The following is a 56,730-nucleotide window of genomic DNA, read 5'->3' as shown; positions in this document are numbered from 1 at the left end:
GTCGCGCTCAAGGGCGGCGTGGCGCCGAAGACGCCGTGCACGCCGGCCACGCTGGGTCAGAAGACCCAGGTGCAATACCAGGCCAACTACATCTTCTGGAAGGCGAACTAAACGCCGCACCCGGGCCGGCCGCATGCGACGGCGGGCCCGGGCGGCGTCAAGAGAGTCCGGTAAGATGGCGCAACCGACCACCGTGCGTACCTTGTCCGCACGGCCGCCCACTTTCCGCTCTCGCTCTCGCATGCCGAACCGCCTGACCCCGGATTTCGATTACGAAGCTGCCATCAAGGAGTGCGCCGCCGGCCGCCGGCCCGCGCTGGAAGCCCTTTACCGGCAAGAAGGCCCGCGCCTGCTGGGCGTGGCCCAACGACTGCTGCGCGACCGCGCTTGGGCCGAGGACATCGTGCATGACGCTTTCGTCAGGATCTGGAACCAGGCGGGCAGCTTCGACGCATCCCGCGGGTCGGGGCGCGGCTGGGTCTACAGCATCACCCGCAACCTGGCGCTGAACGCGCTGCGCGACACGGCGCGCGAGACCGGCGTCGATGAAGATACGGCTGCCGCCCTGGACGCCCGCGACGCCATCGAAGCCTGGCACGACACGCGCGACGCCTTCGACTGGCGCGCCAGCGCCGGCCAGATCGGCCCGTGCCTGGAACAATTGGAACCCGTGCGCCGCAACTGCGTATTGCATGCGTATGTGGAAGGGTTGTCCCACAGCGAGATTGCCCAGCGCCTGGGGGCGCCGCTTGGCACCGTCAAAGCCTGGATCAAGCGCAGCCTGCAAGCGCTTAAGGAGTGCCTGGCATGACCGCCGCCCACGAATCCCCCGATAGCCTGGACGACCTGGCGGGCGAATATGTGCTGGGCACCTTGTCTGCCCAGGCGCGCTGCGAGGTACAAGCCCGTCTGCCGCACGACGCCGCGTTGCGCAATGCCATCGCCCGCTGGGAAGAACGGCTGCTGCCGCTTGCGAACTTGTCCGCCCCCGTGGAACCGCCCGCCAGTCTGTGGCCGCGCATCACCCGCACGCTTGATGCGGAAACCGCCCGACGCCAGCCTTCGACCGCCCGCCCCACGTCCGGCCTTTGGGACAGCCTGTTCTTCTGGCGCAGCCTGGCCGTCGGCGGCATGGCCGCGGTGTTGATCCTGGGCAGCACGCTGGCGCTACGACCTGCGACCGCCCCGGGGCCCGCGCAGTACGTGGTGGTGCTGGTGGCGCCGCAATCGCAGGCGCCAGGCTGGGTGGTGCAGGCTCAGGCCGGCCAGAACGCCGTGCAACTGGCGCCGCTCACCGCCACCGAAGTCCCGGCGGACCGCGCGCTGGAATTCTGGACCAAGGCCGACGGTTGGGCCGGCCCCGTGTCATTGGGCCTGATCAAACCGGGTGAGGCGGTCCGCATCCCGCTGGACAAGCTGCCGCCGCTGGAACCCAATCAGCTCTTCGAGCTGACGCTGGAACCCAAGACCGGTTCGCCGATCGGCAAGCCCACCGGGCCCATCCAGTTCATCGGGCGCGCGGTCAAGATGCTGTAGAAGGCGCCGTCCGGGCGCAACGGCCCGGACGGGCAAGCGCTTACTTCTTGCGCAGGAAGGGATACGCCTGCTGCGCCAGGAAAGAGCCCGGCATGTCGTTGTCCAAGATGCCGTAATTCTCGGGCAGGCGCTTGCCGACGCCACGCACGGCGGTGCCGAAAATGTAGTCAATGAACGAGAAGTGCGCCGCGTAGTTCTTGTCGATCGCTTCGGTGTCCGACGAATGGTGCCAGTGATGAAAGTCCGGCGTCACGATGATGTAGCGCAACCATCCCCATGGCAGCTTCACGTTCGAATGGATCAGCACGGCCTGGAAACCGACGATGATGATGTAGGCGTCCAGCACCGCCTTCGAAAAACCCAGCACGAACAGCACGCCCAGCACCGCGACGCGCGTGATCAGCAGTTCTACGATATGCAGGCGCGAACCCGCCAGCCAATCCAGCGTGCGCGTGCTGTGGTGCACGGCATGGAAGCGCCACATGACGGGCACCTCGTGGTAGACCCGGTGCGCCGCATACTGCGCCAGATCCGCCACCAGCACGGCGACGAACAGCTCCAGCAGATACGGCATGGATTGGATCGCGGCCTGCAGGGGCTCGTATGCCGCCCACGAGAACAGGCGATGGATGAAGAAGTTGATGCACAGCAGCACGGCCCCCACCGACAGGTGGTTGAACAGGAAGTGCTTCATGTCCACTTGCCATTCGCCGCGGAATACCGGCTGACCCGGATACAAAGGCGTCAACTTCTCGAAAATGATGAAGACCGTGCTGGAGGCCAGCAAATCCAGGATGAACCAGTCCAGGCCCAGGTACGGGTGGTTGCCGGTATTGGTCGTCGTCACCACGACCTGGCTGCCGCCGGCCGCGACCGCGCAGCAGACCAGCACGAAGGCGGAGATGTTCAGCCAGCGCTGGCGACCCAGCACCGTGTTGGCCAGGGCGATCGAACCCGAAACGAGCAGCGCGCCGAAGAGCAGCGTGCGCATCGCATCCACGGAATAGAAGGCGCGTAGTTCCGGCGTGGTCAGGTAGGCCGGAAAGTGAAAGGCCAGCACGCCCAGCACCGCCAGGATGGCCAGAAACAGCGCAATCACGCCGCTCATCATTCCCGTACCCGCGTGGATACGTCCGTCCTGCCTAAAGAGTTCAAAGACCTGCCGATAGAGGGGCACGCGCTGTTTCATGTCACTTTCATGGCTGACCACGGGGTAGCGAGTGTATCGCCGGGCGGAAACACCTATGTAATGAAACGTGAGCATGCGAGACAGATTCGCTAGCGCCGCGCCGCGCTTGCGTCGCGTCAATTCGGGGCGCGGGACGCACCGGCCCTTTGGTTGACAACGCGCAGGCGTTGGCGTGTCATGGAATTGACGCCGATGCGCGTCGTGCCTGGCGCGACACCGGTCCCGTCAACTGGTACCTAAGAGAGGCCCCAATGTTCCCTGAATATCGCCAACTCATTACCCAGCTGAAATCCGAGAATGCGCATTTCTCGGCCTTGTTTCAACGTCATAACGATCTGGACCAGGAAATCAAGAATATGGAAGACGGCATCGTGCCGAGTTCCGGCACCAACATCGAGGTGCTGAAAAAGGAAAAGCTGCAGTTGAAGGACAAGCTGTACGGTCTGCTGCGTGCGGCAGAGCAAGGCGGCGGCTAAGCGGCCCGCACCATTGGCGACGGTTGCGTGCTTCGCATTTCGGAAACGGAAGTACGCCACCGTCCGTTCGCACCGCATCTCGATACAGGCAGGGAGGGAGGCCCCCGAACGGCTATCGTAGCGTCCGTCCATTGCTTACATTAAGCTGAACGCATAAAATCCCCTCCCGCACGGGCAGCCGCCTGTAACCGGGAAGAGGAACATCAAGATGCTGGACAGAGATTTCAAGGATGGCGAGGCGGTCCTGCCGGTGACAGGCTGGGCGATGATGGCGGTCGGGTTTACGCGCTGACCTCCGAACAGATCCAGCTGCTGCTGGAATCCCTGCAAACCCAGTTGCAGACGTTGAATGCTTCCCTGGCAGCGGCACGCCCGCATTAAGCTGCGCACGCACGGCGCGGTTCGTTAAGCAGAACTGAACTTGGTTTAGGCTATTTAGTTTTTCTAATCTTCCCGCACAGGCTAGTCTGTCGCCCTTTTACAGGGTGATCCATGACAACCGCCTTCATTCCCGGCTTCCTGCTCAGTCTTGGCCTGATCCTCGCGATCGGTGCGCAAAACGCATTCGTCCTGCGGCAGGGGCTCCGTCAGGAATACGTCTTCGCCATCTGTCTGACCTGCGCGGTGTCGGACGCGATCCTGATTGCCGCCGGTGTGGCCGGGTTCGGATTGGCCGTCGACACCCTGCCCTGGCTGGAACCCGCCATGCGCTATGGCGGCGCCCTATTCCTCTTCGTCTACGCCGCGCGCAGCTTGCGTTCGGCCTTCCGTACGCAGCACGACAGCCTGTCGCCCTCCACAAAACAGACGGCGGGCCTGGCCGCCACGCTGGCCACCTGCCTGGCCTTCACGTGGCTGAACCCGCACGTCTATCTGGACACCGTGGTGCTGCTGGGGTCGATCTCCAGCCAATACGAAGACGCCAAGACCGCGTTCGCGCTGGGCGCCATGTCGGCGTCGTTCGTGTTCTTCTTCACGCTGGGCTACGGCGCGCGCTTGTTGCGGCCCTTCTTCGCCAACCCAAAAGCCTGGCGCGTACTGGACGGCTGCGTCGGGGTCGCGATGCTGGCCATCGGCTTCAAGCTGGTGCTGTAGGGGGCCGCGCGGCACGTCATCTACAATCCGATGACGTGCCGGCCTCACCAAGGCGCCGGCCTGCAGCAACACACAGGCAGCATGACTCGCGCGAAAAAAACAGCTTCAACCAAAAGACGCCCGGCAGCCCGGTCCCAATCCAAAGCGGGCAATCGCGCTTATCGATTCCTGCGAGCCCTCCTTCTCTCGTCGCTGGCGAGTTTCGGCGCAGCCACTTATGTCCTGAAGCCGCAATGGCCGGCGCAGTTCACGCCGCAAGCCATCCTGGACCGATTGGGTTGGCCCGCCCAGGAGACCTACGCGCCCGTGGCGGCGCAAAACGGCGCGCTGACCCAGACGCGATTTGCGGAATGTCCGCAGTTCTTCCCACGGGGCAACCTGCCTGCAGTCCCCGCGCGTCAGAATTTGCGCGAACTTTGCTTTTCCGGCTTCGCCATCCTGCACAACGGCCAAACCAAGACATCGGTATTCGTCGCCGAACGGCTGAACCGGAAAATGCTGACCCAGGCCCAAGGCTTGCAGCGAACCGACAAGTTCTACGCCGAAGCACGCCTGCCCAACGCGGAGCGCGCCAATCTGGACGACTACCGGGGGTCCGGCTATTCGCGCGGCCACATGGCGCCCGCCGCGGACATGTATTCCAAGGACACCATGGCGCAAAGCTTCTCGCTGGCCAATATGGTGCCCCAGGACCAGATACACAATAGCGGGGCGTGGAGCCGCATCGAGCAAGACACGCGCAAATACGTCATGCGCGCGCCGGGCGATGTCTACATCTTCACTGGCCCGGTCTACGGCGACAGGCCCAAGACGATCGGATCCGGCGTGGCGGTGCCCAGCCATCTCTTCAAGCTCGTGTACGACGCCACGACGGGACGCTCGTGGGTGCACTGGCAGTCCAACAGCGCCAGCACAAAGGAAGGCCCGCCGATCACGTATGAAGAGTTTGTGAGACGGACCGGGATGCATCTGTTGAACCCATCTGCCGGCTAGAGCCACCAGCCGGCAGACTTTGCCCGGGGGGCTAACGGCCAGGCATGGCCCCGCCCTTGATTCCCGACGTGTTGTCATACGCCCTGACGGTGCGGTCCTTATTGAACATGACCGTCAATTTCTGCTGATCCTGAATCGCGTCATAGGCGCCGGTGTTGACGTAGAACCAAGTCGCCGTGAGCTTGCCTTCGGGGTCGAAATGCTGGGACAGCGGCGGCCCGAAGTCCCTGACGAGTTCATCGTAGGTCGTGACATCGATCTTGATCGCCTGCACTTTCGCCGGGTCGACCGCGTTGCCGGCATCGGGACCGGAACTGGCGCAACCGGCCACGACGGCGGCCAAGAACAGCAATGGCATTCTCATGCATAGACCTCTTCGAGTTGAGCCGCGCGGGGCGTACATCGGCGATGCTCCACAGGATACCTCAGCCCGTGGGCACGGCAGGCGTACTCCAGAACGCGTCCGGTCGCGGAAGATCAGGGCGCAACCGGTTGCGCGAGGCGACGCCGTGCCACACCTGAATCAGGGAACCGCCCGCGCCCCGGCGCCCCATGCGGCGCACCGGCGAGCAAGCGCGCCTATGGCAAAATCAGCCCAGGCGCGACAGACAGGACGAAATGGCTTCTGGCCTGCCTGATTCCAAGAACTGTCCCAGGACGATATGAAAATTCACGGCAAGACCGCGGCGGAGATCTACGACTGCGTGCGCACCCTGGCGCTGTCCAGGCAGTTATCCGCGGGGGCATCCCTGCCGCCCGTGCGGGATCTGGCAGTGGACCTGGGCGTGAACCGCAATACGGTCGCCGCCGCCTACCGGCGGCTTGTCACCGCAGGCATTGCGGTGACGCAAGGACGCCTGGGCACCCTCATCCGCGACCCATTCCAGGCCGGCGAACAGGAAGGCACCCTGGCCAATTCCCCGCTGACCGATTTCGCCAGCGGCAACCCGAACCCGGCCTGGCTACCGGACGCCAACGCCGCGCTGCGTCTGCGTCCCTACAAGACCCGGCTGTATGGCGAGCCCACCATCAATGCGGGGCTGGAAGACCACCTGCGCACATGGTTCCAGCCCGACGCCCCTGCCCGTTTCGATATCGACCTGACGTACGGCGCGGTGGATGCCATCGAGCGGCTGCTGGGCGCCTATCTGGTGGCCGGCGACAAGGTGGCCGTGGAGAATCCCTGCTTCCTCAGCAGTATCAACACCCTGCGGACCATCGGGCTTCAAACCATCGGCGTTCCCGTCGATGCGCAAGGCATGCAGGCTGACGGGCTGGAGGCGGCCTTGGCCAAGGGCGCGCAGGCCGTCATCATCACCCCGCGCGCCCACAATCCCACGGGCTGCAACCTGAGCGACAAACGGGCACGCGCGCTGTCACGCCTGCTGGCCAAGCATCCGGACGTCATGGTGATCGTGGATGACCACTTCGCGCTGCTGTCCAACGCCGCCTACCATTCGCCGATTCCCGACAATGCCTACCGCTGGGCGTTGATCCGTTCCTTCAGCAAGGCGCTGGGCCCCGATGTCCGGCTCGCCGCGGTAGCAAGCGATTCCGCCACGTCCCGCCAACTGCGCCTGCGACTGGCCACCGGCACGAATTGGGTCAGCCACCTGCTGCAGGACATTGTCGAAGTCCAGCTCACACAGCCCGCGACCGTCGCGTTGCTTACGCAGGCCCGCGCCGACTATGCCCGCCGCCGAAAGACGCTGGAAGACGCCCTGCGCGCCCAGGACATCGATTTCCTGGCGCAAGGCGACGGCCTCAATCTTTGGGTGCCGCTGCAGACCGACGACCAGGCGATTGCTCTGGCGCTGGCCCGGCAAGGCTGGCTGGTCCGCCACGGAGATGCCTTCGCCGTCCAGGACGCGGTCAAAGGCCTGCGGATCACGATCTCCAACATCGAACTGGCGCAATGCGCCCGGCTTGCCCAAGACATCAAGCACAGCCTGGGTTAACCCCCCTTGGCAGGAGGCAGCTACGCCATACGTCTGAATTTTGTCCTAGGACATATATAATAATAATCCAGGACATTATAGGAACTTGAGCCGGAGCCCCCCGTCCCATCCCGCCTTTGTCCCTCACAAGGCTCTGGGATCGCCCGTCTTCGCCGTCCCGAGCCGCTGACCGCCACGCCGTTGGCGTCGCCTCGATACAGGACAGACCATGCGCTTCATCTTCCCCATCGTCATCATCGACGAGGACTTCCGTTCAGAAAACACCTCCGGACTGGGCATCCGGGCGCTTGCCGAAGCGATCAAGACCGAGGGCTTCGAGGTAGTGGGCGCCACCAGCTACCATGACCTCAGCCAGTTCGCGCAACAGCAGAGCCGGGCCAGTTCCTTCATCCTGTCGATCGACGACGAAGAATTCACGCCAAACGCCGAAGACGCGCCGGCGCTGCAGAACATCCGGCTGTTCATCAGCGAAGTGCGCCGCCGCAATGTGGATGTGCCGATCTATATCTATGGCGAAACCAAATCGGTTCGCCACATGCCGAACGACATCCTGCGCGAGTTGCACGGCGTCATCCACATGTTCGAGGACACGCCCGAATTCGTCGCGCGCCACCTCATCCGCGAAGCCAGGAATTATCTGGACGGCATCAAGCCGCCCTTCCTGAAAGCGCTGCTCGACTACGCGGAAGACGGTTCGTATTCCTGGCACTGCCCCGGCCACTCGGGCGGTGTCGCCTTTCTAAAAAGCCCCGTCGGCCAGGTCTTTCACCAGTTCTTTGGCGAGAACATGCTGCGCGCCGACGTCTGCAACGCGGTGGAGGAACTTGGTCAACTGCTGGACCACAACGGCGCCATCGGCGCCAGCGAACGCAATGCCGCGCGCATCTTCAACGCCGACCACTGCTTCTTTGTGACCAACGGCACCAGCACCAGCAACAAGATCGTCTGGCAGCATCTGGTAGCGCCGGGCGACGTGGTGGTGGTGGACCGCAACTGCCACAAGTCCATCCTGCACGGCATCGTGCTTACCGGGGCCATCCCCGTCTTCCTGCGGCCCACGCGCAACCATCTGGGCATCATCGGGCCGATCCCCAGGGATGAGTTCTCGCGCGAGTCCATCAAGGCGAAGATCCGCGCCCATCCGCTAATGGCGGGGGTGGATGCCGATCAGGTCCAGCCGCGCGTGATGGTACTGACGCAATCCACCTACGACGGCATCCTCTACGACACCGAAATCATCAAGTCCGCGCTCGACGGCTATGTGGAAGCCCTGCACTTCGACGAAGCATGGATCCCGCACGCGGCCTTCCATCCGTTCTATGGCACGTATCACGCCATGGGCAAGAAGCGGGCGCGGCCGCGCGATTCCATCGTGTACTCCACGCAATCCACGCACAAGCTGCTGGCGGGCATCAGCCAGGCCAGCCACATCCTGGTGCAGGACTCGGCTACGCGCGGGCTTGACCGCCACTTGTTCAATGAGGCCTACCTGATGCACACGTCCACGTCGCCGCAGTACGCCATCATCGCCAGCTGCGACGTGGCGGCGGCGATGATGGAACAACCCGGCGGCCAGACCCTGGTCGAAGAGAGCATCATCGAGGCGCTGGATTTCCGACGCGCCATGCGGCAGGTCGGCGAACAATTCACGGCGGACGACTGGTGGTTCACGGTGTGGGGACCGGACGAACTTGAAGCGGAAGGCATCGGCAGCGCAGCGCAGTGGATCATCTCGGACGAGGGCGACGAGGTCGCGTGGCACGGCTTCGGCCCGCTTGCCAACGGCTTCAACATGCTCGACCCGATCAAGTCCACGATCGTCACCCCCGGCGTGGACATGGACGGCCGTTTCGCCGCGGACGGCATCCCGGCATCCATCGTGACCAAGTTCCTGGCCGAGCACGGGGTGATCATCGAGAAGACCGGCCTCTACAGCTTTTTCATCATGTTCACCATCGGCATCACGAAGGGCCGCTGGAGTTCACTGGTAACGGCGTTGCAGCAGTTCAAGGACGACTACGCCCGCAACGTGCCGATGTGGCGCATCCTGCCGGCGTTCTGCCGAAAGTATCCGCGCTACGAAGCCATGGGCCTGCGCGACCTGTGCCAGCACGTGCACCGGATCTACGCAAAGAGCGACATCGCGCGCCTGACGACCGAGATGTACACGAAGGAAGCGGTGCCTGCCATGAAGCCCAGCGATGCCTATGCGCACATCGCCAATCGCAAGACCGAGCGGGTCGAAATCGACCACCTGGAAGGCCGCATCACCACCAGCCTGATCACCCCCTACCCGCCCGGTATCCCGCTATTGATCCCGGGCGAGATCTTCAACCGGAGCATCGTCGATTACCTGAAGTTCTCGCGCGAACTCAACCGGTCCTGCCCGGGCTTCGGTACCGACATTCACGGGTTCGTGGAACTGCGGGACGACGACGGGAACTTGCGCTATTACGTGGACTGCGTGGCCTGAGCGCGCGCCAGGCGCATCAAGAGCAGTCGGCGGCGCTCACGAGTCGGCGCCGTCGTCTTGCGCAGTCGGCCAATAGTGGCTGTCGGGCAGGGCCCGTGCGCCAAAGATCGCCTGGCCCACCCGCACGACGGTCGCCCCCTCTTCAATGGCGATCTCGAAATCGCCAGACATGCCCATCGACAGCTCGTCCAGCGAAATGCCCGCAGGCGCGTCCTGCCGCAGTTGATCACGCAGATGGCGCAACAGGACAAAGCACTGGCGTACCCGTTCGGCCTCGGCCGAGAACAGCGCCAGCGTCATCAGTCCGCGCACGCGCAGCGCCGGGAACCCGGGCAGCGCACGCAGGAAGGCCGACACGTCGTCGGGATGCAGGCCGTACTTGCTGGCCTCGCCCGAGGTGTTCACCTGCACGAACACGTCCAGCGCGCGGCCTTCGGCCTGCAAGCGCCGCTCTAGCGCCTCGGCCACGCGCAGGCTGTCCAGCGCCTGGAATTCACTGGCAAAGCGCGCCACCAGCTTGGCCTTGTTGGTCTGCAAGTGGCCGATCACGGACCACTGCAGATCATGCAGGTCCTGCGTGGCCTCCCACTTGCGGTAGGCCTCCTGCGGCTTGTTCTCACCCAGCAAGCGGCAGCCGGCCGCATGGGCCAGCCGGATGCTGACCTCGGGCTTGGTCTTGCTAACGGGCAACAGGCGCACCCCGGCGGGATCGCGCCCCACCCGGCCGCACGCCGCCGCGATGCGCGCATGCACCGCCGCCAGGTTATGGCGGAAATCCTCGACCGACTCGGCTTCCGGCCAGCGGTTGTGCAAGTCATGCAGCGGTTGCGTTTGAGAGATATCGGCGGTTTTTCCAGCGTTCACGGTTTGAGCCTCGGCGACACAACATTGTCATAGGACAAAGATTAACACGATCCCCTTTGCACGAAAATCGTCTCGGCAGCCACACCAAGCGCGGATACCCGGGCGCTTATTTTGAAAGCGGTATCATGACGCCACCCTACATTACCGGACCCGTTGTTGTGAGAAAACCTGCATTGCTGGTGGCGCTGGCCATTGTGTTGGTCGGCTGCTCCAAAGAAGAATCGCCTTGGAACCGCCTGCAGGCAGCGACGCCGCAATTGAAGATCGCGGCCAACACCCCCGACGACGCAGTGAAGTCCTGGTGGCACGTCCGCGACGAAGAAGAACGATACGCGGCCTCCGTCTGCAAGGAATTGGCCGAGTTGTACCGCCCGTTCCGCTCGACGCTGGGCGAATTGTCGACGCCAGCGCTCTCGGCCAATCGAGCACGCGAAGAAAGATGCGACACGCAAAGCTACGAGCGCGAGGTGGTGAACGTCGACATCCAATCCGACACCCGCGCGCTGGTCGTGGCTCACGTCCGAAACACCACGCCGCCTACCCCGGGCTATACGATGAACATCGACGAACGGGACAAGAAAGAACGGGGGGTGCGGATGCAGTATCTGCTTGAACGCGCCGACAACACCCAAACCTGGAAAGTCGCCCAGGTGTACGGCCAGAACCGGTACTGCACCGTTGCCCCGGTAAATGGATGGTGCCCCCTGTACAACCCGTCTCAGGGGTCCGGCCAGACTTACGTTTTTGAAACTGCCCAGTAGGGGCGCCCCCCTCATCCCCGGCATGCCAGGCCGCGCCCGGCTCACGGATCAGTTGACGGTAACGCCCGCCTCCCGCACCACATTGCCCCAAAGCGAAATCTCTTTGACGATCTGGTCACGGAAGTCCTGCGGGCTACCCGGCGCGGCCGCCTCGCCCGTCGCCTTCAACCGGTCCGCCATTTCAGGCAGCACCACCGCGGCATTGATCGCCGCATTGAGTTTGGCCTGGATCGCGGGCGGCACGTCCTTGGGCGCAATAATGCCGTACCACACCGTCACGTCATACGGCACCCCTGCTTCGCGCACCGTCGGAATGTCCGGCGCCGACGACACACGCTGCGGCAGCGTCACCGCCAACACCTTCAGGCGCTTGTCCGCCCGATAGGGCAACGTGGACCCCGCCGTCGTCAACATCGCGTCGACCTGACCGGAGACCGTATCGGTCAGCGCGGGCGCCGAACCCTTGTACGGCACGTGGATCATGGAAATCCCCGCCGTCTTCAGAAAGGCCTCCGTCGCCAGATGCGAAATGCCGCCCGTGCCCGACGACGCGTACGTCAGCACGCCAGGCTTCTTCCTGGCCAAGGCGACCAATTCGCCCAACGTCTCCGCCGGCACCTTCGGATTGACGGACACGAAGAACGGGGCGCGCGCGATCATGCCGATCGGCGTCATGTCGCCCACGGGATCAAACGGCAACTTATACAGGCTGGGGTTGACCGAATAGCTATTGGAAATCAGCGTCAACGTATAGCCGTCCGGGGCGGCCCGCAGGCCCTGCTCCACCCCTAGCTTGCCGCCGGCCCCGGGACGGTTCTCGACCACCACCGGCTGCTTCAGGCCTTCGGATAGCAATTGCCCCAGCAGACGCGCGATCCCGTCGTTGCCACCGCCCGCCGCGAACGGCACGATCAGCTTGATCGGCTGCGACGGATACTCATCGGCATGTGCGGCAGGCGCCGCAACCAAACCCGCCGCCAGCGCGGCCGGCAGCAACACCCTGCCGACCCGGCGGCATACACCATGAATCCTGGACTGCTTCGTCATCCCTCTCTCCTCGTTGACGACGTCGCGCATCGAACGGCGCGACTTTTTTTCTTTGCACTGGCAGCGCAACGGCTTCGGAAGCAACGCGCAACACGCCGAAAGCGTCTCACGCGCAAGGCTGCGCCTGGCGTCGCGCAGTATGCCTTATCCCGCGCAGGCCGAGGTCAACGCGCCGTCGTCAATGCGCCAATCATCCTTCCCCCGCTGATGACGCAAAACGGACTGTCGGGCATGGCGTGACGGGAGGGTCAAACGCTGCCCCACGGACGCGGAACAATACTTGCTGAGCATGGAAACGGCGCAACGTCCCCAATACTCGTGGCGGACGCAAGCATAACCACGCGCCCGGCGCTTTAGGAGCGAAGATGAAAACGCAAATCACTTATCGAAAACTTGACGGCGGAGAAAGTGTGGCGCTAGTCAACGGCAGTATCTCGGAAATAACGCAGGCAAAGCGGGAGCTGGCGAATTGGCTGGAGCTGCCCTCGATGAAAAGCGGGGACGGCACGCAGGAAGATCTTGACGGTCGGCTTCGCCAGGGTGGCATCGCACCGGAATCGGTTCAGTTCAACCACATAAGCGAATAGCGCCGAAACCACATTCAGGGAAAGCCCGCTGCCCCAATCTGTAAAACACGCGGCAGGCTAGGCCTGATGCGTGGAAAATCAGCGACAATCCACGCCCGTTGGATCAATATTCCACACACGGATCCAACAAGGAACACGCCGTTGCCCCCCGCAGCATTTGCCGCCAAACAGATGCCAAAGGGTGCAAGTTCGTGCCCGGCGTAGTTGTGTCATCCTATTACACAGGCAAGCAATATGGACGGGTCGACGTTGGATCGTTTTACGCCAAGCAATCTTGCCATTTACATTTCCGGGGGGATTGGCGACGGCATCCTCAACATGGTTTTTGTGCGGGCCCTTGCCGACTACGCAGGCGCTCCCGTCACGCTGCTAATGACTCAGCATGAGTCATCACTGGCGCTCTTTCGCGCCCAGCCCTACGTAAAAGAAGTCGTCCCGCTTAAAGACGCCAGCAAGCTGCATGGCCGAGCGCGTATCGCGCAAATAAGAAGCGTGTTGGCGGCCGGATCTTACGATGCGCTTTTCCTGTTCACATTCCGCTCGCATGTAGCGGCGGCCGCCCGGCTGGCGGGCATTCCCCGGCGTGTCGGCTATCTGCGCTGGCATCATCCGCACTTTTCGCGTTGGCTCACGGAACAGGTTTGGGTTCGCCGCAAGGGCACGCCGCATCCCGATACCCATACCTGGCTGCCGGCGATGTTGCGCAAGGTGGGCTGCCCCTACGAGGCACGCTATCCCTCGCTCGAAATCGCCCCGCATGCCGTCAACACCGCCGCGCATCTCACGCAAGGGCTGCCGCGGATGATCGGCTTTGGTTTGAACGCCTCTGCGGAAAAACGGCGTTATTCGGCGCAGTCCTTTGCGCAGGTCGCCCGGATTCTGCACGAGCGCGACCCTGACCTGGCATTCCTGTTGTGCGGCGCCAGCGATGTACAGCACATCGCACAGGAGATCCGCGCAGCGTTGCCGTCATCGATCCGTGTGCTCGACATCACCCAAGACGCCACGGACATTTGCGTGAGCCAGGCGCTTATCGCGCGCACCCTGGCCTTTGCCACCAATGACAGCATGGGCATGCATATCGCGGTGGCCCATGGCGTGCCGACGATCGGACTGTTCGGATGCAGCCCCGTGATGCGTTATGCATCCTGTTTGCACCCTCTCGAACCGTCAGGTTGCCCTGGCATGGACGGCATCGCGCCGTCGGTCGTGGCTGAGGCGATCTGGTCCCGGCTGCCCGAGACGATCCGCTAAACGCCTTACGCCGCCAGGCGCACGAATGAGAAAAGGCCGTTAGTGATGGCGATCACTAACGGCCTTTCATTTATTGGTCGGGGCGGCGGGATTCGAACTCACGACTGACCTGCTCTGAAAAATTCGTACCAACAGGCATTTGAGAGAATAGCTTCCAACGCAAGAGGGAAGCGAGATGAAGAGGGCAAGGTACAGCGAAGAGCAGATCGTGCGAATGACGAGGAAATCAATCGCCCATCTATTCGATGAAACATGAACGCTGCGGTTTTAGTAAAAAATCTCTACTTTCGTAAGAGCTAGACGTCGCGCCCAGTGAAGGCACGAGGAACTTGAGGAAGCCCGCACCAGTCGGCCACCGAGTTGTACTGTCGCGCCAGCTTTTGAGCAGCCTCAATAGCTCCAGCACCTTTTTCCAACACACCATGCAGCCGCGTCCCGCCCACCTGAATCTTCTCCAATACCCCCCTCAATCGTCTGATAGGAACACTAAGCTCCGTTCGTTCGCGCCCTGCCTCTTCAATAGCCTTTCCCACACTGTCAAGTTCTTGAACGATCTCGCCTGCATCCCCCTGTGAGCGAAGCGCTTCGACCAAATTACCGATGTCTCCAAGGAGAGGGCTCGTATCTATAGTCGTAGTCGCGGATGCCTGCGCCGACACCTGAATGTGGAGATCAGGTTGCTTCCGCTTCGATAATTCGAGGCTCAACTCACGCAGCGTACGCAACTCCACCCCCTGGACAGCCAACATGTCCTTTTGGAAATCAATCCGCGCATTCGCTATTCGTAATTCGCTTCGCAGCTCTGCAGCAGCAATTGGAGAAAGAGCCAATTGATCTACTGTCAGATCCCCTCTGACGATGCCCTGATAGTCTTCAAACGCGCGTTCCACAATATGTCGAGCTCCGTCCTCTGCTTCTACCACCAGTCGCAAAAAGCCGGCGCCTTGCTCAATGCGAATTTTCGCGGATTTCGCTTGTTCAGGAGCTATCTGTTGGAGGTATGTCCCGAAGTATCCCAGGATGCCCACTACGGCCTGCTGGTACTGATGAGGAACCTCGATTACACGCTCAATAACAGGATTCGCGCGTACCGTAGTGGCGACTGCTTCTAGCTCCACGAAATCCGGTTCATCAATGGGCGAGGGAGACAATCCCAAGAGTACAAATGGCACTTCGAGACTTATGGGCTGCAGTTCGAGAAGGCTGGCCTCGGCCCTCCGAAACCCCGATGCGACCTGTCGCAATGCGTTGTCGAGGTAATATCCGCCTCCACGCGCCAGAACGAAGACTCCAACGGCCAAATCGATGAAGCCTCTGCGATAGGCCACTGGAACACGCTGAAAGAGCCACGCATCGAACCCGGTACGATTCAGCATCAAATTCAATGCGACGCCGCTCATTGTCAACCCGACATTTTGTGCGGTCTCCACCTTTGGTCTTGACCCAAAACTTGTGTCTCTCCACATTGGGAGGAGTTCACGCCATGCTTGCCCCATCATTGCAGGCAATTCCATAGGGATGGCTATTCCGTCGGCGCGGCTTTTCCCAGCAAGCTGCCCATCCTCCAAAGCGATCTTCGAACTCCACTCGACTATTACTTCGCCTGGAGCACCTGCGCGACATAGTGCGGTTGCGCCGCTGTCCACACGCAGTGTGCCGGCGAAGTTTGGTCCTTGATGGTCAAGCGATTTGAATGGGTCGTCGGTCGGCATCCTAACGGTAGTGAGCTTGAATCGTGCAATTGCGCCTTCAATGGCCTCTATAGGAGGCCCTTGGTCGTGACCCAACTCCATCTCGCCTTGCGCGCGCTCGAAACGCCCGGGATCAGACAATTGGTGCTGCAGGCGTTCCCAACCTTGCCGACAAGAAATAATTGATTTGATGTACATAGACGGACTCAAGAAACTGTTCGTTTCAATGTACCCGGATTTCTATTTCGAGAGGGGCCGGGAAAAACCTAACCTTCCTAACCGGTTACGGGCGCTCTACGCTCAAAATCCAATCACTGAGGCCCTGCGCGCCTTGCCCTGGGAGATATGGCGCCTACCGCGCGTCGTAGTAGCCTTGGAAGCTGGTCTCAGAAGCGCCAGTATCTTGCGCCATCGGCAAGACACCCCAATCATCGGCTGAACGATTTCACCGTGACTCACGGTTAGCGGCTGGGCCTATGGCGCGTTCCTCTTGCGGCACAGTATGACGCTAGGCTGGCAGGACCCGGGGGACGAGCAATGCCTCCTGGAGCTTGCTGAATCGCTTGAAAACGCCGGCTCCGAGCATGGTGGGCATGCATGAGCGATCAACTCGTCTACCGCCTCGCGGATCTCGTCCGAGTGCTCAACTTATCCAAGACCACGATCTATGAGCTTATCCAGCGAAGAGATTTCCCTTCGCCAGTGAAGCTCACCGCGCGTTCTGTGGGCTGGCGCGCGCGCGAAGTCACAGCTTGGCTGGAGAGCAGACCGCACAGCAAGGAATGGCACCCCGCTCAGGATTCCGTTTAGCGCTGGCCCCCCTGCTGGCCCCCCAAAGCACAAAGGCTTAGCTCAATACTTGAGCTAAGCCTTTGATTTTATTGGTCGGGGCGGTGGGATTCGAACTCACGACCCTCTGCTCCCAAAGCAGATGCGCTACCAGGCTGCGCTACGCCCCGAAGGGTGGCAACTATACCAGAATCCCACCCTGCACGGGAGGCTCTTCCGCCCGGACAGCCCATGCCCCTCCTCTTCCGGCAATCCCCTGATTGACACCTATATCGTTCAAACCCAAATTAATAACGACTTCCGACGCATGGCCGAAGGCCGCTTTCGGGCAAAAGCACGCATCGTGCAGCGTTCCTGATTCCGCGCCGCCCCCAATGCAAAACGGCGCGCCAGTCAGGCGCGCCGTTTTGCATCAAGAAGCGATCCGAAACCAGATCAGCCGAAACGGCCCGTGATGTAGTCTTCGGTTTCCTTGCGCGACGGCTTCACGAAGATCTGGTCGGTCTGGCCGAATTCCATCAGCTCGCCCAGGTACATGTAGGCGGTGTAGTCCGAGCAACGAGCTGCCTGCTGCATGTTGTGCGTGACGATCACGACCGTATAGTCGTTCTTCAGTTCGGCGATCAGCTCTTCGATCTTGGCGGTGGAAATCGGGTCCAGCGCCGAGCACGGCTCGTCCAGCAGCAGCACTTCCGGCTTGATGGCCACGCCGCGCGCGATGCACAGGCGCTGTTGCTGGCCGCCCGACAGGCTGTTGCCGCTTTGGTGCAGCTTGTCCTTCACTTCGTTCCACAGCGCGGCCTTGCTCAGCGCCCACTCCACGCGCTCGTCCATCTCGCCCTTGGACAGGCGTTCGAACAGGCGCACGCCGAAGGCGATGTTGTCATAGATGCTCATCGGGAACGGCGTGGGCTTCTGGAACACCATGCCGACCTTGGCGCGGATCAGCGAAATATCGGTCTTGGTGGTCAGCAGGTTTTCGCCGTCCAGCATGATTTCGCCTTCGGCGCGCTGGCCGGGGTACAGCTCGAACATGCGGTTGAACGTGCGCAGAAGCGTCGACTTGCCGCAGCCCGACGGGCCGATGAAGGCCGTGACCTTCTTCTCCTGGATCGACATGTTCACATTGCGGATCGCATGGAACTTGCCGTAGTAGAAGTTCAAGTTCTTGACCTCGATCTTGTTCTTGACGGCGGTAGCGGTGTTTTCCATTTCTTTTCCCTTGGCTCCGGCGCGCCATGCGCGCCGGCAAAGCGATCTTTACTTGCGGAACATGTTGCGGGCAATGATGTTGATGCCCAGCACCAGCAGCGTAATCAGCGTGGCGCCGGCCCAGGCCAGGTCGTTCCAGTCCTTGAAGGGGCTGGCGGCGTATTGGTAGATCACGACCGGCAGGTTGGCCATCGGCGCATTCATGTTGAACGACATGAACTGGTTGGACAGCGCGGTGAACAGCAGCGGCGCCGTCTCGCCCGAGATACGGGCGATGGCCAGCAGCACGCCGGTGATGATGCCGGTCTTGGCGGCCCGATAGCACACCAATGTGATCATGCGCCACTTGGGGCAGCCCAGCGCCGCCGCGGCTTCGCGCAGGCTGTTGGGCACCAGCAGCAGCATGTTGTCGGTCGTGCGCACCACCACCGGAATCACCAGGATCGACAGCGCAAGCGCGCCGGCCCAGCCGGAGTAGTGCCCTACCTGCGCCACGTACACGGCGTAGATGAACAGGCCGATGATGATGGACGGCGCCGACAGCAGCACGTCGTTCAGGAAGCGCGTCGCAGGCGCCAGCCAGCCGCGCTGGCCGTATTCGGCCAGGTAGGTGCCGGCCAGGATGCCCACCGGCGTGCCGATCAGCGTGCCCACGCCCGCCATCACCACGCTGCCGAAGATCGCGTTGATCAAGCCGCCGGTTTGCCCCGGCGGCGGCGTGATCTCGGTGAACAGCGTGTACGACAGTGCGGGCGCGCCCTTGGTCAGCAGCGTCAGAATGATCCAGAACAGCCAGAACAGGCCGAATCCCAGCGTTCCGAGGGACACCGCCAGCATGATGCGGTTGACCACGCGGCGCCGGCGGTAGATGCCATTCTGCATATTAAGTACGGATACAGCCATGATCTTTTCCTTGTGCTCGCGTCGGGTCAGGTCTTCTTGCCTTCGCCGGCAGACAGGCGAACCAGCAGCACCTTGGCCAGGGCCAGCACGATCGTCGTGATCAGGAACAGGATCAGGCCCAGTTCCAGCAACGCCGACTTCTGGATGCCGCCCGCTTCATTGAATTCGTTGGCCAAGGCCGACGCGATCGAATTGCCCGGCGAGAACAGCGAACCGGACCACTTGAAGGCGTTGCCGATCACGAACGTCACGGCCATCGTCTCGCCCAGCGCGCGTCCCAGGCCCAGCATGATGCCGCCGATGACGCCCGACTTGGTGAAGGGCAGCACCACGCGCCACATCACTTCCCAGGTCGTGCTGCCCAGGCCGTAGGCGGATTCCTTCAGCATCGCCGGCACCAGCTCGAACACGTCTCGCATCACCGCCGCGATGAACGGGATGATCATGATGGACAGGATCAGGCCGGCAGTGAAGATGCCGATGCCAAACGGCGGGCCCGCGAAGATGCCGCCAATGATGGGCACGCTTCCCAGGGTGGCGATCATGAAGGGCTGCACGTACTGCTGGAACACCGGCACGAAGACGAACAGGCCCCACATGCCGTAGATGATCGACGGGATCGCCGCCAGCATTTCCACCGCGGTACCCAACGGGCGGCGCAGCCAGGTGGGCGACAGTTCGGTCAGGAAGATGGCGATGCCGAACGACACCGGCACCGCGATGATCAGCGCAATGGCCGAAGTCAGCAGCGTGCCGATGATCGGCACCACGGCGCCATAGTTCTGGTTGACGGGATCCCAGTCATTCAGCCACAAGAATGACAGGCCGTATTTGGCCAGCGATTCGCGGCTGCCGTAGATCAGGGATACGAGAATCGCCGCCAGCAGGATGAACACCAGGAAGGCGAACAGGCGGGTCAGATTCTTGAAAAGCGCATCCATCAGCGCATTTTTATTTTGCTTCATAGGCGAAGGCGTGCCGGTAGTCACGGAGTCCGCCACGCTGGGCGAAAGCGGCACACTATTATCCATTACCGCGCTCATGGATGGACTTTCCTTAGGTAACCTGGGGGAACAACGGGAGGTCTTGCGGCAGCCCGCCCCTTTCTTCTGCTGGCAGAAAACCAGGGGCGGCTGCTTGACGGGTGGCGCGCATTGGAGAGCTGCTTACTGGGCAGCCCCCCGCGCTGACCCGTCTTTACTTCCAGACGGCCTTGCCGTCGGCAGCCTTCACTTCGCCCCAAGCAGCACGGATTTCCTTGGTGACGGCTTCCGGCAGCGGCACGTAGTCCATCGTTTCAGCCGACTTGGCGCCGTTCTTGAACGCCCAGTCGAAGAACTCCAGTACGGCCTTGCCCTGAGCCGGCTTGTCTTGCGACTTGTGGATCAGGATGAAAGTGGCGGCGGTGACGGGCCACGAATCGGCGCCCGGCTCGTCGGTCAGGACCACGCCCATGCCCGGCGCGCTCTTCCAGTCGGCGTTGGCGGCCGCGGCGGCGAATGCCTTCTGCTCGGGCTGGACAAACTTGCCCGCCTTGTTCTGCAGCTGCGTCCAGGCCAGCTTGTTCTGCTTGGCGTAGGCGTATTCCACGTAACCGATCGAGTTCTTCAACTGGCCGACGTAGGCGGCGACGCCTTCGTTGCCCTTGCCGCCCTGACCCGTGGGCCACTTGACGGCCTTGCCTTCACCGACTTGCGACTTCCAGTCAGGCGACACCTTGGACAGGTAGTTGGTCCAGCCGAAGGTGGTGCCCGAGCCGTCCGAACGGTGCACGACGATGATGTCGGCCGAAGGCAGCTTGACGTCGGGGTTCAGCGCCTTGATGGCGGCGTCGTCCCACTTCTTGACCTTGCCCAGGAAGATATCGGCCAGCACGGGGCCCGACAGCTTCAGCTTGCCCGGCTCGACGCCGTCGACGTTCACGACCGCCACGGTGCCGCCAATCACGGCCGGGAATTGCAGCAGGCCGTTCTTTTCCAGGTCAGCTGCCTTCATGGGATCGTCCGAGGCGCCGAAATCGACGGTCTTGGCGATGATCTGTTGCTGACCGCCGCCCGAACCGATCGACTGGTAGTTGACCGCGTTATTGGTGGCAGCCTTGTAGTCGGACGCCCACTTGGCGTAGATCGGGTACGGGAACGATGCACCAGCGCCGGTAACGTCGGCAGCCTGGACGGTGAAGAACGCGGCGCTCAGCGCAACGCCCAGGGAAACTTGCTTGAAGACACGTTTGAACATCAGGGTTCCTTCTGTGCTCGTTGGAGGAGTCTGGTCAGGCTTTTTCGGTGCCTGTCTTTCAGCGACCCTCGCATCTTAGAAGCCCAACGTGACAGGATAGTGACAGTCACATACGCTTCATGCGACACCGTTTTGCCCCCGAAAAACACAGCGGCCGCCCTGGAAACCGAGGCGGCCGCGATATTCAGGGACAATTCCCCGCATGACAGTCCAGGAAGGTTACACGCCCAGTTTCTGCATCAGGTACAGGTGCAGATTGAACGGCTCGCGGCGGCTCTTGACCCGGGCGTAATCGCCATCAGGCTGCTGCTGCCATGCCAATTGGTTATCACGAAGCGCGTAAGTGAACGCCTCGTCGATGACGCGCTTCTTCAAGGTCTTGTCGTAAATCGGGAAGGCGATTTCCACGCGGCGGAAGAAATTGCGGTCCATCCAGTCGGCCGACGACAGGTAGACGGTTTCTTCGCCGTCCGCAAAGAAGTAGAACACCCGCGAATGCTCCAGGAAGCGTCCCACGATGGAGCGCACCCGGATGTTCTCGGACAGCCCCGGCACGCCGGCGCGCAACGCGCACACACCACGCACGATCAGGTCGATCTTCACGCCAGCCTGGCTGGCCTTGTAAAGCTCTTCGATGATCTGCTCTTCCAGCAGCGAATTCATCTTGGCCATGATGCGCGCACGCTTGCCCGCCTTGGCCGCCCGGGCCTCGGCGCGGATCAGCGCCACCATGCCGTCATGCATGGTGAAGGGCGACTGCATCAACGCCTTGAGCGAACGGCGCGCGCCCAGCCCGGTCAATTGCGCGAACACCTTGTCCATGTCCTCGCACAGCTTCGGATCCGCGGTCAGCAGCCCGAAGTCGGTGTACAGCCTGGCCGTGCGGGGGTGGTAGTTGCCCGTGCCCAAGTGGGCATAGCGGCGCAGGCGGCCGTTCTCGCGGCGCAGCACCACCGCCATCTTGGCGTGGGTCTTGTGCGCCACGACCCCGTAGACCACATGTGCGCCCACCTCTTCCAGCTTGGACGCCCAGTTGATGTTGGTCTGCTCGTCGAAGCGTGCCATCAGCTCCACCACCACCGTCACTTCCTTGCCGGCGCGCGCGGCGGCCAGCAGGATTTTCATCAGCTCGGAGTCCTCGCCGGTGCGGTAGATGGTCTGCTTGATGGCCATCACGTCCGGATCCAGCGCGGCGGCCGTCAGGAAGTCGATGACGGGCTGGAACGACTGGTACGGGTGGTGCAGCAGCCTGTCCTGCTCGGCCACGGCTTCGAAAAGCTCTGACGGCTTGTCGCCCACCCGGTCGAAGGGGGCCGGCACCGGTGCGCGGTAATCGGGGAACAGCAGGTCGGGCCGCAGATCCGAATTGCACAGCTGCATCAGGCGCGACAGGTTTACCGGCCCGGGCACGCGATAGGTGTCCTGGGCCGTCAGCGAAAACTCGCGCTGCAGGAATGTTTCCAGTTCAACAGGCGTCAGCTTATCGATTTCCAGCCGCACGGCGGCGCCGAAATTGCGCTGCGACAACTCGCCCTGCAGGGCGTGGCGCAGGTTGGTGACTTCTTCCTCGTCCACGAACAGGTCGCTGTTGCGTGTGACCCGCCACTGGTAGCAGCCCAGCATTTCCAGTCCCGGGAAGAGCTCGCCCACGAAGGCGCGCAACAGGGACGTCAGCAGGATGAAGCCTTCGGGGTGGCCGGACAGCTCGGGCGGCATCTTGATCAGGCGCGGCAGCGCGCGCGGCGCTTGCACGACGGCGATCGACGCCTGGCGGCCGAAGGCGTCGGCGCCCGCCAGCGACACGATGAAATTCAGGCTCTTGTTGTAGACGCGGGGAAACGGGTGCGCCGGGTCCAGCCCGATCGGAGTCAATAGCGGCATCACGTCGCGGTTGAACACGTCGCGCGCCCACTCCTGCTGCTCGGCGTTCCATTCGGACGCGTGGTGCAGGGTGATGCCCTCGGCCTGCATGGCCGGCAGGATCTCGTCGTTCAGCAGGTTGTACTGGCGTGCCACCAGGGCGTGCACGGCTTGCTGGACGTTTTCGAACGCCTGGTCCGGCGTCATGCCGTCCGGGCCGACCAGATTGGGCGACTGGCGCTGCTGCTCTTTCAAGCTGGATATCCGGATTTCGAAGAACTCGTCCAGATTGGAACTGACGATACACACGTAGCGCAGCCGTTCCAGCAAAGGCGTCTTTGGATTTTCCGCCATCGCCAGCACACGGTCGTTGAATTTGAGCAGCGACAACTCGCGATTCATGAGCAAGGGCTCGCCAGGCGGGCGTGTGGGCATACCGGATTCCATACGTAGGGGGAGCGTGGAGTTTTACTGCAAATAAGTGACGGTTCTATGACATGGCGCCAAATCCATAGCGTACGCCAAATTCGGGACGTATAGCGCACGCCCCTTTGCTCCCAAGCCCATGTTCCATAAGCGAAAACCCGTAGCTCAGGGCACTGTCATATGGGGTCTCTATAATCAGGCCACCTCAAAGCCAATATTACGAGCCGCATGGATCAACTTCTGGCCGCGGTGGACCTCGGGTCCAACAGCTTCCGCCTCTCCATCGGACGCATCGTTCAACAGGACGGTACGCCCCAGATCTATCAGATCGATCGTCTCAAGGAAACCGTCCGGCTTGCCGCCGGCCTGGACGCCGAGAAACGCCTTGGCGACGACGCCATCGAGCGCGCCATCGCCGTCCTGGAACGCTTCGGCGACCGCCTGCGCAGCTTCCACCCCAACCGCGTCCGCGCAGTCGCCACCAATACCTTCCGCGTCGCCCGCAACACGCGGGACTTCCTGCCCCGCGCCGAAGCCGCCCTGGGCTTTCCCATCGAAGTCATCGCCGGCCGCGAAGAGGCCCGCCTGATCTTCTCGGGCGTGGTCCACACCCTGCCCCCCTCGCCCAACAAACGGCTGGTCATCGACATCGGCGGCGGTTCCACCGAAGTCATTATCGGCAAAGGCCACGAACCCGGCCTGATGTCGTCGCTGTACATGGGTTGCGTCAGCTACAGCCGTCAGTTTTTCTCGGACGGCGTGGTGGATGCGCACCAGATGAAGCAGGCCGAACTGGCCGCCCGGCGCGAAATCGAAGTCATTGCCAAGCAGTACCGCAAGATGGGCTGGAAAGAGGCCTATGGCTCTTCCGGCACCGCCAAGGCGCTGTTCGCGATCCTGACCGAAAGCCGCTTTTCCGACCGCGGCATCACCCGGGCGGGGCTGGCCAAACTGAAAGACCGCATCGTGCGTTCCGGCCGGGTCATCCCGTCCGAACTGCCCGGCATCAAGATCGAACGGTCCGACGTGCTGCCCGGCGGCCTGGCCATCATGACCGCGCTGTTCGATGAGCTGGGCATCGAAGTCATGCACACTGGCGACGGCGCGCTGCGCCTGGGCGTGCTGTACGACCTGTTGGGCCGCGACGACGAACACGACAAGCGCGACGAATCCGTGCGCCAGTTCATGAAGCGCTATCACGTCGACCTGAACCAGGCCCGCCGCGTACGCCACGCCGCGCTGACGCTGTTCGACGCCATGTTCCCCGAAGGCCCGGAACGCGCCGAACTGCGCCCGGCCCTGGGATGGGCGGCGGACCTGCACGAGGTGGGCCTGTCGATCGCGCACAACGCGTATCACAAGCACACGGCGTACGTGCTGGAAAACGCCGACATGCCGGGCTTCTCCCGCGCTGACCAGCAGTTGCTGGCCCTGTTGGCGCTGGGCCATCAAGGCAAGCTGAGCAAGCTGGAACCGCTGATCCGCACGCGTCCGCAGTGGAAGGCCATCCTCAGCCTGCGTCTGGCCGTGCTGCTGTTCCGCCGCCGTGGCGAGATCGAACCGCTGCCACTGACGGCCTCAGTCCGCGACAATTCCATCGTCGTACGCGTCAACCGCGAATGGCTGGCCCAGCACCCTTTGAGCGACTTCACGCTGCGCGCAGAAGAAGCGGAATGGAACAAGGTGGGTTTTTCGTTCGAATTGCTGGAATTCTGACGCGCCAGGCGTCAGACCGGCAGGTACGGCAAACGCGTGCCGTGCGTGCCGCCCCAGGAAGCGCTGTTTCTCCCAGGCGGCCTGGCGGCAAAAACAAAACGGGCGATGGCCGCCAAGCCATCGCCCGTTTTTTTCATTAGAACGGCGACAGATCCGTCTCGCGATGCAGCCGCTTGAGCTCCATGCGCAAGGGCCGCGTGGCCCGCCGTATCAGTCTGATCTTCATACGGCGGATCAGGCGGCGCATGATGATCAGCGCTGGCCGTTGACGGCCACGGGTTGATCCAGACCGAAGTGACGGCGGTAGCGCTCGTCCATGCGGTCCATTTTCAGTAGCACCGGGAAATCCGCGGCATTGAAATCCGGGTCCCAGGCGGGTTCACCACACACCTTGGCGCCCAGCTTCAGGTAACCCTTGATCAGCGGCGGCACGCGGGCAGGCAGCGTGCTGTTGAGCTTTTCCACCGGATACCGGTGCAGCGGCGCCACGCGCGGTTCGTTCTCAAGCGGCAGGTGCTTGGAGATCGTACGCCAGACTTCCGCGGCAGTGACGCCGTCGTCGCGCAGACTGACGCTTGCGCAACCCAGAACGTATTCGTAACCGCCGCGCCGCAGGTATTCGGCCAGGCCGGACCACAGCAGCATGATGACTGCGCCGTTGCGGTAGTCGGCGTGCGTACACGAGCGGCCGACTTCAACCAGGTTGTCGCGGATCGCGCCCAGGCCGGATAGATCGAATTCGGATTGCGAGTAGTACCCGCCCGCCTCCCGCGCCTTTTCAGGCGTCAGGATCCGGTACGTGCCGACGATGCGGCCCGTGTCCATTTCACGGACCATGAGGTGTTCGCAGAAGGGATCGAAGCGATCGTGTTCGATACCGTCCTGGGCGTCGGGAAATACCACGCCCATATCCTCAGTGAAGACTTCGTAGCGCAGACGCTGAATCTGCTCGATTTCTTCAGCTGTGCGCGCCAGGCCGACAGCCAGCACCTTCGGGGCGGCGCCCGTGAACGGTTCGGCGGGATTACGGCTTGGGTTGATGCGTGCTAGTTCCAGCATTGCGCGAAGCTCCTAGAGAGTCCAGTCAGTGTGGACGCCCTGTATGTCAAAGACTTGACCAATATGTTACGTGACTATGAAGTTTAGTTCGGGGGAGATAGGTCAACTTTAGGCAAATCTCGACAAAACTTTACAATTGAATACCGACCCTGAATGCACAAAAGCCACCCCCGCTGACGGTGGGTGGCTTTCGTCCATATAGGCCTATTGCGCTTACCCCAGGCTGGCGGCAAGCTTCTCGGCGCACGACACGGCAAGTGATTCGTCCTCGGCTTCGACCATCAGCCGCAATTTTGGCTCCGTCCCTGACGCACGGATCAGGATGCGGCCCCGGCCGTTCAATTCGGCCTCGACCGCCTTGCGCGCCGCGGTCAGGCCAGCATGCGTCTTCCAGTCCTGGCCCGGGGCAAGCGGCACGTTGATCATCTTCTGCGGATACATGCGCAGATCGCCCACCCATTGCGCCATCGACACGTTGTTGCGGCGCAGCGCCGTCAGCACTTGCAGCGCGGCGATGATGCCGTCGCCCGTCGAATGGCAATCCAGGCACAGCAGATGACCGGAGCTTTCGCCGCCGTACAGCCAACCGCGCGACTGCATCTGCTCCAGCACGTAGCGGTCGCCCACGTTGGCACGCTCGAAGCCCACGCCCAGGCGTTCCATTTCGCGCTCGAAACCGAAGTTGGTCATCAGCGTGCCGACCACGCCGTCCACCTTGCTGCGCTGCATGCGCTCGCGCACGATGGCATAAAGCAGCTCGTCGCCGTTGTAGATGCGGCCCTCGCCGTCCACCACCTGCAAGCGGTCGGCGTCGCCGTCCAGCGCGATGCCCAGCTGCGCCCCGCGGGCGCGCACTTCCTTGGCCAGCATCTCGGGGTGCAGGGCGCCCACGCCCTTGTTGATGTTGAAGCCGTCCGGATGCACACCGATGGCATGCACCTCGGCGCCCAATTCCCGGAACACGTGCGGCGCGATGTTGTAGGCGGCGCCGTGAGCGGCGTCCACCACGATTGTCATGCCGTTCAAGTCGAGATCGTTGGGGAACGTGCTCTTGCAGAATTCGATGTAGCGGCCCTGCGAATCGGCCATACGGCGCGCGCGGCCCAGGCCCTCGGAGGAGACGCAACCCAGCGGCTCGTCCAACGCGGCTTCGATGTCGGCTTCTATCTCGTCGGGCAGCTTCATGCCCTGCGCCGAGAAGAACTTGATGCCGTTGTCCTGGTACGGGTTGTGCGACGCGCTGATGACGATACCCGCCACCAGGCGCAGCGCCCGGGTCAGGTAGGCCACGGCGGGCGTCGGGATGGGCCCGGCCAGCAACACATCGATGCCCGCAGCCGACAAGCCGGCTTCCAGGGCGGATTCCAGCATGTAGCCCGAAATACGGGTGTCCTTGCCGATCACAACCTGCGGACGGCTACCGCCGCGCGCGGCGTGTTCGCGCGCCAGCACGCGGCCAGCCGCGTAACCCAGGCGCAGGGCGAATTCGGCGTTGATCACCGGACCGCCAACTTCGCCACGCACTCCATCCGTACCAAAATACTTGCGTCGAATCATGAACTGATTGCTCCTTGTTCAGCCGCATGCCATACCTTAAGGGCATCCACGGTGGCGGCGACATCGTGCACGCGCACGATGGAAGCTCCCCGGGACACACAGGCAAGGGCAGCGGCAATGCTGCCGGACAACCTGTCGCCAACGGGCCGGCCAGTGGCCTGGCCGATCATGTTTTTACGCGACAGGCCGATCAGCAATGGATAACCCGTGCTGCGCAGGCTGGACAGCCGGCGCAATAACTGAAAATTCTGGTCCGCCGTCTTGCCGAAGCCGAAGCCCGGGTCCAGCACGATGCGGTGGGGATCGATCCAGGCTGCGCGCAGCTTCTGCGCCCGCGCACCCAGGAACAGGCCGATCTCTCCGATCAGGTCGGTGTATTCGGGCGGGCTGGCCTGCATGGTGCGGGGCTCGCCCTTCATGTGCATCACGCATAGCCCGCAACGCGACTGCGACACGGCCTCGATGGCCCCCGGCTGCCTGAATCCGTAGATGTCATTGATCATGTCCGCGCCCGCATCCAGCGTGGCGCGCATGACTTCCGGTTTGAAGGTATCGATGGACAACGGCACGCCGCAATCGCGCAGCGCTTCGATCACCGGCAGCAGCCGGTCCAGTTCGTCCGCCACCGACACCGGGTCTGCGCCAGGGCGCGTGGACTCGCCGCCCAGATCCAGGATCTGCGCGCCCTCTTCGACCAGTTGGCGCGCATGCGCCACCGCGGAATCCGTATCGTCATGCTGGCCGCCGTCGGAAAAGGAATCCGGCGTGACATTGACGATACCCATGACAAGCGGGCGCTCGAGATCAAACTCGAAGCGCCCGCAAAGAAAGTTATTTGCCATAACTCAGGACAAAAAACCTCAGACAGCAGCTGCCGTGCTACCGCCAGCCGCCAGGCCGGTGGTCGGCGGCGTGTCGGTCGAATCCGACGGGCCTTGCGGCGTCTTCGGGGGACGCGGCGGACGGCCTTCGATGATGTCGTTGATCTGGTCCGCGTCGATGGTTTCCCATTCCAGCAGCGCCGACGTCATCACTTCGACCTTGTCGCGGTTCTCTTCCAGGATCTTGCGCGCAACGCCGTACTGCTCGTCGATGATGCGGCGGATCTCGGTGTCCACCTTCTGCATGGTGGCTTCGGACATGTGCGTCGTCTTGGTGACGCTGCGGCCCAGGAACACTTCGCCTTCGTTCTCGGCGTAGACCATGGGGCCCAGTTCGTCGGTCATGCCGTAGCGCGTGACGATGTCGCGGGCGATGGCGGTGGCGCGTTCGAAGTCGTTCGAGGCGCCCGTCGTCATCTGGTCCATGAAGAGTTCTTCGGCGATGCGGCCGCCGAACAGCACAGCGATAGTGGACAGCAAACGGCCCTTGTCCATGCTGTAGCGGTCGGTTTCCGGCAACTGCATCGTCACGCCCAGCGCACGGCCGCGCGGAATGATCGTGACCTTGTGGACCGGGTCGGTCTTGGGCAGCAGGCGGGCAACGATCGCATGGCCGGATTCGTGGTACGCGGTGTTCTTGCGTTCCTCTTCGGGCATCACGATGGAGCGGCGCTCGGCGCCCATGATGATCTTGTCCTTGGCCTTTTCGAAGTCGGACATATCCACCGTGCGGCCGTTGCGGCGCGCGGCGAACAGGGCAGCTTCGTTGACCAGGTTGGCCAGGTCGGCGCCCGAGAAACCGGGGCAACCGCGCGCCAGGATGGTCGCGTCGACGTTAGGCGACAGCGGAACCTTGCGCATGTGGACTTTCAGGATCTGCTCGCGGCCACGGATATCGGGCAGCGGCACGACCACTTGGCGGTCGAAACGGCCGGGACGCAGCAGCGCCGGGTCCAGCACGTCGGGACGGTTGGTCGCGGCGATCACGATGACGCCCTGGCCGGACTCGAAGCCGTCCATTTCCACCAGCATCTGGTTCAGCGTCTGCTCGCGTTCGTCGTTGCCGCCACCCAGGCCGGCGCCGCGCTGACGGCCCACCGCATCGATTTCGTCGATGAAGATGATGCAAGGTGCGTGCTTCTTGGCGTTTTCGAACATGTCTCGCACGCGGGCAGCGCCCACGCCGACGAACATTTCAACGAAGTCCGAACCCGAGATGCTGAAGAACGGAACCTTGGCTTCACCGGCGATGGCCTTGGCCAGCAGCGTCTTGCCGGTACCGGGCGAACCGACCATCAGCACGCCACGCGGGATACGGCCGCCCAGCTTCTGGAACTTGCTGGGGTCGCGCAGGAAGTCGACCAGTTCCTGGACGTCTTCCTTGGCTTCGTCGCAGCCGGCGACATCCGCGAACGTGATCTGGTTGGTGTTCTCGTCAAGCATGCGGGCGCGCGATTTGCCGAAGCTGAACGCGCCGCCCCTGCCGCCGCCTTGCATCTGCCGCATGAAGAACACCCAGACGCCGATCAACAGCAGCATGGGGAACCACGAGACGAAGATGCTCATCAGCAGCGATTGCTCTTCGCGCGGCTTGCCCGACACCTGCACGCCGTACTTCAGCAGATCGGAGACCATCCAGAGGTCGCCCGGCGAAGTCAGCGTGTAGGCGCGGCCCGCGTCCGGGGTGACGTACAGCACGTCGCCCTGAACGTCGACCTTGCGGATACGTCCCGCCTTGGCGTCGTCCATGAACTGCGTATAGGTCACGCCGTCCTGGGTCTGAGCGCGTCCGTCGAACTGTTTGAAGACGGTAAATAGCACAAGGGCTATCACCATCCAGACAGCGACTTTCGAAAATGAATTATTCAAGGTCGATCTCCTGCTTTCGATTCCGACCGGCGACCGCGCACCCGCATATGGCACAGTCACAAGTATGTCAATAGCCCATTCTACCCTGTTGGACCCGATTGCGTCCTGGGATCCCTGGGGCCCGTGTATTTACGTCTGATTCGTGATTTTTTAGGTCGTTGTCTCGCCAAGCAGGTAGCGTTTTTTTTTGGGGTTCCGGAGCAACACGCCCCGGCCCGGGGTTACTTCAGATCGCGGGCAACCAGAAAGGTTTCAGAGGATTTGGCCCTCGATGCCTTCGGCTTGCGCTCGACCACCCGCTTGAAGTGCTGCTTGAAGCTTTGCACGATCTGCGAAAAACCGCTGCCGTGGAAAGCCTTGACGATCAGCACGCCGTCGGGCTTGAGGTGAGCGCGGGAAAATTCCATCGCCAAGTCGCACACATGCTGGATACGCGCGGCGTCGGCAATCCCCACGCCTGACAAGTTGGGGGCCATGTCTGAAATAACAAGGTCCACGGCATGAGATCCGACCATGTCTTCCAATTGTTTCAGAACTTCGTCTTCGCGGAAGTCGCCCTGGATGAATTCCACGCCCGCGATGGGTTCCATGGGAAGCATGTCCAGTGCAATGATACGTCCGTCCACGATGCCGCCCGGCCCCGTCAGGCGCTCTCGCACCACTTGGGACCAACTGCCGGGCGACGACCCCAGATCGACGACCAAGTCGCCCCGGCGAAGCAACTTTTCGTTATCCAGAAGCTCGATCAGCTTGAAAGCGCCCCGGGCTCGATAGCCCTTCTGTTGCGCCAGCTTCACATAGGGATCGTTGATGTGCTGGTGAATCCAGTCTTTAGAGAATTTATTCTTGGCCATTACCGTACAATTCCACGCATGCCTATATTAGAACTTACCTCTCGTGAGCGCAGCGACCTTCGGTCCGCCGCCCACCCCCTGCGCCCCGTCGTCCTGATTGGCGACAATGGCCTGACCGAAGCCGTGCTCAAGGAAATCGACCTGGCACTGTCTTCGCACGGCCTTATCAAGGTACGCGCCGGTGGCGACGACCGCGAGGCCCGCGACACCATGTTGTCGACGATTTGCGACACTCTGTCTTGCGCCCCGGTGCACCACCTGGGCAAGACCCTGATTCTTTTCCGCCCGCTGGCCGGCAACGTCAAGCCCGCCGCCCTGGCCGCCAGAGAGCCCGAAGCCCCGGCCAAGCGCCGCGCCTCGGAGCCGTACACACCCAAGAAGCTGGCCGCCGAAGGCAAGACGCTTGGCAAGCGCCCCCGCCGCAGCGAGTCCGAAGAGCCCAAGCCGGCCAAAACCCGCTTCGTGCCGCAGGACCAGCTCAATAAGAACGGCAAGCCCATGCGTCCCAGCAACAAACGCGCTACCGACAGCGGCCACGGCATTCCTCGCCGCGCCGGCAGTGCGCTCAGCCTTCGGGCCGGGGCACGCAGCGGCACCAGCCGCAAGACGTCGAAAAGGTAAGGCCGGGCACAAAAACGGGCGCTTTACGCGCCCGGTCCACCATAGCGATCCGCGAATGTACCGCGGATTCCAGACGAACGCAGGGTTCGGACTATGGTGTTTTGACAGCTGACTGCTTGGGTTGATGCGTTAGATGTAACGCACGCCCAGAACTTCATACTCGCGCACGCCAGCCGGGGCCTTGACCTCGACGACATCGCCTTCGCTCTTGCCGATCAGTGCGCGCGCCACCGGGCTGGACACGGAAATCAGGTTCGACTTGATGTCGGCTTCAACGTCGCCGACGATCTGGTAGGTCACGCGGTCGCCCGAATCCAGGTCTTCGATGTCGACCGTGGCGCCAAACACGGCGCGGCCTTCGGCTTCCAGGGAAGACGGGTCGATCAGGTGGGCATTGGAAAGCGTGCCTTCGAGTTCGGCAATCCGACCCTCGATGAAACCTTGGCGCTCGCGAGCGGCATCGTATTCGGCATTTTCCGACAGATCACCCTGCGCACGCGCCTCGGCGATCGCGTTAATCACGGCAGGACGTTCCACGGTTTTCAGCCGCTGGAGCTCTTCTTGCAAGCGCTCGGCCCCGCGCACGGTCAAAGGAATGGCAGACATGTCGTTTCCCAAACAAAAGTAGAAAAACGCCCCGATGGAGCGTTCTCGGTGAAGGTCGTTACCCGGGCGCGCGCATATTGCCAGATGCCTTTTGGGCAGGACTTGCGGCGCGGACGACCAAAACAAAACCCCGGCTCGGGTCGGAACCGGGGCAATCAAGGTCATATTGTGGTCAAAGTCCACCGGAATTGCAAGCCATGGCAGAAAACGTGCTTTTCGGCGCATTTCACCGCTGTAACCCGCTAAAACAGGCGGTTTCCCTAAAAATTCTTCGACGCGCCCTCGATGTCATCCGGCGCCTCGCCCAGAGCGTTGCATAAAAGCTACTTTCGCATAGTTTTTTATATTCCCAATACTGGGATTACAAAAAAATCCACCGAAAAATAACACCAACAACAGTATAAATAACAACTAGAAAGACTAATAACAATTAAATACAAACAGCAGTAACCGGCGCTTCTCTTTATTCAAGTGTTGCGGGCAACGCGGCAGATGCTGCCGCGTTAACGATTGATTGTGCGTGCTTGCAGGTTTCAGGCGGACGCATCGCAGTCATCCGGCTCGACGTCCGCCCCTTTCGTCGCAGGGCCGATGGGCAACGCCTGCCTGCGCGCAAAGGATCGCGTTCATGAAAGAGGAGCTCTCATGCTGGAAAAATTGAAGGTCCGTACGGGCATGCTGCTGGTGCTGGCGTGCTTTGTCATCGCGCTGGCGCTGGCTTGCGGGTTGAGTTGGATGAACGCCGACAACAGCGTCCGCGAGATCGAAGACCTGAACACCGTGGCGGTGCACCAGGTCGACCCGCTGTATGAAGCCAATGGCGCCCTGCTGCGCACGCGCCTGGCGCTGGACGACGCGCTGGCGGGCATCCAGGCCCGCAACGCCGAAAGGGCCGCTTCGGCCGAACAGGAGGCCGCCAGCGAATTGGCGCAGGCCCGTGAGCGTTTCGCGCGCTACATGGAGGTGCCCAAGAGCGAACGCGGCCAGGCGCTGGCACTGGTCCTGCAAGGCCGGTTCACGGAATACGCGTCGCTGCTGGACTCGCTGAGCGCGGCAATCAAGGAACGCGCGGCAGCCAGATACCAGCAGGAAGTGGGCAAGACCCGCCAGGCCGACGCGAATTTCGTCAAGGACATGAAGACGTTTCTGGTCCGCGTACAAGAGCGCAGCGACGGCGTGCTGGCCAGTTCGCAAGCCACCTACTCCAATGCCCGGATCTCTGCGATCACCCTGCTGTCGACCGCCCTGCTGCTGACGGCACTGTGCTGGACCTTCATCCGGCGCGGCGTGCTGCTGCCCTTGCAGGACGCCGGCCGGCACTTCGATCGCATCGCCGGCGGCGACTTCACCACCCGGATCGAAACCCGCTCCAACAACGAGATCGGCGCCCTGTTCGCCTCGCTCAAGCGCATGCAGGAAGGTCTGACCCGCACCGTGACGTCGGTACGCCAGGGCGTCGAGGAAATCAATGTGGGTGCGGCCGAGATCGCCGCCGGCAACGCCAACCTGTCAACCCGGACCGAAGAGCAGGCCGCGGCGCTGGAGGAAACGGCCGCGACGATGGAGGAGCTGGCCGCCACCGTCAAGCAGAACGCCGAAAACGCCGCGCAGGCCAACCAGTTGGCCGCGGTCAGCATGCAGGTCGCGCAGCGCGGCGGCGACAACGTGGGCCAGGTGGTCGCCACCATGCAGGGGATTTCGGACAATTCGCGCAAGATCTCCGACATCGTGTCGGTGATCGACGGCATCGCTTTCCAGACGAACATCCTGGCGTTGAACGCCGCCGTGGAAGCGGCCCGCGCCGGCGAACAGGGCAAGGGATTCGCCGTTGTCGCGGGTGAAGTGCGCACGCTGGCCCAGCGCGCCGCCCAGGCGGCCAAAGAGATCAAGGCCTTGATCGAGGCGTCGGCCGACACGGTGAAGGCCGGCTCGGCGCAGGTGTCGGCCGCCGGCCAGACCATGCAGGAGATCGTGGCGTCGGTGCAGCGCGTGACGGACATCATGGGCGAGATCTCGGCCGCGTCGACTCAGCAGGCCGGTGGGATCGACCAGGTCACCATGGCCGTGTCGCAGATGGATGAAGTGACGCAGCAGAACGCCGCGCTGGTGGAAGAGGCGTCGGCCGCCGCCTCCGCGATGGAAGAACAGGCGCGGCGCCTGTCGGAGGCCACCGCGGTGTTCAAGACGCAATCGGGTCAGGTGATCGAGGTCGCGCCGGCCCGGGTATCCGGGACGAAGCCAACGGCGCGGCTGTCCCGGTCGTAGCCGCTGCGGCGGTCTCGCGCGGGGCTCGGCCCCGCCGGGATCAGGCCGCCGCCGGTTTCCGGCGACGCAGCAGGGCGTACAGGATGATGGCGCCGAAGGTGGCGGTACCGATGCCGCCCAGCATGAAGTCGCCCAGCTTGATGGTGAAGTCGCCCGCGCCGAGCACCAGCGTGACCGCCGCCACGATCAGGTTGCGGTTGTCGCTGAAATCGACCTGGTTGACGACCCAGATGCGGGCGCCGGCGATGGCGATCAGGCCGAACACCACGACCGACATCCCGCCCAGGACCGGCCCCGGGATGGTCTGGATCAACGCACCGAACTTGGGCGAAAAGCCCAGCACGACGGCGATCAGCGCCGCCACCACGAACACCAGCGTGGAATAGATGCGGGTCACCGCCATCACGCCGATGTTTTCGGCGTAGGTGGTGACGCCGGTGCCGCCCACGGCGCCCGAGACCATGGTGGCCACGCCATCGCCGACGAAGGCGCGGCCCAGGTAGCGGTCAAGGTCCTGGCCTGTCATGGCGCTGACCGCCTTCACGTGGCCCAGGTTTTCCGCCACCAGGATGATGGCGACCGGCACGATCAGGCCCATCGCCTCGGCCTTGAAGACCGGTGCTGCGAAATGCGGCAGGCCGATCCAGGCCGCGGCGGCCACGCCCGAGAAGTCGATGGGCTTGCCCATGCCCATGCCGTTGGCCAGCACCGCGTACACCACGCAAGCCAGGATCAGACCGACCAGGATCAACAGGCGCTGGACCATGCCCTTCGTGTAGACGGCGATACCGCCCACGCAGACGATGGTGACCAGGGCCATGAAAGTGTCGAAGCCCGAGGCGCCCATGGCGCCCTTGGCGGCGATGGGCGCCAGGTTCAGGCCGATCACGGCCACCACAGCGCCCGTCACGACGGGCGGCATCAAGGTGTCGATCCAATTGGCGCCACCGCCGGCGCGCGCATTGACGATCCAGACGATGACGCCGATCAGCGTATAGGCCAGGCCGCACGCGATGATGGCACCCAGGGCCACGCCGATATTGGCGTTGGCGCCGCCCCCGGCGTAGCCGGTGACCGCGATCACGCCGCCGATGAAGGCGAAGCTGGACCCCAGATAGCTGGGCACGCGGCCCCCGACGAACAGGAAGAAGATCAGCGTGCCGATACCGGACATCAGGATGGCGACGTTGGGGTCGAAACCCATCAGCAGCGGCGCCAGCACGGTCGAGCCGAACATCGCCACCACGTGCTGCGCGCCCATGGCGACGTTCTTGGGCCAGGACAGCCGTTCATCGGGCGCGATGATGACGCCCGGCTCGGCGTCGTCCGCCAGGCGCCAGCGCGGAAAATAGGAATTGGACATGGGTTTCCCAAAATAGGTGTTGGGTATGAGCGGGCGCCAGTGTAAAGGGGGCCGCGAAGGGGCGGCAACGTTTAAGTTTGCCGCCAGAATGCCGTATTAGTGGAAACCCCGAAATCCAACCTGGCAGCAGGAGCAAGCATGGCGACCCCTCCCATCAACGGCATCTCCCGGAACAACCCGCTGGCCGACCTGTGGGCCGAACGAATCCAGGCCAACAAAGAAGCCAAGTCGACCACGGGCGGGGACGCGACCTCGCTCACCGCGGACGGCAAGGTCCGCGTCAATGCGCCAGGCGGGATGAACGTGGGCGCCGCGAGCGCGACCGAAGACACTGACAACGACGACGCATACACCCGCCAGATCAAGGAACTGCAAAAGCAGTTGAAGCGGGTGATGGACATGATCGCCAAGGTCAAGGCCAGCGGGATGTCCGAGGAAATGAAGGCGCAACAGCTCCTGGCGCTGAATGCGCAGGCGGTGCAGATCCAAGACCAGATCGCGCAAGTGATGGTGCAACAGGCGCGCGCCGCGAAAGGCGGCGTCTCGACGACGGCCTGATACGCGACGGCGGGTGCCGGCATCCCGGCGCCCGCACTGATGACGCGCATCAAAATTTCTGATTGGACGCATAGCAGGTCAGACATTACTGTCTCCGGACAAATCAAAAACTACGGAGACAAACCATGCATGCAATGCGCACAGCCCTTGCAGGAGCCCTGCTGGCCGCCTGCGCGGCACCGGCCCTGGCCGGCACCGTCACGGTCATCACGTCGTTTCCCAAAGACCTGACCCAGGCCTATAAGAGCGCCTTCGAAAAGGCCAATCCTGGCATCACGCTGGAAATCCTGAATAAGAATACGGTGTCGGGCATCGCTTATGTGCGCGAAACGCCCGCCGGCCAACGTCCGGAAGTGTTCTGGGCCAGCGCGCCAGACGCCTTCGAAGTGCTGGGCCGCGACAAGCTGCTGGCCAAGTCGTCCGACGTGGCGAACAAGGACGTGCCGGACAAGATCGGCAACTACCCCATCAACGACCCGGGCGGCATGTACCTTGGACAGGCGCTGGCGGGCTACGGCATCGTCTACAACACGCGCTATATCGCAGCGCACAAGATCCCCGCACCCGTGGAATGGAAGGACTTGCTGTCGCCACAGTGGTTCGGTCACGTCGGCATCACCTCGCCGTCGCGTTCGGGCACGATGCACCTGACAGTCGAGACCATCCTGCAGGGCGAAGGCTGGGATGAGGGCTGGAGCACCTTGCTGCGCATGTCCGGCAACAGCAGTGCCGTCACCGAGCGGTCGTTCGGCGTGCCGGACGGGGTGAACAACGGCCAATTCGGCGCCGGCCCGGTCATTGACTTCTTCGGCCTGTCCAGCAAGTACTCCAAGTTCCCGGTGGAGTTCGTCTACCCCTCCGAAACCGCCATCGTGCCCGCCAACATCGCGCTGATCGAGGGCGCGAAGAACACCGAGGAAGGCAAGAAATTCATTGCCTTCACGCTTAGCCAGGCAGGCCAGGAACTGCTGCTTGAGCCGAAGATCTCGCGGTTGCCCGTGCTGCCGTATTCGGCGCTGGCCGGCAAGATCCCGGCGGGCTACCCCGATCCGGCGGACATCGCAAAACGCAGCAAGGTGCAGTTCAACGCAGACCTGTCGCAGACGCGCTACTACGTCGTGCAATCGCTGTATGACCAGACCGTCACGTTCCGGCTGAAGGAACTGCAAGCCGCGACCAAGGCCATCTACGACGCCGAAGCCAAGCTGGGCGACAAGGCCAAGAGCGGCCGCGCCGCCGAGCTGCTGGCCCAGGCGCGCAAGCTGACCTGGGCGCCGCTGGTCGACGGCAAGAAAGCCGCCGATCCCGCCTTTCTGGCGATCTTCGCCGGCAACAAGAAGGACGCCGCCGTGAACCAGCAGATCACCCAGCTGGAAGGCGAGTGGAACGGCAAGTCCAAGGCCAACTACGAAGAAGCCGTCAAGCTGGCTAAACAGGCCGCGGCGCTGTAATCCGCACGACGCGCGCGGCGGCGCACGGGACGGCTCCCGAGCGCCCCGCCGCGGTCCCCTGGCAACGATTTCGGGAATCTCGATGAATTCTTCGGGCCACTCACGCCTGCCCGCCGGCCCCGTATTGACGGCGCTGCTGGTATTCGGCTTCTTGCTGCTTTTCCTGGCTGTGCCCGTAGGCACGGTGTTCTACAGCGCCTTCGTGAATGCCGACGGCAGCCTCACGATGGGCCACTTCGGCGCGTTCTTCAATCAGCCGTTGATGAAGGAAGCCTTCTTCAACAGCCTGTACGTGGCGGGATGGTCGGCGCTACTGGCGTCGCTGATCGCCGTGCCGCTGGCGTACTTCACCGTGCGTTTCGACTTCCGGGGCGCGCTCATCATCCAGACGCTGGGCGTGCTGCCGCTGATCATGCCGCCCTTCGTGGGCGCGGTGGCCATGCAGCTGATCTTCGGCCGGTCGGGCAGCGTCAACCTGCTGCTGAACGACTGGTTCGGGTTCACGATCCCGTTCATGGAGGGCTTGAACGGCGTCATTTTCGTGGAAGCGCTGCACTACTTTCCGTTCATCCTGATGAACCTGGTGGTGGCGTTGCGCAACATCGACGGCGCCATGGAGGAAGCGGCTTTCAACCTGGGCTCGCGCGGGTTCCGATTGTTCCGCCGCGTGATTTTCCCGTTGGCGCTGCCGGGCTACGTGGCCGGCACCTCGCTGGTGTTCGTCAAGGTGTTCGACGACCTGGGCACGCCGCTGGTGCTGGGCACGACCAACATGCTGGCCCCGCAAGCCTATCTGCGCATCACGCAGGTCGGGCTGGAGGACCCCCTGGGCTACGTGATCAGCGTAATCATGATCGCGTTCTCAATCCTGGCGCTATGGCTGTCGGCGCGCGTGCTTAAGGGACGAGACTATTCCACGCTGCAAAAGGGCGGCAACAGCATCCAGAAGCGCAAGCTGGGTCCAATGGAAAGCGTGCTGGCCTATGGATGGATCATCCTGGTGCTGCTGCTGGTGCTGTCGCCGCACATGGGCGTGCTGCTGCTGTCGCTTGCCAGCGTCTGGAGTTTCGCGCCGCTGCCCGACGGCTACACGCTGGCCCATTACTCAGCGGTGTTCTCCGAGTCCCAGGGCATGATCGCCAACACCCTGCTCTATTGCGGCCTGGCCGCAGGCGTGGACGTCATCCTCGGCACCGCCATCGCCTACCTGATGCTGCGCACCCGGCTGCCGGCGCGCCAGTGGCTGGACTTCATGGCCTCGGCGGCGCTGGCGATCCCCGGCATCGTGCTGGCCATCGGCTTTTTGCGCACCTTCCGCGGTATCGAGCTGCCCGGCACCGGCACCTTGCTCACCTCGTCGTGGATCATCATCATGATCGCGTATTCGGTCCGGCGGCTGCCCTACGCGCTGCGTTCCTGCGTCGCGTCGCTGCAGCAGATCAACGTCTCGCTGGAGGAAGCGGCGCAATCGCTGGGCGCCACCCGGATGAGCACGATACGGCGCGTGGTGGTGCCGTTGATGGCCGGTGGCATGCTGGCGGGCTTCGTGACCAGCTTCGTGACCGCGGCGGTGGAGCTATCGGCCACCATCATGCTTGTCACCAAAGACAGCCAGGCGCCCATGAGCTACGGCATCTATCTGTATATGCAAAGCGCGGCCGGCCGGGGCCCCGGCGCCGCACTGGGCGTGCTGGCGGTGGCCGCGGTGGCCATCGGCACCTATGTATCGCACTTGCTGGTGGAGCGCGCGCAGTCGCGTCAGCGTCCGGCACGCAATGAAGGGGAATCCGCATGAAGAAAGTCAGCGTCGAATGCCGCAACATCCGCCTGTCTTATGGCAAGACGGAAGTGCTGAAGGATGTGAACATCAACATCGAGCCCGGCGAGTTCTTCGCCCTGCTGGGGCCGTCGGGGTCGGGAAAATCCACGCTGCTGCGGCTGATCGCCGGTTTCAACCGCCACAGCGCAGGACAATTGCTGGTGGACGGCAAGGACATCAGCGGCACGCCCCCCTGGAACCGCAACATCGGCATGGTGTTCCAGAACTATGCGCTGTGGCCGCACATGACGGTGTGGGACAACGTGGCTTTCGGCCTGGTGGAGCGCAAGCTCCCGAAGGCGGAGATCCGCGCCAAGGTGGAAGCGGCGCTGGAGCTCGTGGGCCTGTCGCAATACGGCAAGCGGCGCCCCAACCAGCTGTCGGGCGGCCAACAGCAGCGCGTGGCGCTGGCCCGCACCATCGTCATCGAACCGCAGGTGCTGCTGCTGGACGAACCGCTGTCCAACCTGGACAAGAAGCTGCGCGTGCAGATGCGCCAGGACTTGCTGAGCCTGCAGCGCCGCCTGGGCATCACCACCATCTTCGTCACGCACGACCAGGAAGAAGCCATGACCACGGCCGACCGGATGGCCGTGCTGGACCACGGCGTGGTGCAGCAGATCGGCACGCCCAGCACCCTGTTCGACTATCCGGTGAATCGTTTCGTGGCCAACTTCGTGGGCACAATGAACGTGCTGGAGGGCGACGTGCGCGAACGCACCAGCGGCAGCGTGGTGCTGGCGGTGGAAGGCATCGGCGACCTGCATTTGCCCCTGACGGCCGAGGCGCCGGCAGCCTCGCGGCTGGCGGCCAGCTTCCGGCCTCACACGGTGCAGATCGAAATGGCTGACGGCCTGGGCGACGCGCGCTACGTCTGGCTGCCGGGCATTGTCGAAAGCAGCGAATTCCTGGGAGAATTCACGCGCTACCAGGTGCTGATCGGCGAACAACGCCTGACGGCCGATCAGTCGCATCTGGCGGGGCTGTCCCCCTTCCCGGCCGGTGCGCCGGTGTCGATCGGGCTGGAACCCACCCAGGTCCGGCTGCTCGCGGCCTAAACTGGCGGCCATGGAAATCTATCAGATCCGCGCCTTCGTCACGGTCGCCCGCCTGGGCAACCTGACGAAAGCGGCCGAAGCGCTATCGCTGACGCAGCCCGCGGTCACCGCGCAGATCAAGGCGCTGGAGCAAAGCCTGGGCGTAGCGCTGTTCGACCGCAGTAGCGGCCGGCTCGCGCTGGCCAAGGCAGGCGAAGTGCTGTTGCCCACAGCGGAATCGCTGCTGGTGCTGGGCGCGCAACTCAAATCCGAAGCGCAGCAGCTACAAGGCAGCCTGCACGGCGTGGTGGAACTGGGCGTGCCCAGCGAAATGCCGGATTTCCTGCGCTTGGGCGAATTGGCGTCGGCCGTCAACCAGCGGCTGCCGCTGGTGGAACTGAAGACCCAGACGCTGCCCGCCGCCACGCTGGCCGAGCAGGTCAGCACGGGCCGGCTGCCGGCCGCGCTGACCATTGCCGCCAATCCGCCGCGCGGCGTGCTGTGGCTGCCGTTACGCAGCGTGCGCTACCGCATCGCCATGCCGAGAGAGCACGCCGCGGTGCTCAAGCGCGGCGGCTGGCGGGAAGTGGCGCAATTGCCTTGGCTGGACGGCCCGTCCGGCTGCCATACCCACCTGCTGCTGCGCGACATGTTCGAACGCCACGGCCTGTCGCCGCGCATCGTCATGCAGCACGACGACCAGGCCAACCTGGATGCGCTGGTGCGCGCGGGCGCGGGCTGCGCGCTGCTGCGCGAGGAAACCGCACTGGCGGGCGCGGCCTCCAATGATTTCATCGTGTGGGGCCAGGCCCGCGTGGACGCCATGCTAGGCTTCATCCTGCCGTATGAGCGCGCTAGCGAGCCCGCGCTGGTCGCGTTAAGCTCGATCATTCAAACCATCTGGAAGCCGCGCGCGACCATCGCGCCGGCCCAGCTCTAAGCCTTACTCCCCGCATCACGACACCCCCAATGACTGAAATCTGGTTCATCCGCCATGGCGAAACCGACTGGAACCGCCAGCGCCGCCTGCAAGGCTGGAAAGACATCCCCCTGAACGAATTTGGCATCAACCAGGCCAGCCTGTTGGCGGCGCGCCTGCGCGAAGAAGTCCGCCACACGCCGATCCACGCCATCTACAGCAGCGACCTGCAACGCGCCCACGCCACCGCCGTGCCCGTGTCCGAACAGTTGGGCCTGCGCGTGCGCGTGGAACCCGGCATCCGCGAGCGGGGCTTCGGCGTGCTGGAAGGCCTGGACCACGAACGCATTGACGTGCAGGCCCCGGAGGCAGCGGCCGCCTGGAAAAGCCGTGACCCGCTCCGCCCCCTGGATGGCGGCGAAACGCTCGGCCAGTTCCAGTCGCGCGTGATCTCCACGGTGGACGACATCGCCAGCCGCCACGACGGCGAACGCATCCTGCTGTTCACGCACGGCGGCGTGCTGGACATCATCTGGCGCCATGCGTCGGGCGTGCCGCTGAACGCGCCGCGCGACGCGGCGCTGCTTAACGTCAGCATCAACCGTGTCGGCGTGCAAGGCCGCAAATGGGAAGTGCTGGACTGGGGCGACGTGGGGCATGTGGCCGACGAAGTCGGCGACGACGTGGTGCCATAGGCGGCAGCCACTGCAAGCGCGAGGCGGAACCTACCCCGCTTTGCGCGGCTTGCGCGGCGCGTTGCGCGCAAGCCTGTCATACACCGCGTTGGGCAACAGGCGCATCAGCTTGGCCACCACGCCCATCTGCCACGGAATCACGGTATACGACGTGCCGCGCTCGATCGCGGCATGCGCGCGTTGCGCAAAGGCATCCGCTTCCATCAGGAAGGGCATCGAATACGGATTCTTCGCCGTCATGGCGGTCTTGATGTAGCCGGGCGCGATCGTCACGACCCGGATGCCATCGGCCGCCAGTTCCAGCCGCAAGCTCTCGCAATAGGTCACCACGGCGGATTTGGACGCGCTGTAGGCGCCCGCGCCCGGCAGGCCGCGCACGCCGGCCACGCTGGCGATGCCCACCAGCCGTCCGGCGCCCGCCGCGCGCATGGCGCCCACGAACGGCTCGAAGGTGGCGACGGTGGCCAGCAGATTGGTGTCGACGATGGCCTTGAACACGTCATAGTCTTCGCCATGCTCGGTCAGCGTGCCCGCGCTGATGCCGGCGCTGGCGATGACCACGTCCACCCTGCCCTGGCAGAACGCGATGAAATCGGATGCGGCCGCGTGCAGGGCCGCGCGGTCGCGCACATCCACGGCATAGCAACGGTGTTCACCGGGCAGGCTGTCGGCCAGCTCGCGCAACGCATCTTCGCGCCGCCCAAGCAGGCCCAGCGTGGCGCCGGATGCGGCGTACTGCTGCGCCAGGGCGCGGCCCAGGCCGCTGCTGGCGCCGGTAATGAAGACTCGATTCATGGATTGCCGTAAGCAGAGATGAAAAAGGGGCGACCCTCTTTGACAAGGGCCGCCCCGGCATCCTACATCAAGCGTGCGCGGCTGGCTTCAGGCCGCGCGCCCGCTTGGCGCTTTCGTTTCAGTTCTTCAACAGCGATGCGTGCAGATCCTGCAACGGGTACACCTGCAGGCCGAGGCCTTGACGCAGGTACTGCATGCCTTCGACCGCGGCGCGGGCGCCGGCGATGGTGGTGAAGAAGGTGACGCGAGCCGCCAGCGACTGGGTACGGATGGTGCGCGAATCAACAATGGCGTTGCGACGCTCTTCGACGGTGTTGATGACCAGCGCGATTTCGCCGTTCTTCACCATGTCGACGATGTGCGGGCGGCCTTCGGTGACCTTGTTGACTACCTGCACCGGGATGCCGGCGGCTTCGATCTCGGCGGCCGTGCCACGTGTGGCAACCAGCTTGAAGCCCAAGGCATGCAGACCACGCGCCACTTCCACGGCGCGGGGCTTGTCCTGATTCTTCACGCTGATGAACACCGTGCCGGATTCCGGCAGACGCACGCCGGCAGCCAGCTGCGACTTCACGAAGGCCTCGCCGAAGCTCATGCCCACGCCCATCACTTCGCCGGTCGACTTCATTTCCGGACCGAGGATGGTGTCCACGCCCGGGAACTTCACGAACGGGAACACGGCTTCCTTGACCGAGAAGTAAGGCGGCACGACTTCCTTCGTGATGCCTTGTGCAGCCAGCGTCTGGCCGGCCATGGCGCGCGCGGCGATCTTGGCCAGTTGCAGGCCGGTGGCCTTGGACACGTAGGGCACCGTGCGCGATGCACGCGGATTCACTTCCAGCACGTAGACATCGCCACCCTGGATCGCGAACTGCACGTTCATCAGGCCGCTGACGTTCAAGGCCTTGGCCATCATCGTGGTCTGGCGCTTGATCTCGGCGATGACTTCCGCCGACAGCGAGTAAGGCGGCAGGCTGCAAGCCGAATCGCCCGAGTGCACGCCGGCCTGCTCGATGTGTTCCATGACGCCGCCGATGAAGACGGTTTCGCCGTCGGCCAGGCAGTCCACGTCCACTTCAGTGGCGTTGTTCAGGAAACGGTCCAGCAGCACGGGCGAGTCATTGCTGACCTTCACGGCCTCGCGCATGTAGCGCTCGAGGTCTTGCTGCTCGTGCACGATTTCCATGGCGCGGCCGCCCAGCACGTAGCTGGGGCGGACGACCAGCGGGTAGCCGATTTCGGTGGCATGGGCCAGGGCCTCGCCTTCGGTGCGCGCGGTGCGGTTGGGCGGCTGGCGCAGGCCAAGCTTGTTCAACAGCTTCTGGAAACGCTCGCGGTCTTCGGCGACGTCGATGGATTCCGGGCTGGTGCCGATGATCGGCACGCCGTTGGCTTCCAGGGCGCGCGCCAGCTTCAACGGGGTCTGGCCGCCGTACTGGACGATCATGCCGACCGGGTTTTCCTTGTGGACGATTTCCAGCACGTCTTCCAAGGTCAGCGGTTCGAAGTACAGGCGGTCCGACGTGTCGTAGTCGGTGGACACGGTTTCCGGGTTGCAGTTGACCATGATGGTCTCGTACCCGTCTTCACGCAGCGCCAGCGCGGCATGCACGCAGCAGTAGTCGAATTCGATACCCTGGCCGATCCGGTTCGGGCCGCCGCCCAGCACCACGATCTTCTTGCGATCGGTGGGCGCGGATTCGCACTCTTCCTCGTACGTGGAGTACATGTAGGCGGTGCGGGTGGCGAATTCGGCGGCGCAGGTGTCGACGCGCTTGTAGACCGGGCGCACGTTCAGTTGGTGACGCAGCTTGCGCACCTCGGATTCAGCGGAATCCAGCAGGAACGCCAGGCGGCGGTCGGAGAAACCGCGGCGCTTCAGTTCCCACAGGGTGGCGTAATCCAGGTCGGCCAGCGTCTTTTGTTCCAGCGCCAGTTCGATGTCGACGATTTCCTTGATCTGCGACAGGAACCACGGGTCGATGTGCGTGATGTTGTGCACTTCGTCCAGCGTGAAGCCTTGCGCGAAGGCGTCGCCCACGTACCAGATGCGTTCCGGACCGGGCTCGCCCAGTTCGACTTGCAGCTTTTCGCGGTCGGTCGTCTTCTGGTTCAGGCCGTCGACGCCGACTTCCAGGCCACGCAGCGCCTTCTGGAACGACTCCTGGAAGGTGCGGCCGATGGCCATGACTTCACCCACGGACTTCATCTGGGTGGTCAGGCGCGCGTCGGCGGTGGGGAATTTCTCGAACGCGAAACGCGGCACCTTGGTGACGACGTAGTCGATCGACGGTTCGAACGAAGCGGGCGTTGCGCCGCCGGTGATTTCGTTCTTGAGCTCGTCCAGCGTGTAGCCCACGGCCAGGCGCGCGGCGACCTTGGCGATGGGGAAGCCAGTGGCCTTGGAGGCCAGCGCCGACGAACGCGACACGCGCGGGTTCATCTCGATGACGATCATGCGGCCGTCGCGCGGGTTGACCGCGAACTGCACGTTCGAACCGCCCGTATCCACGCCGATCTCGCGCAACACCGCGATCGATGCGTTACGCATGATCTGGTATTCCTTGTCGGTCAGCGTCTGGGCCGGCGCCACGGTGATCGAGTCACCGGTGTGCACGCCCATCGGGTCCAGGTTTTCGATCGAGCAGACGATGATGCAGTTGTCCGCCTTGTCGCGGACCACTTCCATCTCGAATTCCTTCCAGCCCAACAGCGACTCTTCGATCAGCAATTCGCTGGTGGGCGACGCTTCCAGGCCACGGCGGCAGATGGTTTCGAATTCTTCGGCGTTGTAGGCGATGCCGCCACCCGAACCACCCATCGTGAAGCTGGGGCGGATCACGGCCGGGAAGCCCGAGGTGCCGACTTCGGCCGCGATGCGGCGCTGCACTTCCCAGGCTTCGTCCATGCTGTGGGCAACGCCCGACTTGGCCGATTCCAGGCCGATGTCGGTCATGGCCTGCTTGAACTTCTGGCGGTCTTCGGCCTTTTCGATGGCGTGCTCGTTGGCGCCGATCAGCTCCACGTTGTGCTTCTTCAGCACGCCGTGGTGGGCCAGGTCCAGCGCGCAGTTCAGCGCGGTCTGGCCGCCCATGGTCGGCAACAGCGCATCGGGCTTTTCACGCTCGATGATCTTTTCGACGGCTTGCCAGGTGATGGGCTCGATGTAGGTGACGTCGGCCGTTTCCGGGTCCGTCATGATCGTGGCCGGGTTGCTGTTCACCAGAATGGTGCGGTAACCCTCGGCCTTGAGCGCCTTGCAAGCCTGTGCGCCGGAATAGTCGAATTCGCAGGCCTGCCCGATGATGATGGGGCCGGCGCCGATGATGAGTATGCTTTTTAGGTCTGTACGCTTGGGCATGATGCAATCTTTACTTTTGGCCGGACATCAGGGCGATGAACTTGTCGAACAGTTCAAGGATGTCGTGCGGACCCGGGCTGGCTTCGGGGTGCCCCTGGAAGCAGAAGGCCGGGCGATCGGTGAGCTCGAAACCCTGCAAGGTGCCGTCGAACAGCGACACGTGCGTCACGCGCGCATTGGCCGGCAGGCTGGCGGCGTCGACCGCGAAGCCGTGGTTCTGGCTCGTGATGAACACGCGCTTGGACTGGAGGTCCTGCACGGGGTGGTTCGCGCCGTGGTGGCCCGTCTTCATCTTGAGCGTCTTGCCGCCGACGGCCAGGCCCATGATCTGATGGCCCAGGCAGATGCCGAACACCGGCAGCTTCTTGTCCAGGAACGTGCGCGTGGCGGCGATGGCGTAGTCGCAAGGCTCGGGGTCGCCGGGGCCGTTGGACAGGAACACGCCGTCGGGATTGAGCTTCAGGACGTCTTCGGCGCTGGTTTCTGCCGGCACCAAGGTCAGCCGGCAACCGCGGTCGGCCAGCAGGCGCAGGATGTTGCTCTTGATGCCGAAGTCATAGGCGACGACGTGGAACTTGGACTGGTCGGGCTTGGCGAAACCTTCGCCCAGCTGCCAGGTGCCTTCGGTCCACTCGCTGCTGGTCTTGACCGACACTACGCGGGCCAGGTCCTGGCCGGCCATGCCGGCAAAGCCGCGGGCCAGTTCAACGGCGCGCTCGGCGTCGGCGCCGACGAAGATGCAGGCGCCCTGGGCGCCTTTTTCACGCAGGATGCGCGTGAGCTTGCGGGTGTCGATGCCGGAAATGGCGACGATGCCTTGCGCGGCCAGATAGTCGGGCAAGGACTGCGTGGAACGAAAGTTCGACACGCGGGCGGGACAGTCGCGGACCACCAATCCGGCGGCATAGACGCGATTGGCTTCCACGTCTTCGGCGTTGACGCCGGTGTTGCCAATGTGCGGATAGGTCAGCGTGACGATCTGACCGCTATAGCTGGGATCGGTGAGAATTTCCTGGTACCCGGTCATCGCGGTGTTGAACACCACTTCGGCAACGGTATGGCCAGGCGCACCGATCGACACGCCTCGAAAAATGGTACCGTCCGCCAGAGCCAGAATTGCAGGAGGGAAGCGGTTGATCCCCTCGGGAAAAAGTTGCGGCAGCACAGTAAACCCCGGTTTTAGAATCGATAATCAAACCTTCGGATTATACCTTGCGCTGGCGTTTTTCCCGGAGAACCGCGCCAAATAAGGCCGGAATCGGTGATTTCCCCCTTTTTCAGGCCACCGCGCGGCCTCCTCGCGCCCCCCCCTCCCAAGTCCGTTTGGCCGACAGCAAGGCGCGGGCGGCAGTGATACGCTAGGGAACCCTTCAACCCTTGCCGTCGTGAGCCGTATTTGTCCATGTCCAGCCAACTTGACGCCCTGCGCAATCACACCACCGTTGTCGCCGACACGGGGGATTTCGAAGCGATGAAGGCGTTGCGTCCCACTGACGCCACCACAAATCCGTCCCTGATTCTTAAAGCCGTTCAGCAGGACGCCTACCGCCCGCTGCTGGAGAAAACGGCACGCGACCACGGCGGCGCCTCGACGCCCGACTTGGTCGACCGTCTGCTGGTCGCTTTCGGCCGCGCCATCCTGAACATCGTGCCCGGGCGCGTCTCGACCGAGGTGGACGCCCGCCTGTCGTTCGACACCCGCGCCACCATCGAACGCGCCCGCGGCCTGATCGCCCTGTACGAGGCCGCCGGCGTGCCGCGCGAACGCGTGCTGATCAAGATTGCATCCACCTGGGAAGGCATTCAGGCCGCCCGCGCCCTGCAGGCGGAAGGGGTGCGCTGCAACCTGACCCTGCTGTTTTCGCTGCCCCAGGCCGTGGCCTGCGCCGATGCGAATGTGCAACTGATTTCGCCCTTCGTCGGCCGTATCTATGACTGGTACAAAAAAAGCGCGGGTGCAGCCTGGGTGGAAGCCGACAATGCCGGCGCGCGCGATCCTGGCGTGCTGTCCGTGACCCGCATCTACCGCTACTACAAGCAACATGGCATCGCCACCGAGATCATGGGCGCCAGCTTCCGCAACGCGGGACAGATCCTGGCGCTGTCGGGCTGCGACCTGTTGACGATCAGCCCTGACCTGCTGAACCAGCTGGCGGGCGCCGAAGGCGACGCGCCCGCGCAATTGCGCGCCGATGACACGGGCGAGCCCATCGCGCGCATCGGCTCGGACGAAATCAGCTTCCGCACCCTGCTCAACGACGACGCCATGGCGACCGAGAAGCTGTCCGAAGGCATCCGCCTGTTCGTGGCCGACGCGGTCAAACTGGACGCACTGATCGACGCGCAACGGCGTTAGGGCCCCAGCCAGCGGATAGGCGCGCGCCTTGCCGGCGCGCCCTTTTTCCGCCGGCGGCCTAGCGGTGGTCGTGCGAATGCACTTGCAGCGCTTCCAGGAAGCGCGACACCATGTTGTAAGCCGCGACGGTCGCGGTCAACTCCACGATGAGCTTTTCCGACCCCATCGCCGCCCGCGCCGCCTGGAACACCGGTTCCGGCACCTGCACCTGACGGGTCATCGCGTCGGTGTAGGCCAGCACCGCCTTTTCGCGTTCGCCGAACAGGGCCGAACTTTCCCAGGCGTCCAACGCGTCAAGCTGGGCTTGAGTAACGCCCTCTTTCAGCGCGATCGGCGCATGCTGGTCGGCCTCGTAAGGCGCGCCGTTGATCGCCGCCACCCGCATGATCACCAATTCGCGCAAGTCGCCCGGCAGCGTGCTCAGCTGGCGGATCGAGGTCAGGTAGTTCAACCAGCCGCCCGCAACCGCCGGGCTATGCAGCAGCATCTGGTACAGATGCAGGACGCTGCCGCGCTCCGCGACGATGCGATCGACCAGGGGACGTGCTTCGGGATGAGTCAAATCGGCGTAGGGCAGACGGGCCATGGGAACTCCATATCGGTGACAGGGCTGCAAATGCACACATTCGTACAATATATTTGACATAATGACAGGACATTGGCATCCCCGGTATATCGTCAGGCCATTCGCGCCACGTCTAGGGCCTGGGACGGCCCGGCACATCGCCGATCGGATCGTGCCCACCCATGACGGCGATATTTCGGAAGAATGCCGCGACAGTCTGGTCATTTTCACGGTGGCGCTGCCGCGCGGCCAGCGCGCCCCCCCTTGTTTTCTGGAGGTACCCTTTTGAACGACGTGCGCGCGATTCGCGTCCTGCTGGTTGACGATAACGAAATGGGCTCGGAGCTGCTTGCCGAATTCCTGGCGCTTTCCGGATTGGAAACGCGGTGCGCCGCCACCGGCGAGGCCGCCCTGGAACTGGCCGACAGTTTCGTCCCCGAAGCCGTGCTGGTGGATATCCTGCTGCCCGACATGGATGGCTACGAATTGGCCGCCAAGTTGCGCGCGCGCGGCAAGCCGGCCCGCATCTATGCGTTGAGCGGGCTTGCGCGCCAGGAACGACGCGATGACGCCGATGGCATGTTCAACGGCTGGATCGAAAAGCCCGCCGACCCCGACGCGCTGCTGGCCATCCTGCGCCAGACGCACTAGCGGTGACGCTTATCATGTCTACTTCCTTGCAAGCGCTGGCAGCCCACGGCGTGCGGCTGAAAGTGCTGGCCGAGGTCTTCCCCGTGCTGCGCCACGAGGTGGTCGGCCCGCTGTCCAACGCCACGCTGGCGACCGCGATGCTGCGCCAGACGCCCGAAGGCGCCAGTCCCGACGCCCTGCAACAACGCTGCCAGCGGCTGGCGGGCGACTTGACGGGCATGCTGGAAGACAGCGTCGCCGTCGTGCGCGAACTGGACCAATGGCTGGCGGATCAAGGCGCTGTAGCGTCGGCCGATGCATTGCTGCGGGAATGCCGCAAGCTGATGTTCTCGCATCTGCTGCTGTCCCGGCGCAGCGTCACCTGGTCCGAATCGGTCGCGTCGATCGAATTACCGACATTCGCCTCGCGCTATCTGCTGCTGGCGTGGCTGCTCTGCCTGCTGCCGGCGCTTCCGGCCGACGCGGAGCTGGCGCTGGATTTCTCCCAGGCGGATGCCTGGCATGCCCGATTTACCGCGGCGCCCGAATTTGCCGACGCAGAGCCTTCCGCCTTCGATCCGCAGGAAGTCGAACTTCTGGCGGCCGCATCGGGCTGGCGTCTGGAGCGTCAGACGCATTGCTGGTCGCTGCACCTGCCCGCCTCCACGCCCGACAAATAAGTGGCCGCCATGAAGCCCCCCGTTCACGAGGGGCTTCGATCAGGCAGGGCGAGGGTTACAGTTTTTCGGTTTCGCCTGATTTGGGCTGCCACTTCATCAGGCGCTTTTCGCCGATGCCGACGATGTAGTCCAGCACCAGCGCGAATGCCGTCAGCACAACGATGCCTGCGAACACCGTGTTCACGTCGAATGTGCCTTCCGCCTGCAGGATCAAGTAACCCACGCCGCTTGCCGAGCCCAGGTATTCCCCGACCACGGCACCCACGAAAGCCAGGCCCACGGACGTATGCAGGCTGGAGAACACCCAGCTGGTGGCTGACGGCAGATAGACGTGGCGCAACAACTGGCGCTTGCGCGCACCCAGCATGCGGGCGTTGTCCAACAAGGTCGGGCTGACTTCGCGCACGCCCTGGTAGACGTTGAAGAACACGATGAAGAACACCAGCGTGACTGCCAGCGCCACCTTGGACCAGATCCCCAGCCCGAACCACATCCCGAAGATCGGCGCCAGGATGACGCGCGGCATCGAGTTGGCGGCCTTGATGTAGGGGTCGAGGATGGCGCTTGCGCGCGGCGACAGTCCCAGCCACAGGCCGAAGCCCAGGCCGGCGATGGTGCCGATGAAGAACGCCAGCACGGTTTCGGTCAGGGTCACCCACAGGTGCGTGTAGATGTCCGCGTTGGTGATGAACCAGGCCCAGATGCGGCCCCAGACCTTCAGCGGCTCGCCGAAGAAGAACGCCACCTTGGAATCGCGCGATGCGAAATGCCAGACGCCCAGGATGACGACCAGCAGCAGCAGTTGCCAGAAGCGCAGGCTGGCGGAACCGGATTTGAATGACTTCGACATACCTTAGGCTCGCTTCTGTTGGGCATAGCCCTTGAGCACTTCTTCGCGCAGCACGGCCCAGATGGCCGTATGCAGTTCGACGAAACGCGGATGGGCGCGCACCTCGGCAACGTCGCGCGGGCGCGGCAGGTCGATGACGAACTCACCGATCGGATGTGTGCCCGGCCCGGCCGACAGCACGATCACGCGGTCGCTCATCGCAATGGCTTCGTCGAGGTCGTGCGTGATGAACAGCACGGCCTTGCGCTTGGCCATCCACAGCTCCAGCACCTCGTTTTCCATCAGCTGGCGCGTCTGGATGTCCAAGGCCGAGAACGGCTCGTCCATCAGGATGATGTCCGGATCGCGGATCAGCGTCTGGGCCAGCATGGCGCGCTTGCGCATGCCACCCGACATCTGGTGCGGATAGCGGCTTTCAAAGCCGCCCAGGCCCACGCGCCGCATCCACTCCCGGCCGCGCTCTAGCGCTTCCGGACGCGGCACGCCGGCGAAATCCAGGCCGGCCACCACGTTGTCCAGCGCGCTACGCCAGGGCAAGAGGGCTTCGCCCTGGAACATGTAGCCTGCGCGCGCGTTGATACCCGACAGGGGTTGGCCAAAGACCAACACCCGCCCCGACGACGGCGCCAGCAAACCGGCGCCGACGTTGAGCAGGGTGGATTTCCCGCAGCCGGTCGGCCCCACCACCGACACGAACTCCCCTGGCGCGATGGCCAGGGTCGTGTCGCTGACGGCGGTGTAGCGCTGTGACCGGTCGTCACGCGAAACAAAGGTGCAACTGATATTTTCCAGCGACAGCGCGGCTTCAGCCATTGGCATACTTCTCGTTGGCGCGGCGCGCGAAATCGTTGGTCCAGACCTTGGAGGGGTCGATCTTCGCGCCGTCGAAATCCGCCTGGTACGCGGCCAGCGCCTTCAACGCGGTGGCCGCGCCGTCTTCGGGGATCATGCCGTTGGGCGACAGGCCTTCCAGGCTCTTCGCGATGGCGGCCTTGTAGACCGCCGGGTCGCCCAGCAGGTAGGTTTCCGGCACGATCTTGGCGATCTCGTCGGGGCCCGCCTTCTGGATCCACTTGTCGGCACGGACCAGCGCATTGGCCAGGGCCTGTGTCGTGTTCGGGTTGGCGTCAATGAACGCCTGCGGCGCGTACAGGCAACCCGCCGGCATATTGCCGCCGAAGATGTCCTGGGTGTCCTTGAGGGTGCGCGTGTCGACGATGATCTGGATGTCGCCCGGCATCTCCAGCATCGACACCACGGGGTCGGTGTTGGAGATGGCGTCGATCTGACCGCTGCGCAACGCCGTCACGGCGCCTGCGCCGGCGCCCACGCCGATGATCGACACGTCGGAGGCCTTCAAGCCGTGCTTGGCCAGGAAGAAGCTGACCACCATGTTGGTGGACGAGCCCGGCGCCGTCACGCCGATCTTCTTGCCCTTGAGGTCGGCCGGGCCCTTGTAGTTGGGCAGGTTCTTCTTGGACACGCCCACGCCGATCATCGGCGCGCGGCCTTGCAGCACGAAGGCGCGGTACGCCTGGCCCTTGGATTGCATGGACAGCGTGTGCTCGAACGCGCCCGAGACCACGTCGGCGCTGCCGCCCACCACCGCCTGCAACGCCTTGGAACCGCCGGCGAAGTCGGCGATGCTGACGTCCAGGCCTTCGTCCTTGAAGTAGCCGCGGGCTTCCGCGATGGACAGGGGCAGGTAGTAGATCAGGGGCTTGCCGCCCACGGCGATCTGGACCTTGGTCTTTTCAAGCTTCTGAGCACGCACGATGGCGGGCGCCATGCCCATGACGCCGGCAGCGCCGGCCATCTTGAGCAAATCACGGCGGGTAACTGACATGTGGTTGTCTCCTAATTGTCGGGTTTACCGATAGCGCCGGTCTTCGCCAGCTCATCAATAGCCGCTGAATCATACCCCAGCGATTTCAGGACTTCCTCGGTATGTTCCCCTAATGCCGGGCCCACCCAGCGCGTCTGGCCAGGGGTCTCGGACAGCTTGGGAACCACCGCAGGCAGCTTGACGGGACTGCCGTCGGCGAAGTGGTGTTGTTCGATCATCCGGCGCGCCAGGAACTGGGGATCGCTGAACATGTCGGCCACGCTGTAGATCTTGCCGACGGGCACGTCCGCGCCTTTCAGCACGCCCAGCGCCTCGTCGATGCCGCGGCCGCCGCACCATTGCTGGATGGCGCCGTCGATCTCTTCGACCCGGCGCGCGCGGCCGTCGTTGCGCACCAGATCGGGGTCTTCGGCCAGGTCGTCCCGACCGATGGCGCGCATCAGCCGATGGAAGATCGCGTCGCCGTTGCCCGCGATGACGACGTTCTGGCCATCGCGCGTGGTGTAGGTGTTGGAGGGCACGATGCCCGGCAACGCGCCGCCCGTGCGCTCTCGCACCACGCCAGCCACGTCGTATTCGGGCACGAGACTTTCCATCATGTTGAACACGGCCTCGTACAAGGCCACGTCCACCATCTGCCCCTGCCCGGCCTGGCAGGCATCGCCCGACTTCCCGTTCCAGCGGCCACCCGTGGCGTCGCGATGGCGCAGCGCCATCATCGCGCCGATCACGCCGTGCAGCGCGGCGATGGAATCGCCGATGGAAATGCCCACCCGCAGCGGCGGCCGGTCGGGGTGGCCCGACACATAGCGCAGGCCGCCCATCGATTCGCCGATGGCGCCGAAGCCCGGCTGGTCTTTCATGGGGCCGGTCTGTCCGTAGCCCGACAGCCGCACCATGATCAGCGCGGGGTTGATGGCGCGCAGCTGTTCGAAACCCAGGCCCCATTTCTCCAGCACGCCCGGCCGGTAGTTTTCAACCACGACATCGGCGTCCAGCGCCAACTTGCGGGCAATCTCCTGGGCGCGCGGGTCTTTCAGGTTCAGGGCGATGGATTGCTTGTTGCGGGCCTGCACCGTCCACCAGAGCGAATTGCCCTCGTGCAGATGGCGCCAGCTGCGGATGGGGTCTCCGCCGCCGGTGCCATCAGGCCCGTGCGGCGTTTCGACCTTGATGACATCGGCGCCGAATTCGCCGAAGATGCGCGCGGCGAACGGGCCGGCGATGAGCGTGCCGAGTTCCAGGACCTTGAGTCCGGTCAGCGCTGACATGGTTTGTCTTCCTCACGGTTTTTTTTGCCGCGCCGGTACGTTGCCGGCTGGCTGTTGTCGTGCTGCGAGCCTCAGGTGGTCTTGCGCTCCATCAAGGCCCAGGCGATCGTGCCGGCATCCACGTATTCCAGTTCACTGCCGGCCGGCACGCCGCGCGCCAGGCGCGTCACGCGCAAGCCGCGTTCGCCCAGCGCTTCGCCCAGGAAGTGGGCGGTGGTCTCGCCTTCAGCGGTGAAGTTGGTGGCCAGGATGACTTCCTGCACCTGGCCGTCCGTCGCCCGCTTGATCACGCGGTCGAAGTCCAGCTCGCGCGGGCCGATGCCCTCAAGCGGCGCCACCCGGCCCATCAGCACGTAGTACAGGCCACGGTAGCCGTGGCTGGACTCGATCATGTTCTGGTCGGCCGGCGTTTCCACGATGCACAGGAGCGAGCGGTCGCGCTTGGGATTGGCGCAGGTGCCGCAGACCTCTTCTTCCGAAAAGCTGTTGCACCGCGCGCAATGCTTCAGATCCCGCACTGCGCCGGCCAGCGCCTGCCCCAGCATGTCCGCGCCTTGCGGGTCATGCTGCAGCAGGTGGTACGCCATGCGTCTGGCCGATCGGACGCCCACGCCGGGCAGGCGCCGCAGCGCCTCGATCAACGACACCAGCGGTTCGGGTTCAGGCAGTAAGGGATCCATTGCGGCCTAGGATCGTGCCAATCAGAACGGCAGCTTCATGCCCGGGGGCAGCGGCATGCCGGCGGTCACGCCCGCCATCTTTTCCTGGGACGTGGTTTCAGCCTTGCGCAGCGCGTCGTTGAACGCGGCGGCGACCAGGTCTTCGAGCATGTCCTTGTCGTCACCCAGCAGCGACGGATCGATCACGACGCGCTTGACGTCGTGACGGCAGGTCATGGTGACCTTGACCAGACCGCCGCCGGAGGCGCCTTCGACCAGGATCTCAGCCAGCGCATCTTGCGCCTTCTTCATGTTTTCCTGCATTTGCTGCGCCTGGCGCATCAGGCCGGCCAGTTGTCCTTTCATCATGATGGATGTTCCTTGAACGAGGGGAATAAGAGATGGCCGCCGCCTCAGGCAGCGGCCGGGGGATCAACGTGGCGGATGGAGCCAGGGACGACCTGGCCCCCGAAATCAGCCAACAGGGCTTGCACAAAAGGATCGACGGCCACGGCGTCTTCAGCGGCCTGCTGGCGCGCGGCGCGCTCGGCCTGCGCCACGGCATGCGCCGTGGCGTCGCCGGTGACGCCGACTTCCACGTCCAACCGGATGCTCTGCCCGAAATGTTCGCACAGGACCGTCTGCAGACGAACCCGGCTTTCGCTTTCAGCCAGCGTCTTGACGGCAACGCGCAGGACGATCGCGTCGCCCTGCACGCCGGCCCATTCGCTTTGGCGCGCCAGTTCCGCCGCCAGCCCGGTGACGGGCAGGCGAGCGGCCAGTTCGGGCCAGCCGGCGGACGTCATGTCCGCCATGCGGGCGCGCGATTGCCCCGAGCCCGCGCGCTTGCGCGCAGGGGCCGGGCCATCGCGCCGGGCCGGCGCGGCCGGAACCGGGGCGTTGGACGGCGCGCTGGCCAGGGTTTCGAATTCGTCGTCGTCCGGATCGGACGTGAAGCCGCCGTCCGGGACAAAGCCGCCTTCGGCTTCGAAGGGGATTTCTTCGTCGACCCAGGAAGGCGGGCCGCCCTCGGATTCGACTGGCGCGCTGGCCAGCACGGCCGCGACGGCGGGGGCGACGGCCAAGGCCGCGGAA

The 56,730-nt window shown here is 63.6% G+C and carries 51 protein-coding genes, 1 tRNA gene and 1 pseudogene (1 of these 53 only partly in view); 24 read left to right on the top strand and 29 right to left on the bottom strand.

What is annotated here, in order from left to right; genetic code table 11:
• The 3 genes from HG262_RS14465 to HG262_RS14455 all read left to right on the top strand — a co-directional run.
• Nucleotides 1-111, top strand: the 3' portion of a protein-coding gene (locus tag HG262_RS14465; RefSeq protein ID WP_169271675.1) for a DUF3455 domain-containing protein. It extends 453 nt beyond the left edge of the window; the window shows 111 of its 564 coding nt (coding positions 454-564); its start codon lies off the left edge, out of view; the stop codon is at nucleotides 109-111.
• Nucleotides 112-241: 130 nt separating this feature from the next.
• Nucleotides 242-811 carry a sigma-70 family RNA polymerase sigma factor gene (locus HG262_RS14460; RefSeq protein ID WP_035214233.1) on the top strand — a complete coding sequence of 190 codons (570 nt, stop codon included), beginning with the start codon at nucleotides 242-244 and terminating at the stop codon, nucleotides 809-811.
• Nucleotides 808-1,536, top strand: coding sequence for an anti-sigma factor (locus HG262_RS14455; RefSeq protein WP_169271674.1), 729 nt, complete (start codon nucleotides 808-810; stop codon nucleotides 1,534-1,536). The genes HG262_RS14460 and HG262_RS14455 overlap by 4 nt, the downstream gene beginning before the upstream one ends.
• Nucleotides 1,537-1,576: 40 nt before the next feature.
• Here the strand turns inward: HG262_RS14455 and HG262_RS14450 are convergent, their stop codons facing one another.
• Nucleotides 1,577-2,725: a sterol desaturase family protein gene (locus HG262_RS14450; RefSeq protein ID WP_169271673.1), complete on the bottom strand. Its 1,149-nt coding sequence runs from the start codon at nucleotides 2,723-2,725 to the stop codon at nucleotides 1,577-1,579.
• Between the two features lie 251 nt (nucleotides 2,726-2,976).
• Here HG262_RS14450 and HG262_RS14445 point away from each other — a divergent pair, with 251 nt between their 5' ends.
• From HG262_RS14445 to HG262_RS14435, 3 genes are all read left to right on the top strand, one after another.
• Nucleotides 2,977-3,201, top strand: coding sequence for a YdcH family protein (locus HG262_RS14445; protein WP_169271719.1), 225 nt, complete (start codon nucleotides 2,977-2,979; stop codon nucleotides 3,199-3,201).
• 492 nt (nucleotides 3,202-3,693) lie between these two features.
• Complete coding sequence (locus tag HG262_RS14440) at nucleotides 3,694-4,296, top strand: LysE/ArgO family amino acid transporter (protein ID WP_169271672.1); 603 nt, start codon at nucleotides 3,694-3,696, stop codon at nucleotides 4,294-4,296.
• 81 nt (nucleotides 4,297-4,377) lie between these two features.
• Nucleotides 4,378-5,289 (top strand): DNA/RNA non-specific endonuclease, encoded by a 912-nt coding sequence (locus tag HG262_RS14435; protein WP_248293361.1) that lies wholly within the window; start codon nucleotides 4,378-4,380, stop codon nucleotides 5,287-5,289.
• Between the two features lie 31 nt (nucleotides 5,290-5,320).
• Here HG262_RS14435 and bamE read toward each other — a convergent pair whose 3' ends face one another.
• Entirely contained in the window at nucleotides 5,321-5,653 is a 333-nt protein-coding gene (gene bamE / locus HG262_RS14430; RefSeq protein ID WP_169271670.1) for an outer membrane protein assembly factor BamE, read from the bottom strand.
• Nucleotides 5,654-5,951: 298 nt separating this feature from the next.
• On the opposite strand from bamE, the gene ptsJ reads away from it, so the two are divergent.
• Nucleotides 5,952-7,247, top strand: a complete 1,296-nt coding sequence (ptsJ, locus tag HG262_RS14425; protein ID WP_169271669.1) for a transcriptional regulator PtsJ — start codon at nucleotides 5,952-5,954, stop codon at nucleotides 7,245-7,247.
• A gap of 208 nt (nucleotides 7,248-7,455) precedes the next feature.
• Nucleotides 7,456-9,720, top strand: coding sequence for an arginine/lysine/ornithine decarboxylase (locus HG262_RS14420; RefSeq protein WP_169271668.1), 2,265 nt, complete (start codon nucleotides 7,456-7,458; stop codon nucleotides 9,718-9,720).
• A 36-nt stretch (nucleotides 9,721-9,756) separates the two neighbouring features.
• Here the strand turns inward: HG262_RS14420 and HG262_RS14415 are convergent, their stop codons facing one another.
• Nucleotides 9,757-10,584, bottom strand: a complete 828-nt coding sequence (locus tag HG262_RS14415; protein ID WP_169271667.1) for a YggS family pyridoxal phosphate-dependent enzyme — start codon at nucleotides 10,582-10,584, stop codon at nucleotides 9,757-9,759.
• A 158-nt stretch (nucleotides 10,585-10,742) separates the two neighbouring features.
• On the opposite strand from HG262_RS14415, the gene HG262_RS14410 reads away from it, so the two are divergent.
• Nucleotides 10,743-11,345: a hypothetical protein gene (locus tag HG262_RS14410; protein ID WP_348984391.1), complete on the top strand. Its 603-nt coding sequence runs from the start codon at nucleotides 10,743-10,745 to the stop codon at nucleotides 11,343-11,345.
• Between the two features lie 48 nt (nucleotides 11,346-11,393).
• Here the strand turns inward: HG262_RS14410 and HG262_RS14405 are convergent, their stop codons facing one another.
• Nucleotides 11,394-12,392 (bottom strand): tripartite tricarboxylate transporter substrate binding protein, encoded by a 999-nt coding sequence (locus tag HG262_RS14405; RefSeq protein ID WP_169271666.1) that lies wholly within the window; start codon nucleotides 12,390-12,392, stop codon nucleotides 11,394-11,396.
• Nucleotides 12,393-12,757: 365 nt separating this feature from the next.
• Here HG262_RS14405 and HG262_RS14400 point away from each other — a divergent pair, with 365 nt between their 5' ends.
• Both HG262_RS14400 and HG262_RS14395 read left to right on the top strand, forming a co-directional pair.
• Nucleotides 12,758-12,979: a hypothetical protein gene (locus HG262_RS14400; protein WP_169271665.1), complete on the top strand. Its 222-nt coding sequence runs from the start codon at nucleotides 12,758-12,760 to the stop codon at nucleotides 12,977-12,979.
• Between the two features lie 234 nt (nucleotides 12,980-13,213).
• Nucleotides 13,214-14,233, top strand: a complete 1,020-nt coding sequence (locus tag HG262_RS14395) for a glycosyltransferase family 9 protein (protein ID WP_248293360.1) — start codon at nucleotides 13,214-13,216, stop codon at nucleotides 14,231-14,233.
• 296 nt (nucleotides 14,234-14,529) lie between these two features.
• Here HG262_RS14395 and HG262_RS14390 read toward each other — a convergent pair whose 3' ends face one another.
• Nucleotides 14,530-16,122 (bottom strand): hypothetical protein, encoded by a 1,593-nt coding sequence (locus HG262_RS14390; protein WP_169271664.1) that lies wholly within the window; start codon nucleotides 16,120-16,122, stop codon nucleotides 14,530-14,532.
• Between the two features lie 399 nt (nucleotides 16,123-16,521).
• On the opposite strand from HG262_RS14390, the gene HG262_RS14385 reads away from it, so the two are divergent.
• A complete protein-coding gene (locus tag HG262_RS14385) occupies nucleotides 16,522-16,734 on the top strand; it encodes an AlpA family phage regulatory protein (RefSeq protein WP_169271663.1) in 213 nt (70 codons plus the stop codon).
• Between the two features lie 72 nt (nucleotides 16,735-16,806).
• Here HG262_RS14385 and HG262_RS14380 read toward each other — a convergent pair.
• The 6 genes from HG262_RS14380 to ppk1 form a co-directional block, all read right to left on the bottom strand.
• Nucleotides 16,807-16,883, bottom strand: a tRNA-Pro gene (locus tag HG262_RS14380).
• A gap of 265 nt (nucleotides 16,884-17,148) precedes the next feature.
• A complete protein-coding gene (pstB, locus tag HG262_RS14375) occupies nucleotides 17,149-17,925 on the bottom strand; it encodes a phosphate ABC transporter ATP-binding protein PstB (RefSeq protein WP_006222891.1) in 777 nt (258 codons plus the stop codon).
• 48 nt (nucleotides 17,926-17,973) lie between these two features.
• Nucleotides 17,974-18,828 carry a phosphate ABC transporter permease PstA gene (gene pstA / locus HG262_RS14370; protein ID WP_105559895.1) on the bottom strand — a complete coding sequence of 285 codons (855 nt, stop codon included), beginning with the start codon at nucleotides 18,826-18,828 and terminating at the stop codon, nucleotides 17,974-17,976.
• 26 nt (nucleotides 18,829-18,854) lie between these two features.
• The gene (pstC, locus tag HG262_RS14365; RefSeq protein WP_169271662.1) at nucleotides 18,855-19,871 is read right to left on the bottom strand and encodes a phosphate ABC transporter permease subunit PstC; all 1,017 of its coding nucleotides are present in this window, start codon (nucleotides 19,869-19,871) and stop codon (nucleotides 18,855-18,857) included.
• Nucleotides 19,872-20,025: 154 nt separating this feature from the next.
• Nucleotides 20,026-21,066, bottom strand: a complete 1,041-nt coding sequence (gene pstS / locus HG262_RS14360) for a phosphate ABC transporter substrate-binding protein PstS (RefSeq protein WP_169271661.1) — start codon at nucleotides 21,064-21,066, stop codon at nucleotides 20,026-20,028.
• A 219-nt stretch (nucleotides 21,067-21,285) separates the two neighbouring features.
• On the bottom strand, nucleotides 21,286-23,361 hold the full coding sequence (gene ppk1 / locus HG262_RS14355) for a polyphosphate kinase 1 (RefSeq protein WP_169271660.1): 2,076 nt from the start codon (nucleotides 23,359-23,361) through the stop codon (nucleotides 21,286-21,288).
• Nucleotides 23,362-23,580: 219 nt separating this feature from the next.
• Between ppk1 and ppx the strand changes: the two genes are divergently transcribed.
• The gene (gene ppx / locus HG262_RS14350; protein ID WP_169271659.1) at nucleotides 23,581-25,068 is read left to right on the top strand and encodes an exopolyphosphatase; all 1,488 of its coding nucleotides are present in this window, start codon (nucleotides 23,581-23,583) and stop codon (nucleotides 25,066-25,068) included.
• 252 nt (nucleotides 25,069-25,320) lie between these two features.
• Here the strand turns inward: ppx and HG262_RS14345 are convergent, their stop codons facing one another.
• From HG262_RS14345 to HG262_RS14325, 5 genes are all read right to left on the bottom strand, one after another.
• Nucleotides 25,321-26,127, bottom strand: coding sequence for a GNAT family N-acyltransferase (locus HG262_RS14345; protein WP_169271658.1), 807 nt, complete (start codon nucleotides 26,125-26,127; stop codon nucleotides 25,321-25,323).
• Nucleotides 26,128-26,340: 213 nt separating this feature from the next.
• The gene (gene glmM / locus HG262_RS14340) at nucleotides 26,341-27,684 is read right to left on the bottom strand and encodes a phosphoglucosamine mutase (RefSeq protein ID WP_169271657.1); all 1,344 of its coding nucleotides are present in this window, start codon (nucleotides 27,682-27,684) and stop codon (nucleotides 26,341-26,343) included.
• Nucleotides 27,681-28,526, bottom strand: coding sequence for a dihydropteroate synthase (gene folP, locus HG262_RS14335; protein ID WP_169271656.1), 846 nt, complete (start codon nucleotides 28,524-28,526; stop codon nucleotides 27,681-27,683). The genes glmM and folP overlap by 4 nt, the downstream gene beginning before the upstream one ends.
• An 18-nt stretch (nucleotides 28,527-28,544) precedes the next feature.
• Nucleotides 28,545-30,434 (bottom strand): ATP-dependent zinc metalloprotease FtsH, encoded by a 1,890-nt coding sequence (gene ftsH / locus HG262_RS14330; RefSeq protein ID WP_169271655.1) that lies wholly within the window; start codon nucleotides 30,432-30,434, stop codon nucleotides 28,545-28,547.
• Nucleotides 30,435-30,655: 221 nt separating this feature from the next.
• Nucleotides 30,656-31,288 carry an RlmE family RNA methyltransferase gene (locus HG262_RS14325; protein WP_006222881.1) on the bottom strand — a complete coding sequence of 211 codons (633 nt, stop codon included), beginning with the start codon at nucleotides 31,286-31,288 and terminating at the stop codon, nucleotides 30,656-30,658.
• 18 nt (nucleotides 31,289-31,306) lie between these two features.
• Here HG262_RS14325 and HG262_RS14320 point away from each other — a divergent pair, with 18 nt between their 5' ends.
• A complete protein-coding gene (locus HG262_RS14320; RefSeq protein ID WP_088590513.1) occupies nucleotides 31,307-31,909 on the top strand; it encodes a YhbY family RNA-binding protein in 603 nt (200 codons plus the stop codon).
• A 129-nt stretch (nucleotides 31,910-32,038) separates the two neighbouring features.
• On the opposite strand, the gene greA is transcribed toward HG262_RS14320, so the two are convergent.
• A complete protein-coding gene (greA, locus tag HG262_RS14315) occupies nucleotides 32,039-32,515 on the bottom strand; it encodes a transcription elongation factor GreA (RefSeq protein WP_025139566.1) in 477 nt (158 codons plus the stop codon).
• A 645-nt stretch (nucleotides 32,516-33,160) separates the two neighbouring features.
• Between greA and HG262_RS14310 the strand changes: the two genes are divergently transcribed.
• Nucleotides 33,161-34,780: a methyl-accepting chemotaxis protein gene (locus HG262_RS14310; protein ID WP_169271654.1), complete on the top strand. Its 1,620-nt coding sequence runs from the start codon at nucleotides 33,161-33,163 to the stop codon at nucleotides 34,778-34,780.
• Nucleotides 34,781-34,820: 40 nt separating this feature from the next.
• Here HG262_RS14310 and HG262_RS14305 read toward each other — a convergent pair whose 3' ends face one another.
• Nucleotides 34,821-36,143 carry a solute carrier family 23 protein gene (locus HG262_RS14305; RefSeq protein ID WP_006222877.1) on the bottom strand — a complete coding sequence of 441 codons (1,323 nt, stop codon included), beginning with the start codon at nucleotides 36,141-36,143 and terminating at the stop codon, nucleotides 34,821-34,823.
• 138 nt (nucleotides 36,144-36,281) lie between these two features.
• Here HG262_RS14305 and HG262_RS14300 point away from each other — a divergent pair, with 138 nt between their 5' ends.
• From HG262_RS14300 to HG262_RS14275, 6 genes are all read left to right on the top strand, one after another.
• Complete coding sequence (locus HG262_RS14300; RefSeq protein ID WP_169271653.1) at nucleotides 36,282-36,701, top strand: FlxA-like family protein; 420 nt, start codon at nucleotides 36,282-36,284, stop codon at nucleotides 36,699-36,701.
• 125 nt (nucleotides 36,702-36,826) lie between these two features.
• Complete coding sequence (locus HG262_RS14295) at nucleotides 36,827-38,152, top strand: extracellular solute-binding protein (RefSeq protein ID WP_169271652.1); 1,326 nt, start codon at nucleotides 36,827-36,829, stop codon at nucleotides 38,150-38,152.
• 82 nt (nucleotides 38,153-38,234) lie between these two features.
• Nucleotides 38,235-39,947 (top strand): iron ABC transporter permease, encoded by a 1,713-nt coding sequence (locus HG262_RS14290; RefSeq protein WP_169271651.1) that lies wholly within the window; start codon nucleotides 38,235-38,237, stop codon nucleotides 39,945-39,947.
• Nucleotides 39,944-41,029, top strand: a complete 1,086-nt coding sequence (locus HG262_RS14285; protein WP_169271650.1) for an ABC transporter ATP-binding protein — start codon at nucleotides 39,944-39,946, stop codon at nucleotides 41,027-41,029. The genes HG262_RS14290 and HG262_RS14285 overlap by 4 nt, the downstream gene beginning before the upstream one ends.
• Before the next feature lie 10 nt (nucleotides 41,030-41,039).
• Nucleotides 41,040-41,948: a LysR family transcriptional regulator gene (locus tag HG262_RS14280; RefSeq protein ID WP_169271649.1), complete on the top strand. Its 909-nt coding sequence runs from the start codon at nucleotides 41,040-41,042 to the stop codon at nucleotides 41,946-41,948.
• A gap of 29 nt (nucleotides 41,949-41,977) precedes the next feature.
• Nucleotides 41,978-42,622, top strand: coding sequence for a histidine phosphatase family protein (locus HG262_RS14275; RefSeq protein WP_169271648.1), 645 nt, complete (start codon nucleotides 41,978-41,980; stop codon nucleotides 42,620-42,622).
• Nucleotides 42,623-42,652: 30 nt separating this feature from the next.
• On the opposite strand, the gene HG262_RS14270 is transcribed toward HG262_RS14275, so the two are convergent.
• The 3 genes from HG262_RS14270 to carA all read right to left on the bottom strand — a co-directional run bounded on the left by HG262_RS14270 (nucleotide 42,653) and on the right by carA (nucleotide 47,943).
• Entirely contained in the window at nucleotides 42,653-43,417 is a 765-nt protein-coding gene (locus tag HG262_RS14270) for an SDR family oxidoreductase (RefSeq protein ID WP_169271647.1), read from the bottom strand.
• A 118-nt stretch (nucleotides 43,418-43,535) separates the two neighbouring features.
• A complete protein-coding gene (gene carB / locus HG262_RS14265; RefSeq protein ID WP_169271646.1) occupies nucleotides 43,536-46,778 on the bottom strand; it encodes a carbamoyl-phosphate synthase large subunit in 3,243 nt (1,080 codons plus the stop codon).
• A 10-nt stretch (nucleotides 46,779-46,788) separates the two neighbouring features.
• Nucleotides 46,789-47,943: a glutamine-hydrolyzing carbamoyl-phosphate synthase small subunit gene (gene carA, locus HG262_RS14260; RefSeq protein WP_169271645.1), complete on the bottom strand. Its 1,155-nt coding sequence runs from the start codon at nucleotides 47,941-47,943 to the stop codon at nucleotides 46,789-46,791.
• A gap of 237 nt (nucleotides 47,944-48,180) precedes the next feature.
• On the opposite strand from carA, the gene tal reads away from it, so the two are divergent.
• Nucleotides 48,181-49,134 carry a transaldolase gene (tal, locus tag HG262_RS14255; RefSeq protein ID WP_169271644.1) on the top strand — a complete coding sequence of 318 codons (954 nt, stop codon included), beginning with the start codon at nucleotides 48,181-48,183 and terminating at the stop codon, nucleotides 49,132-49,134.
• Nucleotides 49,135-49,192: 58 nt separating this feature from the next.
• Here the strand turns inward: tal and HG262_RS14250 are convergent, their stop codons facing one another.
• Nucleotides 49,193-49,720 carry a carboxymuconolactone decarboxylase family protein gene (locus HG262_RS14250; RefSeq protein WP_169271643.1) on the bottom strand — a complete coding sequence of 176 codons (528 nt, stop codon included), beginning with the start codon at nucleotides 49,718-49,720 and terminating at the stop codon, nucleotides 49,193-49,195.
• A gap of 273 nt (nucleotides 49,721-49,993) precedes the next feature.
• Between HG262_RS14250 and HG262_RS14245 the strand changes: the two genes are divergently transcribed.
• Both HG262_RS14245 and HG262_RS14240 read left to right on the top strand, forming a co-directional pair.
• On the top strand, nucleotides 49,994-50,350 hold the full coding sequence (locus tag HG262_RS14245; RefSeq protein ID WP_348984392.1) for a response regulator: 357 nt from the start codon (nucleotides 49,994-49,996) through the stop codon (nucleotides 50,348-50,350).
• Nucleotides 50,351-50,364: 14 nt separating this feature from the next.
• The gene (locus HG262_RS14240; protein WP_169271641.1) at nucleotides 50,365-51,009 is read left to right on the top strand and encodes a hypothetical protein; all 645 of its coding nucleotides are present in this window, start codon (nucleotides 50,365-50,367) and stop codon (nucleotides 51,007-51,009) included.
• A gap of 55 nt (nucleotides 51,010-51,064) precedes the next feature.
• Here HG262_RS14240 and HG262_RS14235 read toward each other — a convergent pair whose 3' ends face one another.
• The 7 genes and pseudogenes from HG262_RS14235 to HG262_RS14205 all read right to left on the bottom strand — a co-directional run.
• Entirely contained in the window at nucleotides 51,065-51,859 is a 795-nt protein-coding gene (locus HG262_RS14235; protein ID WP_169271640.1) for an ABC transporter permease, read from the bottom strand.
• 3 nt (nucleotides 51,860-51,862) lie between these two features.
• Nucleotides 51,863-52,672 carry an ABC transporter ATP-binding protein gene (locus HG262_RS14230; RefSeq protein ID WP_169271639.1) on the bottom strand — a complete coding sequence of 270 codons (810 nt, stop codon included), beginning with the start codon at nucleotides 52,670-52,672 and terminating at the stop codon, nucleotides 51,863-51,865.
• Nucleotides 52,665-53,705 (bottom strand): ABC transporter substrate-binding protein, encoded by a 1,041-nt coding sequence (locus HG262_RS14225; protein WP_169271638.1) that lies wholly within the window; start codon nucleotides 53,703-53,705, stop codon nucleotides 52,665-52,667. The genes HG262_RS14230 and HG262_RS14225 overlap by 8 nt, the downstream gene beginning before the upstream one ends.
• A gap of 11 nt (nucleotides 53,706-53,716) precedes the next feature.
• Nucleotides 53,717-54,976: a CoA transferase gene (locus HG262_RS14220; RefSeq protein WP_169271637.1), complete on the bottom strand. Its 1,260-nt coding sequence runs from the start codon at nucleotides 54,974-54,976 to the stop codon at nucleotides 53,717-53,719.
• Between the two features lie 71 nt (nucleotides 54,977-55,047).
• Nucleotides 55,048-55,656 (bottom strand): recombination mediator RecR, encoded by a 609-nt coding sequence (recR, locus tag HG262_RS14215; protein WP_169271636.1) that lies wholly within the window; start codon nucleotides 55,654-55,656, stop codon nucleotides 55,048-55,050.
• Between the two features lie 21 nt (nucleotides 55,657-55,677).
• The gene (locus HG262_RS14210; protein ID WP_006221090.1) at nucleotides 55,678-56,004 is read right to left on the bottom strand and encodes a YbaB/EbfC family nucleoid-associated protein; all 327 of its coding nucleotides are present in this window, start codon (nucleotides 56,002-56,004) and stop codon (nucleotides 55,678-55,680) included.
• 44 nt (nucleotides 56,005-56,048) lie between these two features.
• Nucleotides 56,049-56,730: pseudogene (locus HG262_RS14205) on the bottom strand (DNA polymerase III subunit gamma/tau); the annotation flags it as partial.

Origin of the sequence: Achromobacter sp. Bel (assembly GCF_012928505.1) — a bacterium.
Classification (GTDB): domain Bacteria; phylum Pseudomonadota; class Gammaproteobacteria; order Burkholderiales; family Burkholderiaceae_B; genus Achromobacter.
Note: the sequence above shows the minus strand (reverse complement) of the source record. Positions and strands in the feature narration are given on the sequence as shown.

Bases quoted from the DNA above. Each gene is read 5' to 3' on its own strand.
- HG262_RS14460 (WP_035214233.1), top strand. From the start codon at position 242: ATGCCGAACCGCCTGACCCCGGATTTCGATTACGAAGCTGCCATCAAG.
- HG262_RS14455 (WP_169271674.1), top strand. From the start codon at position 808: ATGACCGCCGCCCACGAATCCCCCGATAGCCTGGACGACCTGGCGGGC.
- HG262_RS14450 (WP_169271673.1), bottom strand. From the start codon at position 2,725: ATGAAACAGCGCGTGCCCCTCTATCGGCAGGTCTTTGAACTCTTTAGG.
- HG262_RS14445 (WP_169271719.1), top strand. From the start codon at position 2,977: ATGTTCCCTGAATATCGCCAACTCATTACCCAGCTGAAATCCGAGAAT.
- HG262_RS14440 (WP_169271672.1), top strand. From the start codon at position 3,694: ATGACAACCGCCTTCATTCCCGGCTTCCTGCTCAGTCTTGGCCTGATC.
- HG262_RS14435 (WP_248293361.1), top strand. From the start codon at position 4,378: ATGACTCGCGCGAAAAAAACAGCTTCAACCAAAAGACGCCCGGCAGCC.
- bamE (WP_169271670.1), bottom strand. From the start codon at position 5,653: ATGAGAATGCCATTGCTGTTCTTGGCCGCCGTCGTGGCCGGTTGCGCC.
- ptsJ (WP_169271669.1), top strand. From the start codon at position 5,952: ATGAAAATTCACGGCAAGACCGCGGCGGAGATCTACGACTGCGTGCGC.
- HG262_RS14420 (WP_169271668.1), top strand. From the start codon at position 7,456: ATGCGCTTCATCTTCCCCATCGTCATCATCGACGAGGACTTCCGTTCA.
- HG262_RS14405 (WP_169271666.1), bottom strand. From the start codon at position 12,392: ATGACGAAGCAGTCCAGGATTCATGGTGTATGCCGCCGGGTCGGCAGG.
- HG262_RS14400 (WP_169271665.1), top strand. From the start codon at position 12,758: ATGAAAACGCAAATCACTTATCGAAAACTTGACGGCGGAGAAAGTGTG.
- HG262_RS14395 (WP_248293360.1), top strand. From the start codon at position 13,214: ATGGACGGGTCGACGTTGGATCGTTTTACGCCAAGCAATCTTGCCATT.
- HG262_RS14390 (WP_169271664.1), bottom strand. From the start codon at position 16,122: ATGTACATCAAATCAATTATTTCTTGTCGGCAAGGTTGGGAACGCCTG.
- HG262_RS14385 (WP_169271663.1), top strand. From the start codon at position 16,522: ATGAGCGATCAACTCGTCTACCGCCTCGCGGATCTCGTCCGAGTGCTC.
- pstB (WP_006222891.1), bottom strand. From the start codon at position 17,925: ATGGAAAACACCGCTACCGCCGTCAAGAACAAGATCGAGGTCAAGAAC.
- pstA (WP_105559895.1), bottom strand. From the start codon at position 18,828: ATGGCTGTATCCGTACTTAATATGCAGAATGGCATCTACCGCCGGCGC.
- pstC (WP_169271662.1), bottom strand. From the start codon at position 19,871: ATGAGCGCGGTAATGGATAATAGTGTGCCGCTTTCGCCCAGCGTGGCG.
- pstS (WP_169271661.1), bottom strand. From the start codon at position 21,066: ATGTTCAAACGTGTCTTCAAGCAAGTTTCCCTGGGCGTTGCGCTGAGC.
- ppk1 (WP_169271660.1), bottom strand. From the start codon at position 23,361: ATGCCCACACGCCCGCCTGGCGAGCCCTTGCTCATGAATCGCGAGTTG.
- ppx (WP_169271659.1), top strand. From the start codon at position 23,581: ATGGATCAACTTCTGGCCGCGGTGGACCTCGGGTCCAACAGCTTCCGC.
- HG262_RS14345 (WP_169271658.1), bottom strand. From the start codon at position 26,127: ATGCTGGAACTAGCACGCATCAACCCAAGCCGTAATCCCGCCGAACCG.
- glmM (WP_169271657.1), bottom strand. From the start codon at position 27,684: ATGATTCGACGCAAGTATTTTGGTACGGATGGAGTGCGTGGCGAAGTT.
- folP (WP_169271656.1), bottom strand. From the start codon at position 28,526: ATGGCAAATAACTTTCTTTGCGGGCGCTTCGAGTTTGATCTCGAGCGC.
- HG262_RS14325 (WP_006222881.1), bottom strand. From the start codon at position 31,288: ATGGCCAAGAATAAATTCTCTAAAGACTGGATTCACCAGCACATCAAC.
- HG262_RS14320 (WP_088590513.1), top strand. From the start codon at position 31,307: ATGCCTATATTAGAACTTACCTCTCGTGAGCGCAGCGACCTTCGGTCC.
- greA (WP_025139566.1), bottom strand. From the start codon at position 32,515: ATGTCTGCCATTCCTTTGACCGTGCGCGGGGCCGAGCGCTTGCAAGAA.
- HG262_RS14310 (WP_169271654.1), top strand. From the start codon at position 33,161: ATGCTGGAAAAATTGAAGGTCCGTACGGGCATGCTGCTGGTGCTGGCG.
- HG262_RS14305 (WP_006222877.1), bottom strand. From the start codon at position 36,143: ATGTCCAATTCCTATTTTCCGCGCTGGCGCCTGGCGGACGACGCCGAG.
- HG262_RS14300 (WP_169271653.1), top strand. From the start codon at position 36,282: ATGGCGACCCCTCCCATCAACGGCATCTCCCGGAACAACCCGCTGGCC.
- HG262_RS14295 (WP_169271652.1), top strand. From the start codon at position 36,827: ATGCATGCAATGCGCACAGCCCTTGCAGGAGCCCTGCTGGCCGCCTGC.
- HG262_RS14290 (WP_169271651.1), top strand. From the start codon at position 38,235: ATGAATTCTTCGGGCCACTCACGCCTGCCCGCCGGCCCCGTATTGACG.
- HG262_RS14285 (WP_169271650.1), top strand. From the start codon at position 39,944: ATGAAGAAAGTCAGCGTCGAATGCCGCAACATCCGCCTGTCTTATGGC.
- HG262_RS14280 (WP_169271649.1), top strand. From the start codon at position 41,040: ATGGAAATCTATCAGATCCGCGCCTTCGTCACGGTCGCCCGCCTGGGC.
- HG262_RS14275 (WP_169271648.1), top strand. From the start codon at position 41,978: ATGACTGAAATCTGGTTCATCCGCCATGGCGAAACCGACTGGAACCGC.
- HG262_RS14270 (WP_169271647.1), bottom strand. From the start codon at position 43,417: ATGAATCGAGTCTTCATTACCGGCGCCAGCAGCGGCCTGGGCCGCGCC.
- carB (WP_169271646.1), bottom strand. From the start codon at position 46,778: ATGCCCAAGCGTACAGACCTAAAAAGCATACTCATCATCGGCGCCGGC.
- tal (WP_169271644.1), top strand. From the start codon at position 48,181: ATGTCCAGCCAACTTGACGCCCTGCGCAATCACACCACCGTTGTCGCC.
- HG262_RS14250 (WP_169271643.1), bottom strand. From the start codon at position 49,720: ATGGCCCGTCTGCCCTACGCCGATTTGACTCATCCCGAAGCACGTCCC.
- HG262_RS14240 (WP_169271641.1), top strand. From the start codon at position 50,365: ATGTCTACTTCCTTGCAAGCGCTGGCAGCCCACGGCGTGCGGCTGAAA.
- HG262_RS14235 (WP_169271640.1), bottom strand. From the start codon at position 51,859: ATGTCGAAGTCATTCAAATCCGGTTCCGCCAGCCTGCGCTTCTGGCAA.
- HG262_RS14230 (WP_169271639.1), bottom strand. From the start codon at position 52,672: ATGGCTGAAGCCGCGCTGTCGCTGGAAAATATCAGTTGCACCTTTGTT.
- HG262_RS14225 (WP_169271638.1), bottom strand. From the start codon at position 53,705: ATGTCAGTTACCCGCCGTGATTTGCTCAAGATGGCCGGCGCTGCCGGC.
- HG262_RS14220 (WP_169271637.1), bottom strand. From the start codon at position 54,976: ATGTCAGCGCTGACCGGACTCAAGGTCCTGGAACTCGGCACGCTCATC.
- recR (WP_169271636.1), bottom strand. From the start codon at position 55,656: ATGGATCCCTTACTGCCTGAACCCGAACCGCTGGTGTCGTTGATCGAG.
- HG262_RS14210 (WP_006221090.1), bottom strand. From the start codon at position 56,004: ATGATGAAAGGACAACTGGCCGGCCTGATGCGCCAGGCGCAGCAAATG.